Source organism: Pseudomonas sp. PS01301, assembly GCF_029960215.1.
In the GTDB taxonomy this organism is placed as follows: domain Bacteria; phylum Pseudomonadota; class Gammaproteobacteria; order Pseudomonadales; family Pseudomonadaceae; genus Aquipseudomonas; species Aquipseudomonas coleopterorum.
The window spans coordinates 57,672-112,802 of the sequence record NZ_JASCPM010000001.1; the positions used below are offsets into that span (position 1 = coordinate 57,672).

Sequence of the window (55,131 nt, forward strand, 5' to 3'; positions counted from 1 at the left end):
GGGCGGTACCGTGGTGGCGGCGACGTCAGAACCGGGTCGCGTGGTCACCAACGGCATGAGCCAGTACTCGCGCAACGAGCGTAATGCCAACTCCGGCATCGTCGTCGGCATCACACCCGAGCAGGATTATCCAGGTGGCCCGCTGGCCGGGATCGAGCTGCAGGAGCAGCTCGAGTCCACTGCGTATCTGCTGGGCGGCAGCAACTACCAGGCGCCCGCGCAACTGCTGGGCGACTTCGTGGCCGGCAAGCCGTCCACCGCACTGGGCAGCGTCGAGCCTTCCTACAAGCCCGGCGTCACCTTGGGCGACCTGGCGCTGTCGTTGCCGGAATTCGCCATCGAGGCGATCCGCGAAGCGCTGCCGGCCTTCGAGCGCCAGATCAGAGGCTTCTCGATGCACGACGCCGTACTGACCGGTATCGAGACCCGTACGTCCTCGCCGCTGCGCATCACCCGCGGCGTCGACTACCAGAGCCTCAACCTCAAAGGCCTGTTCCCAGCCGGTGAAGGCGCAGGCTATGCCGGCGGGATTCTCTCCGCCGGTGTCGACGGCGTACGCATCGCCGAAGCCGTGGCCCGCGACATCCTTGGCCTGCAGCCGGCCTAGAAGGCCGATTCGCAAGCATGAAAAAACCGGCCGAGGCCGGTTTTTTCATGACAGGGTTCGCTTAGTGAGCGACGCGGCTGGTGCCGTCTACCGTCATGATGCGGACACGTTCGCCAACGCGGAAAATCTCGTTCTCCTGCACGGCCTGAACGTAGGCACGCATGCTGCCGTCATCCTCGCGCACGGTGATTTCCACGCCTTGGGTGCGGGTGAAACCTTCCTCGGTCGCCGAACCCAACAAGCCACCGGCCACGGCGCCGATCACGGCCGCGACGATGCTGCCACGGCCACCGCCTACCGCGCTGCCGGCAACACCACCGACCACCGCGCCAGCACCGCCACCGATTGGCGTCTTGGTGCCTTCGATCTTGACCGGACGCAGCGACTCGATGGTGCCCATGCGCACGGTTTGCACGCGGCGCGCTTCATCGCGCGAATAGGAGTCGCCCGACAGATTGGAGGCGCATCCGCCCAGCAACAGGGACATCGTGGTGAAGCAGGCAACTAACAGAACTGACTTGCGCATTTTGGCAGGACTCCATGGGACGTGTGTTCATTAGACGCCGCAGGGCAACGGCTGTCACGACACGGTCTATAAAAATTTAAGTCATGTTGGCGTCAGACGGGGCTGATGCAGGCCAGAAAGCTCGACCGGCCACTGAACGTCTGGACAACGTTCAGTGGCAAAAGGTCAGAGCAGGGTCAGGGCGCCAGGCGTTCGCGGATCCACGAACCGGCGTCGAGGCGGTAGTTCAGGCGGTCGTGCAGGCGACTGGGTCGCCCCTGCCAGAACTCGATGCGATCAGGAACCAGGCGGTAGCCGCCCCAGTGCGCCGGGCACTGCGGTTCGGTACCGCTGAAACGCTGCTCTGTCGCTTCAAGCAACGCTTCCAGTTCGCCACGATCGGCAATGACTTGGCTCTGCGGCGACGCCCAGGCACCGAGGCGACTGCCCAGTGGGCGGACCTGGTAATAGGCGTCGGACTCGGCCGCACTCACCTTGCTCACCCTCCCCTCGATACGGACCTGCCGCTCGAGGGTCGGCCAGAAAAAAGTCATGGCCGCAAACGGCCGTTCCGCAAGTTGCTGGCCCTTGGCGCTGTCGTAGTTGCTGAAGAAGGTAAAACCCTGTTCATCCAGGCCCTTGAGCAGCAACACGCGGCAGTGCGGACGACCGTCGGCATCGACGGTCGCTAGCGTCATCGCGTTGGCTTCCACCGGCGCCTGTTCGGTGTTGACCGCATCGCCGAACCACTGGCGAAACAGGCTGAACGGCTCGGACGGCGCCTGGGCCTCGTCCAGGCCATCGCGGGTGTAGCTACGGCGCATATCGGCCAGGGCTTGCGTCATGGCATCGATCCTTGCATCAGTGCGCCTTGGCCTGGTCGTTGTTCACGGCTTTCTTGGCGACAGCTTTCTTGGCCTCGGTTTTCTTGGCAGCCGGTGCAGCTTTCTTGGCCACGGCGGGCTTGGCTGCGGTCTTCTTGGCGGTTGCAGCCTTGGCTGGCGCCTTGGCGGCTGGCTTGGCAGCCGGCGGTGGCACAGCCTTGACGTCCTGGGTCGCCAGCATTTCAGCGGCGGTGAAGGTCGGCTGGTTGTACTTGGCCAGCAGCGCCAGCATGGTGTTCTGCGGGGTCAGGAGAATTTCCACCCGGCGGTTCAGCGACCGGCCTTCGACGCTGTCGTTGGCGGCGCGCGGCATGACCGAGCCCATGCCACGCAACGTCAGGCGGTCACGCTGCAGACCGCTGAGACGGAAGATCGAGGCGATCGACTGCGCGCGTTCCTGACTCAGTTTCTGGTTCAACGGCGCGGCACCACTGGTGTCGGCGTGGCCCAGAATCAGGACGGCGGTCTTGTGGTCGGCATCGATGGCCTTGGCCACACGGGTGATCGGGCCGAGGCTGATCGGCAGCAACATCGAAGGGCGGTCCGGGTTGAACGAAGAGTCGACCGGCGCGGTAATCACCAACAGGTCTTCGCGACGCTCGAGCTCGAACTTGCTGTCCTTGATGGCTTCGCGCAGCTTCGGCTCATAGGCGTCGAGCCAGGCCTGGGTAACCTTGGGATCAACCTTGGGCACTTCGGCGACCTTGGCCTGAGCAGGCGTGCTGCTGGCACCGAATGGCCACCACCAGCGGCTTTCGCTGTCGGACTTGGAGTCGGCCTTGGCCACCTTTTCGTTGATGGCCTGCTCGACGTCCTTGTCAGCCGTCTTGCTGGCGACTGCGTCACGGCCAAATGGCCACCAGCTATGCCCGCCCTGGGCCGAGGAATCCTGGGGAGTTTGAGCACAACCGGTAGCGGCCAGGCACAAGGCAAACGCGATGGATTTATTCGGTGACATGGTGGTTCCACAAGGTGTTGGTAAATACAAACCGGTTTAACAAACCGGCCTAAATTATTGATTGATAGAGTAGTGCAGGCATAGCCCAACGGACGACCGCTGGTCGATTTCTGATCAATTGCTTCAGAGGCAAGCGCGCAGAACGCGGACCAGTTGCTGCGCTCGCGGGTCCATCAGTACATAGGGGCCCAGTGTATTCACGGCAAAGCCCAGGGCAACATCGTGCTCCGGATCGGCGAAGCCGACCGACCCCCCTGCTCCGGGATGACCGAAGGCACCGGCGCCAAGGCCGAAGGTGGCGTTGGCCACTGTCGGCTGATCGAGCATGCAGCCCAGACCGAATCGCGTTGGCGTCATCAGGGTCTTGTCCATGCCCAGGCTGTGTTCACGGGTCAGCTCTGCCAGCAGCTCGGGCTCGAGCAGGCTGCCATCGAGCAGGCCGGCGTAGAAACCGGCCAGACTGCGGGCATTGCCATGACCGTTCGCCGCCGGCTGCTCCATGCGGCGCCATTCCGGCTTGTTGGTGCTGGTCAGCACCGATGGCGGATTGGTGAAGGCGCGGGTGGCCATGGCTTCAGGTTCGCGCATGGTGACCTGCAACAGACGCTGGGCCGCTTCGTCGCCGACATTGCCTTTGCCACGGGCAATGTGTGCAACGCGGTGAAACTCCTCGTCGGGCAGCCCGACATGGAAGTCCAGCCCGAGAGGCCGGGCTACCCGCGCCATGATCGATTCGCCGGGGCCGCGATGATCGGCCCGGCGCAGCAGCTCACCGACCAGCCAGCCGTAGGTGATGGCGGCATAGCCATGGCCCGTGCCCGGCGACCACCACGGCGTTTCTGCCGCCAGTGCGGCGGTCATGCGTGGCCAGTCGTAGAGCGCTTCGGGCGGCAACAGGTCACGCAGGGCCGGCAGACCGGCCTGATGGCTGAGCAGATGACGCAGGGTGATGGATTGTTTGCCGGCTGCGGCGAATTCCGGCCAGTACTGTGCTACCGGCACGTCCAGCGCCAGCTTGCCCTCGGCGACCAGCTGCAAGGCGGTCACGGCGGTGAAGGTCTTGGTGCAGGAGAACAGGTTGAGGATGGTATCGCTGTGCCAGGCCTGGGCACCGTCCTTGTCGGCGGTGCCCGCCCACAGGTCGACGACCGTTTCCCCACCGATCTGGATGCACAGTGCGGCACCGCGCTCCTGAGGGTTGTCGAACAATGCCGCGAACGCCTCGCGCACGGCTTCGAACTGCAGCTCGAAGTGACCTTGTATCTGCACCCTGACTCCCATCGACCGCGCGGCAAAAAATGAAGGGCATTGTTTCAGCGATTCAGCGCTTTGGGAACCGCCCTGCCAGGGAGAATTGTTTCATCTGGCCTGCACAGACCATCACGAAATTTCGCGGCGGAACGGTGGCAACGCATTGAGGATCGCCTTGCCGTAGCGCTGGGTCACCAGGCGCCGATCGAGCAGCGTGATGGTGCCGCGGTCCTGCTCGGTACGCAGCAGCCGCCCGCAAGCCTGGATCAGGCGCAGAGAGGCATCGGGCACGGCGATCTCCATGAACGGGTTGCCGCCACGCGCTTCGATCCATTCCGCCAGCGCCGCCTCGACCGGGTCATCGGGCACCGCGAAGGGGATCTTGGCGATGATCACGTGCTCGCAGTAGGCGCCTGGCAGGTCGACCCCTTCGGCAAAGCTGGCAAGGCCGAACAGTACGCTGGAGTCACCGCCATCGACCCGCGCCTTGTGCTTGTTCAGGGTTTCCTGCTTGGACAGGTTGCCCTGGATGAACACCTGCTTGCGCCAGTCGCGGTCCAGCCCGTCGAACACGTCCTGCATCTGCTTGCGCGAGGAAAACAGCACCAGCGAGCCGCGATAGCCTTCCACCAGGTCCGGCAGGTCACGGATGATGGCCGCCGTGTGCGCCGCCGCATCGCGGGGATCGGCACGCAAATCGGGAACCCGCAGCACGCCTGCCTGCTCATGGTGAAAGGGGCTGGGCACGATGGCAGTCACCGACGCTTTCGGTATACCGGCGCGCATGCGGAACCGATCGAACTTGCCCAGGGCAGTCAGGGTGGCCGACGTCACCAGGGCGCCGTAGGCAACGTTCCACAGGTTGCGACGCAGCATTTCCGCCGCCAGGATCGGGCTGGCATTGACCTCGATGTCATAGAGCGCACTGCTGTCGGCCAGGGTTAGCCAGCGGGCCATGGGCGGGCTGTCTTCGGGGTCTTCCGCGGTGAACGCGGTCCACAGCTCCCAGCTGCCTTGTGCGCGTGCCAGCAGGCTACCGAACAGGGGGTACCACTCTTCGGCCTGGTGACTGGCGATGCCGACGTTCTTCTCGCCGTCCATACCTTCCTTGAGCAGCTCGCTCAGGCGGGTGAACAGATCGGTCAGTTTGGAGAAGCCCTTCTTCAGCTCGATGCCCATTTCCCGCATGTGCTCGGGAATCACACCGCCGACGAAGCGATGGCGTGGCCGTTCGCGGCCTTCCATGTCTTCGCCCGGCTTGAAGTCCGCCAGTTGCTCGCAGGCGCTGAACATGAACTGCTGCTGGGTCTTGATCTCGCGGGCCAGTTCCGGAACCTGCTCGATCAGGCGCCCCAGGTCGCCGGGCAGCGGATGCTGAGCCAATAGCTTGGTCAGGTTCTTGGCCGTGGTTTCCAGCCAGTCGGCCGTGGAGCGCAGGCGGCTGTAGTGGGCGAAATGACCAATGGCCTTGTCGGGCAGATGATGGCCTTCGTCGAATACATACACGGTGTCACGCGGATCGGGCAGGACCGCGCCGCCGCCCAACGCCAGGTCGGCGAGCACCATGTCATGGTTGGTCACGATCACATCGACCTTGCCCATCCCTTCACGCGCCTTGTAGAAGGCGCATTGCTGGAAGTTCGGGCAATGGCGGCTGGTGCACTGGCTGTGATCGGTGGTCAGGCGTGACCATTGCTGGTCTTCCAGGGCCACCGGCCAACTGTCGCGATCGCCGTCCCATTTATTGCCGGCCAGTTTCTCGATCATGCTGGTGAATAGCTTCTGACTCGCCTCGTCGACCTCGATCTTGAAGCCTTCCTCTTCGAACAACTGTGCGGTCGCGCTCTGCGCATGACCTTCCTGCAGCAGCACGTCGAGCTTGGACAGGCACAGATAGCGCCCACGGCCCTTGGCCAGGGAAAAGGTGAAGTTCAGACCGCTGTTGCGCATCAGGTCGGGTAGGTCCTTGAAGACGATCTGCTCCTGCAGCGCCACCGTGGCCGTGGCGATCACCAGGCGCTTGCCGGCTGCCTTGGCGACCGGAATGGCGGCCAGGCTGTAGGCTACCGTCTTGCCCGTACCGGTACCCGCCTCGACCGCCACCACGGCCGGATCGCCGCTGCGACGACCTTCTTCATCGCAGGCGATGTCGCCCAATACCTTGGCGATTTCGGCAATCATCAGACGCTGGCCGTAGCGCGGCTTGAGGCTCTTGGCTTCGAGAAAACGCGTGTAGGCGCCCTGGATCGTGGTTTTGAGTTCGTTACTGATCATCGACTGGTCATGGCGAAAGGCTGGATATATTTTCAGTGTTTCTCATCGGGTCGCTATCATACCCTGCTCGACTTCGATGTGCTGGCTGGAGATAACCATGAGCGCCGACGGCGTCTTCCAAACCCTGCACGGGCTCGCTGCACTGATGTGGCTGGGCGGCATGCTCGCGACCTGGATGATCCTGCGCCCCGCCGGGCTTGCAGCGGCTTCGCGAGCTCGGCGCTTGACGCGCCTGGCGGATATTTTCCCACAGGTGTTCGGCTGGATCTGGGCAGCTGTGCTGATTCTTCCGATCAGCGGCGTCGCCCTGCTGCGCCTGCACTTCACCGGCTTCGAGACGGCGCCACGCGGTGTGCAGATCATGATGGGCCTGTACGTGATCATGGCGGCGCTGTTCCTGCGCATGCAGGGGCTGCAACTGCCCGCGCTGCGCAAAGCCGTCGCGGCCCAGGACTGGGCGGACGGCATGGCTGCCACGAAAAAACTGCGACGCCTGGCCATCGCTGGTCTGCTGCTGGGCCTGGCCGTCGTGGTGCTGGCCATGGCCAGACAGCTCAACGGCGTTTAAAAGCGCTGGACGCTCAATGTGCCCGCTGCGCCCGCCTCGCCGACACGTCCCGGCAAGCCCTCACGGCCCGACTTGCCGCCTTCGGCGCGGTACACCACGCAGCCCTTGGATTTGCCGCCGGCGCCTGCACGTCCCGGTACACCGGCTGCACCGCCCTGGCCGCCATCGGTGCGGACCTTGATCGATTCGCTGGCAAAGGTGGCCGGTACGCGCAGACGGACGTTGGCGCCAGACGCCCCCGGCAGGCCATCGCCACCATTGTCGCCATTGCCACCGCGTCCCGCCGCACCCCAGGTGCAGCCGGGCGCCTCGCCATTGCCGCCATCGAGACCGGCATAGCCATCGGCGCCCGCGCCACCGCGCGCATCGATGTTCAATTCCTGAGCGTTGAGCGATTGCAGCTGTACGTCGAGATTACGCCCCGCACGCGCCGCCTTCTGGTGAGTGCCCGGTGCCCCGCGGGCCAGGATCTGGCTGCCACTACCCAGTTCGGCGTGCTGCGCTCGCAGGCGCAGCTCCTGCTCGCCCGGCACCACGGCGATCCGTGCCTCATGCCCCAGGCGCAATTGCTCGACACTGAGGTCGGTCAGGTTGGCCGGAATCAACAGGGTGCCGTAATCCGCCACGTCCAGCCGTTGCAACTGGAGCACGCTGGAGCTGGCCGGCAGGCGCAGCAGGGAATGAGGTTCGACACTGACCGACTCGGCCAATGCCAGCGGCGCAAACAGTACTGCCAACAGACCCAGCTTACGCATGGCTAGCCTCGGTATCGAGCGGTGCAGGAATGGATTGGATATGAAAGATCCCGGCCAGCAGGATCTGCACGCGATCGAGCCAGGGATGGCTGCGCCCGCGCAAGCGCTTGTTGAAAGCGACGACTTCGATCACATGCAGCAGCAACAGCGTGCCGCCGGCCAGGTTGATCAATGCATGAAACGGTTTGACCATCGGCATGAACAGGTTGAGCAGCACCACCCACCAGAACAGCAGCGTCAGACATTTACCCAGAATCAGAAATCCTTTCATGTGCCCCCCACGGCATCGGCTAGGCGCACATTAACGGCTGGGGGGTGGCGGTGACCAGAGGCCGGCAGGAAAAAGCTCTGTCGGCCTCTATTCATCAATGCGTCAGATGGATTTCCACGCGACGGTTCTTGGCGCGTCCGGCGTCGGTGTCATTGCTGTCGACCGGCTCGCTTTCGCCGCGACCTTCGCTGCTCAGCTTGTCTGCCGCAACGCCTTGCGACAGCAGAAAGGAGACCACGCTGGCAGCACGCTGCTCTGACAGCTTCTGGTTGAAGGCATCGCTGCCGACGCTGTCGGTGTGGCCGATGATCCTGACCGTGGCCACCTGGGAGGCCTTGATGCGCGAGGCCAGGGAAGTCAGTTCGGTACGGGCGCTGCCGGTGAGTTCGGCGCTGCCGAATTCGAACGGCACATCGCCGGCATCGCTCAAGGTCACGACCTCGGGGATGTCCGCCACGGGTGGCTCAGGCGCCTTGGTGACCGCCGGATACACGGGCAACGGGCAGCCGTTGTGTTTGACCGGGGTGTTGGCAGGAGTGTCGGGGCAACGGTCGCGGCGGTCGAACACGCCGTCTTCGTCCTTGTCGCCATCCTGGGCGTAGCAGACCAGGCCAGCGGCTACGGCGCCCGCCAGACCGCCACCGGCAGCCCAGGCTCCGCTTTCGATGGCCCCCAGCCCACCACCGGCCAGGCCGCCCAGCACGCTGCAAACCGGCCAGGTACGCGAATTCAGTGGAGATGCGCCATCACGGGTGGTGCTACAACCGCCCAGCACACCAGCGACCAGCAGAGCGGGAAGTACGGCCCGCGATAGATCTTTCAGCATCATTCAAGGCTCCTGAGTCGCCGGCGGGTGCCGGCAACTGAGAAGTAAAGCGTGCCGCCGGTCGTTGTACAAGGCGACTGGCGGTCACTGATAAAGGTTCAACGCTGGATGAGAATCTCGGTACGGCGGTTCATGGCGCGACCGTCTGCGGTGTTGTTGTCGGCGACCGGTTGGGCTTCGCCCATGCCTTTGACCGATACCACGCTGGCACGCGGCACGCCGCTGCTCACCAGGTAGTCAGTCACCGCCTTGGCGCGCTGCTCGGACAAGCGTTGGTTGTAGGCGTCTCTGCCAACACTGTCGGTATGACCGCTGACGCTCAGGCGCGCCGTGGTGGCCTCGGTTTTCAAGCGGGTAGCGACGGTATCGAGTTGCGCCCGGTCGGCGGCGGTGAGGGCGGCCTTGTCGAATTCGAAATGCACGTTGCGGATGACGATCGTTTCCTCCTTGGGCAGCGGTGCCGGTTCGGCGGCCACGGGCATCGGCGCCGGAGCGGGCGGTGGGCAACCGTTGGCGTCGACCGGTGTGCCCTTGGGCGTGCCGGGACACTTGTCGCGACTGTCCGGTACGCCATCACCATCCTCGTCTCCATCGCCATGCACCCAGCAATAGGCCGCGCCGACACCGGCCGCCGCTGCGCCGACACCGGCGGCCAGCGATCCGCTTTCGATGGCACCCAGCGCCGCGCCGGTCACGCCGCCCACGGCTGCACACATCGGCCAGTCGGTTTTCTGCAAGCCTGCGCAACCGGTCAGCACGCTGCTGACCAGGATCAAGGGTAACGCCGTCCGAACTATGCTCATCTAGGTTTCTCCTCAGGGAAATCGGCGACAGGGGCCGATGTTCAGGGAGTAAAGACTGCCTAGGCCATATGCGCCAGCAATAAGCCATGTCGGGACGGCTCAATCAGTGCTGGGCCATCAGGCCGAGGCCCTATAATGTGACGGCCAAGACCGAGGAGTAGCAATGACCGACGCATTTTCTGCCCGCACCCCGCAACAGGCCCTGGCGGCCCTGCTCGAACGCCATGCGCCCCAGCGCCTGCTGCTGATCGGCGCCAGCGACTTCCCCGCCCTGGCGGCGTTCGAGGCGGCGCACCCCGAAACCCAGATCTCCAGAGCGGCACCCGGCCCCCTGCCCGCGCATCTGGCCGGACAGCGCTTCGACCTTGCGCTGGCGCTGGATTGCCTGGAACACCTGAGCAAGACCGAAGGGACGCGCCTGCTGGCCGGCATCCGCAACCTCAATGCGAGCTGCATTGCCGTACTGGCCGACCCGGTCGCCAGCGGGTGGAACGACACCGACTTCTACGCCCTGGCCCTGCAGGCCAGCGAGCGTTTTGCCCGTGACCAGCAGGTGCTCACGCTGTACACCTATGATGTGCGCGAATACAAACAAGTCCCGGATTGGCTCAACGCCAAGTTCTGGGCCAACCCGGAAAACTTCGGCAAGTATTGGTGGTGATATGAGCGTTTCGATCTGTCCGTGCGCAAGTGGCAATCTGCTGCCGGCCTGTTGCGGCCGCTATCACGAAGGCCAGCCGGCCCCCGATGCGCAGAGCCTGATGCGCTCGCGCTACAGCGCCTACGTGCTGGGCCTGGTCGATTATCTGGTGGCCACCACCCTGCACGCCCAGCAGGCCGGTCTCGACCGCCAGGCCATTGCCCAGTGGAGTTCGCAGAGTACTTGGCTAGGCCTGGAAGTCGTCGCGGCGGAAGTTTTCGGCGGCCAACCCGAACATGCCTTCGTGACCTTCAGCGCCCGCTGGCACGACAGCGCTGGCGAACACTGCCACCGCGAGCGCTCCGCCTTCGTGCAGCACGACGGCCGCTGGTACTTCATCGACCCGACCGTGCCGCTCAAGGCCAGCCGCAACGACAGCTGCCCCTGCGCGAGCGGGCAGAAGTTCAAGAAGTGCTGCGCCAGCTACATCAGCCAATGACCCTGAGATGGGAAATGTCCGGCACCTGAATGTTTTCCTCGTGCCGCAACTGCCCCATGTCGCTGCCTGCGGGCGCCAGGCTGAACTGCTGCAGGTTGAGGTTCGGCGCACGTACTGCGGGCTTTTCCTCCTGCAGATCGGCGCCCACCTCGGCGATGGCGAAATCGGGGGCGTCGACGGCCACGAACGCCGCCATGTAGGCATCGCGCGGCACGACCTCGGCGCGGCGTGCCACGGCCATGGGTTTCTGGCCGAAGTCACCTGCCGCGGCGGGCGCGGTCATGATGATTTCCTCGATCTCCTGAGCCATCTCGTCGATGCTCGCTACCGCGCCTGCGCGCGCCAGGGCTGCGCGGTACTTTTCCGCCGCCTGGGCATCGAGGTTGTTCTTGAGCACCAGTCGGCGCCCCGAAAACAGCAGCTCGATACGCTGGGCATCGGCCTTGAACAGGGTCGCCAGGTTGCTCTTGACCTGATCCAGCGACGCGCCAGGCACGCATTCACCGCTGAAAACGATCTCGTACAAGCTCATGGCAACTCTCCTGGCGTGACACCGTTGCCGGCAGTGGGGATGGGCAGCTAGATGCCGAAGGGCCTGCACCGTGACGGTGATTATGGACCACGATGTTTCGGCGCAACAAGCTCGCCCTTGTCATGCGCACGGGCCTTGTTAGACTCAGGGCAAATCCAGAGGTCCGCGCCATGTCCGCTTGCACTCTCGTTCTGCGCAGCATCGGCTTGCTCTCAGTGCTGGCGCTCACGGGATGCGCGACCTGGTTCACCGGCAACTACGAGGACCCCCAGGTGCACCTGGTCAAGGTCGAAGTGGTCAAGGCCAACCTGCTGCAGCAGCGCTTCATTCTCCGGTTTCGCATCGACAATCCGAACCGCCGTAGCCTGCCCGTACGTGGCATGAGCTACAGCGTGCGCCTGGAAGACATGCTGCTCAGCGAGGGCGAGACCAGCGACTGGTTCAGCGTGGCCGGCAGAAGCGGCGAATACTATGAAGTGCCGGTACGTACCAACCTCTGGCAACACGTGCGCGAGTTGTCGAAGCTGCTCAAGCATCCGGATCGACCGATCCGCTACGAGCTTCGCGGTGAACTGCGTACCGGGGTGCTGTTCGGTCACGATGTGGTGTTGAATCACACCGGTGAAATCAACGCCCGCGGCCTGCCCGGCCACTGACCATCGCAAAGATTATTGGCGCAGCCCTTCTATTCCAGACCCAGGGTGAGATAATTCCGGCCAATTTCAATCACGGAGCTCCCCCGATGTCCCAGCAACCTCACGTGCACGGTCCTGACTGCAACCACGATCACGACCATCACCATGAGCACGACCACGGTCACGTGCATGGCCCGCACTGCAATCATGCCCCACAGGAACCGGTGCGCAATGCCCTCAAGGACGTCGGCCGCAACGATCCATGCCCGTGCGGCAGCGACAAGAAATTCAAGAAGTGCCACGGCGCCTAAGCCGAGCCTCTGCGTGAAGGGGCTGCGCTCTGGCAGTCCCCTCTGTAACTCGAAGCCTAGCCCGAGGCTGACCGCGGCGCATACTGTCCGCAAGCGGCTCGACCCAGGCAAAAATAACCCCCGCCAGACGCTTGCGCGCTTCCTTCTCCCTCTCTAACGTAGCGCCTTTTACGCCAGCCCCCGCAGGAGCTTCGCCATGGCCTCGCCCGCCCGTTCTTTCTTCATGCCCAAGTTCGGCTGCGCCGCCGTGGTGACAGGCATGCTCAGCCTGACTGGCTGTCAACAATGGCTGGGCGGCTCTGCCGAACAAAGCCTGCCGCCCAGCGTGGGCGTACAGCCGCTCAAGGGTCTGGCGCAGAACGTCTCGGTGCGGCGCAACGGCCTGGGGATGCCGCTGATCGAGAGCAACACCTTCCACGATGCCCTGTTTGCTCAGGGGTATGTCGCCGCCAGCGACCGTATCACCCAGATGGTACGCATGCGGCTGCTGGCTCAAGGGCGCCTGGCCGAGCTGGACGGTGCCGATGCGCTGGACACTGACCGCCTGCTGCGCAGGATCAATCTGAAGAAGAACGCCGACCAGCTGTACGCCGCTGCATCACCGCGGCTCAAGCGCTTCTTCGATGTGTACGCGCGGGGCGTGAACGCCTACCTGTTCCGCTATCGCGGCAAGCTGCCGGCGCAGCTCAGTGGCTACACCCCCGAATACTGGAAGGCCGAAGACTCGGCGCTGATGTTCGCCCTGTGGTCGTTCAGCCAGTCGCTCAACCTGCAGGAAGAGCTGGGCTCGCTGGCACTGGCGCAGAAAGTGGGCACCGACAAACTGGCCTGGCTGCTGCCGGTCTATCCGGACGAGAGCCTGCCGTTCACCGAGGCCGAGAAACTCAAGGGTGTGTCTCTGGGCAACTCGCTGACCCATGTGGCGGGGCTCGGCACTTTGAACCATGAACTCGAGCGGCTCGGCACGGCCAGCTCCAGCAACTGGGCCATCGCCCCGCAACGCGCGCGGTCCGGAAAAAGCCTGTTCGCCAACGATCTACATGCCGCCACTACGGTACCCTCCGCCTGGAGCTTCGTCCAGCTGCGGGCACCGCGTTATCAGGCCGCGGGCGTCGCCCTGGCCGGTCTGCCGGGCGTGCTCGCCGGCTTCAATGGTCAAGTGGCCTGGGGCATGTCGGCCGTGATGGGCGACAACCAGGATCTATTTGTTGAAAAGGTCAAAAGCGAAGGCGGCCGCGTGCTGTATCAGTCCAACGGCAAATGGCAACCGGCGCGGGTACGTCAGGAAACCTTCCTGGCCAAGGGGCAGCGGCCACTGCGCGAAGCCGTGTACGAAACCGGACATGGTGCCCTGCTCAACGACCTCGCCGGCCTATCGGCCAGCGGTGGCTATGGCTTGGCCTTGCAGCTGCCGGACCTGACCGAAGACAAGAGCCTGGACGCCCTGTTCGATCTGTCGCGCGCCAGCAATGTCGAGAAGGCCTCGGATGCCAGCCGGCAGATCCGCGCGGTGGCTACCAACCTGCTGTTCGCCGACGCCAACAGCATCGGCTGGCAAGTCACCGGCCGTTTCCCCAATCGCCTCGAGGGCAAGGGCATGCTGCCCTCCCCTGGCTGGGATGGCCGGTATGACTGGGACGGCCTGGCCGACCCGATGCTGCATCCCTACGACCAAGACCCGCCGCAGGGCTGGCTGGGGACCGCCAACCAGCGCATCGTCCCGCCGGGTTACGGTATTCAGCTGTCCAACGGCTGGTACTACCCTGAGCGCAGCGAACGCCTGGCCGAACTGGCCGGCGCCGGCAAGCACGACACCCGCAGCATGATCGCCATGCAGTCCGACCAGACCACCCCGTTCGCCGCCAAACTGAAGAAGATGTTTCTCGCACCTGGCATGGCACAACCGCTTAAGAGCGCCGTCGACGCCCTGCCCGACGTCGATCGCACCAAGGCCCGGGAGGCCTACACCCGGCTGATGGCCTTCGATGGCCGGCTGAGCGCGCAATCCGCCGACGCCGCGTTGTACGAGCTGTTTCTGCAACAAAGCATGCAGCGCACCTTCCTCGACGAACTGGGGCCGATCGACAGTGCCGCCTGGAAGGCCTTCGTCGCTCAGGGCATGGCTTCCTACTCGGCCCAGGCCGATCATCTGCTGGGGCGCGACGACAGCCCGTTCTGGGACGACGTGACCACGCCTCAGAAGGAAGACAAGCCTGCCATCCTGGCTCGCAGCCTGGCTGCGGCGGTCACGGCTGGCGAGACACAACTGGGCGCCGACCGCAGCAAATGGCAGTGGGGCCGCCTGCACCGCACCAGCTGGACGGACGTCGCTGGCCAGACGGTACGCGGCCCGGTGGCCACTGGCGGGGATCACACCACGCTCAATGCCGCGGCCTACCGGTGGGGCGACAGCTTCGACACCGCGTCGATACCGGCCCTGCGCATCGTCGTCGACTTCGCCCAGACCGAACCCATGATCGGCCTCAACAGCAGCGGGCAATCCGGCAATCCGGCCAGTGCCAACTACGCCGATGGCATCGATGCCTGGCTCAAGAATCAGTACGTCAGCTTTCCGATGCAGCCGCAGAACTTCGAGAAGGCCTATGGCATCAAGCGACTGACGCTGACGCCGCAGAAGTAACCGCCTCAACGGCCATGACGGTCCCCCGCCACTCGGGCGGGGGGCTGATCATTGCCCTGGATCCTGGGCTATGGGGAAGAACACCCCACCGCTCCACACCCCCAGCCAACCATCACGCACCACCGCCAACTCGACGAGACGATAGAACACGTTGCGGTGAATGCGCGCTTCCAGGTTGGTACGCACCCGTACGTAGGGCGAAGGCTCCTGGCTGCAGGGGTCGATGTCCACCCGCAGCGGATGCTCCTCACCCGCATCGAAACTGTCTTCGACATTGCTGGTGAAGCGCAGCGTCTGCTGCTCGCCTTCACCCGATACCTGCATGTCGACGGCCACGAACGGCGCGTCATCGACGACGATGCCCACCTTCTCCACCGGGGTGACCAGGACGTACTCGTCGCCATCGCGGCGCAGGATGCCCGCGAACAACTTGACCATCGCCGGCCGACCGATCGGCGTGCCCTGGTAGAACCAGGTGCCGTCGCGGGCAATGCGCATGTCGATGTGCCCGCAGAAAACGGGATTCCACAGGTGCACGGGCGGCAAACCCTTTTCGCGAGTGGGAATGTGCGCCAGCAAATCGTCGGCCTTGCCCGTCATGCCTGTCTCCTCAGCGGCTTACGCCCAACAGGCTACGAGCGTAGTCCTCCAGGGGCGGGCCAAGCAAATCTTCCGGTTTGTTGTCATGCATCGTCAGCAGTCCGCCACGGCTGCGGATGGTGGCGGTATCGATGAGGTAGTGAGTGCTGGTTTCGATGAGCATGATCTGGATCACGCTGCTGTCGACGCCGAGTCGATCCAGGGCTTCCTGGTCGGCCCACTCGTCCGTGTTGCCGATGCGATCGTCGGCACGGGCAAAACGGGCATAGAGCAGGTAATGCGCACCGGCATTGCGTGCTTCGCCCATGGCCTGCTCCAGGCCCAGCGGTGCCGGGGCACGGCGTACCAGGGGAAAATACTCGACGAAGGCTTCGAACGCTTCTTCGGCGACCACGTTGGGCCTGGGGTAGGCGCCGCCGGGAGGCACGAACGAGCCTTGGGCAATGTAGATGAACGAGTCGGGCTGCACGCGCAGGTTATTGAAGCGGCGGGTTTCGCTGTGGTTCAGCACGCCTGCATCGCTCAAGTGGTAGCGAGCGCCCTCGCCCAGATCACTGACCTTCATGCAACCGCTCAACGCCAAAAGCGCCAGCAGCACGACCAGGTTACGCATGCATCCTCCAGAGCCGGCGACAAGATCCCGGCGATTGGCTGGCTGATGCAGCTTCTGCGCCAGTTCGCGAAGCTGGGGAGTGCCCAGGCTCAGGATTCCTTGGGACCCGGCAGTTCCGGATCTCGCTTGCGCTTGTTGCCCATGCGCACGCCGATGTCCATCAGGAACTGGAAAAAGCCTTCCTGATCTTCCAGCACATTGCTCCAGAACGGCGAGTGATACAGCGCCACGGCGCCGTGCACCAGTGCCCAGGCTGCGCAGTAGTGGAAGTACGGCGGCACATCCTCCAGCTTGCCTTCGCTGATCCGTCCCTCGATGAGGAAGGTCAGTCGCTCGAAATTGGACGCGCGAATCGTGTGCAACTGCTCGACAAGCTCGGGCACCTGATTGCCTTTGACGACCTTCTCTTCGAGCCTGTCGAACAGTCGGTAGCGCTGCGGATCGCGCATGCGGAATTCGAAATAGGCGCGCGACAAGGCTTCCCTGTCGCGATCGATGTCGGCCGAATGCAACAGTGCGTTCAAATCGCGCTCGTAGTCGAGCATCAGGCGCAGGTAGATCTCGGCCTTGGATTTGAAGTGCTTGTAGATGGTGCCTTTGCCGATACCGACGGTGTCGGCGATCAACTCGACCGTGACGCTGTCTTCGCCCTGCTCGAGAAAGAGCGCAAGCGCGGTGTCGAGGATTTCCTGCTCGCGGCGGCGAAACTCACGGACCTTACGAGGTTCTTTTTGCATAGGAAGGACTGGATCGAAAGCGAAGGCCGTCATTATGCCTGTATGAGGTCAAAATGCACGGATCATCCGAAATCTCTGGCTTTATGGCGGATATGCCACACAACCCCGAAATCGGTGCTGAGCAACCTTGCACGTATTCCAAATACGTTTAAGAAAACCCGCATGGGCACTGGCGCCCGACCGGCGCTCGACGATACTCAAGGAGTCGTCGCGTCATCTCCCCCAATGACGCGTCGGCAAGGCGTCGATGGACCACGCGCCTGTAGTGACTCCTAATGGTCTTAACCCGGGATTCTCCCCCCAGAGCCCGGGTTTTTTTTGCCTGCGCAACGTTCAGGCCTGACGACGAACCCGTGCCAGTGGGAACAGCCGGCAAAAGTTGTCGGTGGTGCGCTCGGCCAGGCTTTCGAACGTCTCGCCCCGGACCGTGGCGATGCACTGCGCCACTTCACGAACGTACTGCGGCAGGTTGGACTTGCCACGGTAGGGGATGGGCGCCAGGTAAGGCGAATCGGTCTCGACCAGCAGGCGATCGGCAGGCACCTGGCGGGCGACTTCGCGCAGGGCATCGGCATTGCGGAACGTCACGATACCGGACAGCGAAATGTAGAAGCCCAGGTCGAGGGCAGCCTTGGCCATGTCCCAATCTTCTGTGAAGCAGTGCAGTACGCCGGCCTGGGGCAACTGCGCCTCGCGCAACAGGGCCAGGGTGTCGGCACGCGCGCCGCGGGTATGCACGATGACCGGTTTGCCGGTCAGGTTGGCCGCCTGCAGGTGCAGGCGGAACGATGCCTGCTGCAACTCTGCGGCCTCGGGTTCGTAGTGGTAATCCAGGCCGGTTTCGCCGATCGCCACGACGCGGGGATCATCGAGCTCGCCCAGCAGCCAGTCCAGGGCCGGTGGCTGCCCGGGTGCCAGGTCGAGGGGGTGAATGCCGACCGAGCAATCGACATCGTCGTAGCGGCCGGCCAGGGCCTTGACCGCTGCAGCATTGTCGGCGCTCACGCCGATACACAGGAAGTGGCCGACACCGCAGGCACGCGCGGCATCGAGCGCGGTGTCCAGGCAGCCGTTGTGTTCGGCGAGGTCGAGGCGATCCAGGTGACAGTGGGAATCTACAAGCATGAGGATAGGACAACTACATCGTGTGAGTGGGACGGTCGGACTTCAAGGCACCGGCCAGGTAGGTTTCGATCTTGTTGCGCGCCGTGTTGTCGCCATCGTTGAACTGCACGCCGACTCCGGCAGCGCGGTTGCCCTGGGCGCCCTTGGGGGTGATCCAGGCCACGCGGCCAGCGACCGGAATCTTTTCCGGCTCGTCCATCAGATTGAGCAGCATGAACAACTCATCGCCCAGCTTGTAGCTCTTGCTGGTGGGGATGAACAGGCCACCGTTCTTGATGAACGGCATGTAGGCGGCATACAGAACGGCCTTGTCCTTGATGGTCAGGGACAGAATGCCGTTGCGCGGTCCGGGACTGACGGGTTGATTCATTCGTGCTCCCTTACTGGTGGTCGATTTTTGCGGCCACGGTTGGCAGTGCCGCGTTGTATCGGAAAAATCCCGTGCGCCCTGACGCGGCTTGCGCCGCTGCTACACATTCACATGCAGGCTCCATTTGGCCGCCCCTGTAGCAGTGGTGCAAGCCGCGTCCGGTATCGCTGCGGTCTTTCAGACAAACTACCGCCAGCGGCAGCAGCGTGCGATCACAATGCACCCATCACCGCTGCCCCGGCAAGGCCATCCAGGACACCAGCAGGGCTTCGATCAGCAATACCCGATTCAGGTTGGCCTTGGCCAGAACCTTCTGGCGCTGCATCAGCACCCAGTCCTGAATGGCCAGCACCTTGTCCTGAGTGCTCTTGTCGGCCAGATATTGCAGTACCTTGCGCATGTCGCTCAAGCCCAGGCCCTGCTCGTCTGCCGTCAGGCGATAGCGCAGCAGCAGGTTCGACCACTCGCAGAACCAGTCGAACAGCAGCAGCAACGGTACACCGCTCCAGGCGTCGGCCAACTGGCTGGGCGTCTGCTGCCCTTTCAACAGCTTCTTCACCCCATCGACGACCAGAGCCCGCTGCTCGACGATCCCGGCAGCCTGCAACCTGACGGCGGCCAGAGGCGAGTCGGCAGCCAGGGCCAGCAGATCGGCGCGCGCGCCTTCGTCCACGTCCGGCAGCGCCGTGGCCAGCCATTGCAGGCTGACTGCCTGGCTCGGCAGCGGGCAGGCCTGCTGCACGCACCGGCTCTTGACCGTGGGCAGCAGGCGGCTGGGCTGATGGCTGACCAACAGCAACACGGTATTGCCCGAAGGCTCTTCGAGACTCTTCAGCAAGGCATTGGCGGCGTTGATGTTCATGGCCTCGGTGGGCTCGATTAGCACCACCTTGCGCCCACCCATCTGCGCCGTCTGCACCACGAACGCCACCAGTTCGCGGACTTGGTCGACCTTGATCGCCTTGTCCGCTTCCTCGGGTTCGAGGATGAAGTTGTCCGGATGGCTGCCGGCGTGCAGCAGCAGACAGGACTTGCAGGCGCCACAGGCCTGCTGCGCGGCGGGACGCTGGCACAACAGCAACGCCATCAGCCGCTCGGCCAGGGCACGCTTGCCGATACCCTGCGGCCCGTGCAGCAGATAGGCATGGGCATGCTGGGTGCGTCCGGCGAGCTTGTGCCACAGGTCGTCTTGCCAGGGGTAGGCTTCAGCCACGCAAGTGCCCTCGCAGTTCGGTCGACAATCCTTTGCCCGAAAGCAATGCAAACCAGACGTCAACGCCGGGCAAAATCACTGGAAACGTCATCGAGCCTACAATTTTCAATGAGGAGAATAATCCCATCGCTGGCGAAATGGGCATTTTCAAAGCGGGAACGGGCAGACCCGCCAGCCTGAAGCCTGGTGATTGTATAGGGTCTTGTGGGCCATGTCTGGACAGGGTGAATGGCGCGCGCAGGCCAGGCATGTCCCCAATGGTGACGCCAGAACAGGCAGATAGGTAACGCCGCTCGCCTTACTGTCGTTTGAGTAACGTACTGGGCGAAACCCCGAACGCTTTCTTGAAGGCATGGCTGAAATGCGAGAAATCGGAAAAGCCATAGTCCAGTGCCACCTGCGACACGGAACGGGCCTGGCCGCATTCGATCGCTTCGCGGCTGCGTTGCAGCCTCACCTGCCAGAGCGCCGCCATGGGGGTTTTCTGGTGGCGGGCAAAAGCACGGGTGACCGTTCGTGGTGACACATGGTGGGCTTGTGCGATGCGCTCCACGCTCAATTCTGTCTCGGCCAAATGACGCAACATGTAGTTCATGGCACGGGCATACAAGTCGCGCTCAATACTGGCGGTGTTGCTGTCCTGCAACTCCAGACTCAGCACCAGCAGATCCAGCAGCGTTTGCGAGAACCGTCCGGCCACCTCCGGCGGCTCCAGGGCCGCAGGCTGGGTAGCGGCCTGGCGCAGCATTTCGCGCAGCGGCACTACGCCAGGACGCCCTTCGTCGAGGACGGTAGAGGTCAAACGCTCTACCTGCGGTAAGCGGCTGCTGAGCAGGTGCCGGGGAATGCGCATGAGATGGTTGTCGCGACCTCCCAGGCTGAAACGAAAAGTCTGCGCGGCGTCGTAAAGCACCAGGCTGCCGGGCTGCAACAACGCGTTACGCCCGCCTTGCTCCAACTTGCCATGGCCATGCTCGATAAAACCCAGCCACAGGTCGTCATCCGGACCGGTTCGCAGGTCGCCGGGCTTGCGCTCCCACTCATGCAGTGCGGCGCTCAGCGAGCAGATATCCAGCGGGCCGAGGCCTTGCACGCGTAATTGGCCCTCGAACGGCGTGTCCTCCAGAGCTTTACTGGAAGCCGGAATGCAGTGTCGGCAGATCACTTCCTTCCAGTAATCGAAACGCTGCGGGGCGGCGACGGCCAGGGTGGTGTAAGCGGCTTGGCTCATGACATCGATCTCGCGGTAACGGGCTCACGCCCCCTTCACGAAGCCCCGGAGGGCCTGTTCGGCAGTTCGCCCAGCAACTATCGGGCCAGTGCCTGTGATGCCGCATGATACGTACCGCTGGCCGAAAGTACGGGTATGGACGTGCGCTGAAATGGCGCCAGCGACCACGACCCTGCCAATCGATGAGGCACATCGGACCCTCGATCGCGCACTGTCCTTTTCAACCAAGCCGACGTCCGCCCGAATCAAGCGGCACTCGCGAAGCTTGCCTTAACGTGAGCCCCATCGAGGTCGCCACTCACGGTGACCGTTGGAGGCCCCATGCCCAGCCTGCGTCCGTCCCCCTTTGCCGAATGCCTGCTGGCCCTCAAGGGCCGTGATCTGGCGCCGGAAGAGTTCGTATCGGTGCTGATCGAACTGGGTTGCCTGGCCTACCAGCTTCGCCGACGTGGACGTGCCTCGTCCAACTGCCTCGATACCTCAGCCTGATCGTCTCAAGGAGTGCCCATGGAATCTGCAATCGACAAGCATCTGAAATGCCCACGCACGCTGTCCCGCCGTGTGGACGACGACTACCAGCCGCCGTTTCCCATGTTCGTCGGCCGTGCCGACCCCAAGCTCGAGCAGGTGGTCATGGCTTATCTGGGCGTGCAGTTCCTGCCCGTCCACCACGCCATCGCGGTCCAGGCCATGCAAAAGATCGTCGCGCAGTTCGCTGGCGATGATGCCCCGGGCAATCACGACATCACCTATCACGAGGACAACCAAGGCTATGGCAATTTCATCGTGGTCGGTTACTGGGCCGACCCTGCCGCCTACTGTCGCTGGCTGCGCAGCCCTGCGGTCGAGTCATGGTGGGCCAGCGACGAGCGCCTGAGCGAGCACCTGGGCTACTTCCGAGAAGTAGTGGCACCGCGCGCCGAGCAATTCGAAACCTTGTACGCCTTTACCGATGACTTGCCCGGCGTGGGCGCCGTCATGGACGGCATCAGCGGTGAAATTCAGGAGCATGGCTATTGGGGGTCTGCGCGAGACCGATTTCCTGTGTCGCAAACCGACCGGATGCGACCCGACGCGTCCCTGCAGGTCATCTCGGGCGATCCGGCAAAAGGCGGACGAGTACTGGTCCGCGGCCACGACAACCTGACCCTGATCCGCTCCGGGCAAGACTGGGTCGAGGCCGGTGAGGAAGAGCGCGCGCTGTACTTTCAGGAAATGCTCCCACCGCTCCAGGACGGCATGGATTTTCTGCGCGACCAAGGCCAGGCCCTTGGCTGCTACAGCAACCGTTTCGTGCGCAACGTCGACCTTGACGGCAATCTGCTGGACATCGCCTACGACATTGGCCATTGGCGTTCGCTCGACCGCCTGGAGCGGTGGGCCGAATCGCACCCGACCCATCTGCGCATCTTCACCACGTTCTTCAGGGTGATTGGCGGGCTCTCGAAACTGCGCCTGTACCACGAAGTATCGGTCAGCGACGGTCGCAACCAGTTGTTCGAGTACATCAACTGCCATGCCCAGACCGGCATGCTGCGCGACGCCCAACCCCTGCCCGCCTGACCGGCGGCAACCCTCTGCGCTCAAGCCCACATCCCGCCTGGCGGGGTGCTGGCCCCCGTTTGTCCATGAAAAGGTGCTCGGCCATGGCCACGATTCGTTACCCCATCACGCTCGCCTCACTGTGCTGCTCGCTTACCGCTCAGGCCGCCGAAGTGGCTCCAGGCGATTACGACCAGTTCCCCACCAACGCCACCATTGGCTTGCTCTATTACCAACACGCCCGCACCGACAATCTGTATGCCAATGGCCACAAAGCCAGCTCGGATTTCGATGTCCGTTCGGACATCGGCATCCTGCGACTGCTGCATGTGTATGCGCTGACCGACCGACTCACGGTCGACCCGCAGTTCCTCTTGCCTTTCGGTCGCGTCGCCGGCCATGGCGATGCTTCGCCCCTCGGGGACAGCAGTGGCATCGGCGACCTGATCCTGGCCCCCGCTTTCAAGTACCGGCTCAACGACGCCGGCGACGTCCTCGCCTTCACGCCCTACCTGTACGTACCCACTGGCGAATACGACAACGAAGAAGGCCTTAATCTGGGCGAGCATCGCTGGAAACTCGATCTGCAATCAGCCTATGTCAAACGGTTCGGAGAGAAATGGGCCGTCGACATGGTGGGCGACGTCATCTGGTACGGCGACAACGATGACTACGGCGCCGACTCGGTCCGACGCGAGCAGCAGGTGTCCTACAGCGCCCAGCTCATGGGTCGCTACATGCCCACACCACAGACCGCCTTCGCCGTAGGCGTCGGCCATAACTGGGGCGGTGAAAACAGCGTCGACGGCGTGCATCAGGACGATGAAACCCGCACCACGTATTTGCGCCTCAGCGCCACCACCTTCGTCAGCCCCCGCGATCAACTGCAGCTGCAACTGGGCAGGGACCTGTCCGTGGAAAACGGCCCGCGCGAAGACATGCGGGTGAACCTGCGCTACGCCCATGTGTTTTGACGGCCTGACCGTCTCAGCCAAGCCGCTGTCCGCCACAGCCAAGCCATCGACCGGCGGACGCGCCACTCTTGACTCCACCCGACCGTGACCCAGCGCACCCCGTGCGCCGTACCGAAACAGGACACTCCATGGCCATCGAACGCCCCACTCCCGAACAACTCGACGCGCTCGCGCAGCGCCTGCACATGCATCTGACGACAGAGCAGGCGAGCGAGTATCTGGCCCTGATGCAACCGAGCTTCGACGCTTACGACCTGATCGATGCCCAGCCCGACGAAATCCCGCCGGTGCGCTACCCGCGTGACGCAGGCCTGCGCCCCAGCAAGGCCGACAACCCGCTCAACGCCTGGTACTACCGCACCGAGGTCTGCGGCGCCGCTCAAGGCAAACTGGCCGGGCGTACCGTTGCGCTGAAGGACAACATTGCCTTGGCCGGGGTACCGATGATGAACGGTGCCAGCACCCTGGAAGGCTTCGTGCCGTCCTTCGATGCCACCATTGTCAGCCGGCTGCTCGATGCAGGCGCGACCATTACCGGCAAAGCCACCTGCGAGCATTTCTGCCTGTCCGGCGGGAGTCACACCTCCGACCCGGGGCCGGTGCACAACCCGCGCCGACACGACTACATCGCCGGAGGATCCTCCTCGGGCAGCGCCGCGCTGGTAGCGTCAGGGGCGGTGGATATGGCCATCGGTGGCGATCAGGGCGGCTCGATCCGAATCCCGTCAGCGTTTTGCGGCACCTACGGCATGAAGCCCACCCATGGCCTGGTGCCGTACTCCGGGATCATGCCCATCGAGGCGACAGTCGACCACGCAGGGCCCATCACCGCCAACGTGTACGACAACGCGCTGATGCTCGAAGTGATCGCCGGTGCCGACGGTCTCGATCCGCGTCAGTATGCCCCGGTGGTCGAACCCTACACCCAGGTGCTGGATCGCGGCGTGCGCGGGCTCAGGATCGGCGTCCTGCTGGAGGGTTTCCAACTGCCGAACCTCGATCCGCGGGTGGCCGACAAGGTCCGCTTCGCGATCGATCATCTGCAGCAACTCGGCGCTCAGGTCAGCGAAGTGTCGATAGCCGAACATGGCCTGGCCGGCGCGCTCTGGCAACCGATCGGCTGCGAAGGGCTGACGGCGCAGATGATGCACGGCAATGGCATGGGCTTTAACTGGAAAGGTCTGTACGACGTCGCACTGCTGGACAAGCACGCCCAGTGGCGTGAAAACGCCGACGCGCTGTCGGCGACCCTCAAGCTGTGCATGTTCGTCGGCCAGTACGGCCTGGAGCGCTACCACGGTCGCTACTACGCCAAGGCACAGAACCTGGCCCGCCGCGTCCGCGCGGCCTATGACCAGGCGCTGAGTGACTACGACGTCCTGCTCATGCCCACCGTGCCGATTCTGGCCCAACCACTGCCCTCGGCGACCGCCTCGTTGACCGACTACGTGGCGCGCGCGTTCGAGATGATCGGCAACACTGCGGCATTCGATGTCACCGGCCATCCGGCGATGTCGATCCCCTGTGGCCAGGTCGAGGGGCTGCCAGTCGGCATGATGCTGGTGGCTCGCCATTACGGCGAAAGCACGCTGTATCAAGCCGCCGCCGCCTTCGAGGCCAGTATCGACTGGCAACATCTGTGAGGATCCAGCAATGAGCCACGACCACGATCATCATCACGACCATACCGAACCGCCCGCCACCGCGGAGCTGCGCATCAAGGCCCTGGAGTCGCTGCTGCTGGACAAAGGACTGGTCGACCCTGCCGCCCTGGAGGCGCTGATCGACACCTACGAGCATCAGATCGGTCCGCGCAACGGCGCGCGCGTGGTGGCAAAGGCCTGGATCGACCCGCAATACAAACGTCGCCTGCTGGAAAACGCGACCGCTGCCATCGCCGAGCTGGGCTTTTCCGGCGTTCAGGGCGAGGAGATGGTGGTAGTGGAAAATACCCCTCAAGTGCACAACGTCACCGTGTGCACGCTCTGTTCGTGCTACCCCTGGCCCACGCTCGGCCTGCCGCCTGCCTGGTACAAATCCGCCCCTTACCGCTCGCGCGTGGTGATCGACCCGCGTGGCGTGTTGGCTGAATTTGGACTACAGATCCCTGCCCATCAGGAGGTGCGCGTCTGGGACAGCAGCGCCGACCTGCGCTACCTGGTACTGCCCGAACAGCCCGCAGGCACACAGGGGTGGAGCGAAGAGCGCCTGAGCGAGCTGGTCACCCGCGACGCCATGATCGGCACCGGCCTGCCTATTGCACCAGTCGCTTCAGAGGAGGTCGTCGAATGAACGGAATACATGATCTGGGTGGTTTGCATGGCTTCGGCCCGGTACTGGCTGAAGAAGATGAACCGGTCTTTCACCATGACTGGGAGCGCCGGATCTTTCCGCTGTTTGCCGCGCTGTTTGCCGGGGGGCATTTCAATGTCGACGAGTTCCGCCATTCCATCGAGCGCATGGACCCGATCCACTACCTGGAAAGCAGCTACTACGAACACTGGCTACACGCCTTCGAGACACTGCTGGTGGAAAAGGGTGTGATCAGCGCAGCCGAATTGCACGGTCGGGCTGCACCGACTCCAGCGCCACAACCGGTTCAGGTGCTCACTGCAGATCTGGTGGAGACAGTGATTCTCGGCGGCGCCTCGGCACGTGCCAAGCACGAGGTGTCCGGCCGCTTCAAGGTCGGCGACAGGGTGCGGGCGAAGAACCTCAACCCCACCACTCATATCCGGTTGCCCCGCTATGCGCGGGGCAAGGTCGGCGTCATCGAACTAGCCCATGGTGCGTTCGCAACGCCCGACAGCATGGCCCACGGCCTGGGTGAGCAACCGCAACAGGTCTACACCGTACGGTTCAGCGCCGAAGAACTGTGGGGCACAGCCACCCCGGACTCGGTGTGCATCGACCTGTGGGACAACTATCTGGAGGCGGCATGAACACGACCCCACACAGTGATTACGCAACCCTCGGCCTCCCGTTGGACACCGAAGGACCGGTTTTCGAGCATCCCTGGCAGGCTCAGGCCTTTTCCCTGGTAGTGCACCTGCACCAGGCAGGCCATTTCAGCTGGGCCCAATGGGTGCAAGTCTTCAGCGATCAGATCAAGGCGACCCCTGCTCAGCCGGGCGAAAGCGTCAACGATGCCTACTTTCGACAGTGGTCCGATGCCATGGAAACACTGGTGGAGACGCTTGGCCTGTGCGGGCGGGACACCATTTCCCAGCGTGCCGACGAGTGGTGTCGAGCCTACCTCAATACGCCCCATGGAGAACCCGTGAACCTGCTGAACGCGAGTTGTCCGCCAGCCCATGCCCACCCTCATTCACGGCGCACCGGGCCGGTCACGGTCAGCCCGGCGGGCTGAGATGAAATGAGCGGTGCAGAAACGTCTGCATCAGCCGATTGGATCGCTTTGCTGTCGAGAGCTGTCGCGTGTCGTTTCTCTTTGGTTCTATTCGTAGTGCGCTGACGGCCTTGGCGAACCGCTTGGAAGGCAGTGACGCGCCCCTGCCAACGGCACCCACCCCCTGTTACAGCGACTATTCAGGGCCAGCGAGCAACTGCTTGCCGAGCAAACCCACGCCAGGGAGCGGATCGCCGAGTGCGGCACCACGGTGCACCAGCAATCTGCCGGCATTGAACGCGGCGATCGAAGCGGCTCGTGCCGGGGAGGCCGGCGTGGATTCGCCGTGGTCGCCAACGAGGTGCGGAAACTGGCCATGCGGACCAGCAAAGCGACCCGGGAGGCAGCCGGAATGATCGCCAGCTAACGTCTGGGGCGTGCCTTGCCGAGGCAATAGGCGGGAGGCGATACACTTTTTTGGGGAGGTATCGCCTAACCGATCCCTTTTTCAGTCAGCAGATTTGCAACGACGGCCAGAACGTTACCGCTCACCACGTCGAACGGCTCTGACGCATCGATGACCACGAACGTGTCCGGCGCCTCCTCTGCCTGCCGCAGGAATCCGTCACGGGCCCTGGAAAGAAACTCGAGCTTCTGCCTCTCCATCCGGTCCAGCCCCTGGCCGCGGGAAGCGACGCGCTTCATGCCGATCTCGGGATCCACATCCAGGATGATGTTGAGGTCCGGTGCAAAGCCCTCCAGCGCAAAGCCGTTGATGCTTCGCACCAGGTCCAACGCAATGCCCCGTCCGTAGTGCTGGAAAGCCACGGTCGCAGGGGTGAAGCGATCGCACACCACGACCTTGCCTGCCGCTATCGCAGGAATGATCTTTTCCTTCAGATGCTGTGCTCTGGCGGCGGCGAACAGCAAAAGCTCAGTGGTATCGCAGAGTTCTGGCGTCTCCGGATCAAGGACCACCTCGCGAATCTTCTCGCCGATCCGTGTACCGCCAGGCTCGCGGGTAATGACCACCGGGTGGTTCCTGGCGGTCAGGAATTCTTCGATGGCGCGAATAACAGAAGACTTGCCCGCCCCGTTATTTCCGTCGCATACGATTAGGCAACCTTTTGCCATGTGCTTGTCCTGGTACCTGAAAGTGTTGTTTGGTAGGTGGCGGTTGGTTTTGCAGGAGGGTGGAAGAATGCGTTCCGCGAACGGCCTACCTCTGCACCGTCATTGAGCGGGCGCCTCGGCGGCGTCCGGCTTCTCTTGTGGCTCGCGCGTGCCGGTCTCGCTCGGCACCGCCGCGGGCGCGGGGCTTGAGCGATAGTCGGCGCGGCGTTTGAGTTGGTACTCACGCACGGCAGCGTTGTGGGCATCCAGATCGTCGGAGAAGACATGGCTGCCGTCGCCGCGCGCAACGAAATACAGGCTGCTGCCAGAAACTGGGTTGAGCGCGGCATGAATCGCCTCGCGGCCCACCATGGCGATGGGTGTGGGCGGCATTCCGGCGATCACGTAAGTGTTGTAGGCCGTCGGCTCGCGCAGGTCGGCGCGGGTCAGCTTGCCGTTGTAGCGTTCGCCCATGCCGTAGATCACGGTCGGGTCGGTCTGCAGCAACATGCCTGCCTTGAGACGACGCACGAAGACGCCGGCGATCTCGCCGCGCTCCTGAGGCACACCTGTTTCCTTCTCCACCAGAGAAGCCATGATCAGCGCCTGATAGGGTTCGCTGTACGGTGCGCTGGCGGCGCGCTCGGCCCATTCGCTGGCCAGCACCTCTTCCAGTCGCCCGTAGGCCTGCTGCAGCAGCTCGACATCGCTCATGCCACGCACGTACTTGTAGGTGTCGGGGAAAAACCGGCCTTCGGGAAACACCTTGGGGTGGCCGATGCGCGCCATGACTTCACTGTCACTGAGGCCTCCCAAGGTCTGCTCGAGCTTTTCCTGGCGCGCCAACGCGGCGCGCACCTGACGGAAATTCCAGCCCTCGACCAGGGTCAGGCTGTACTGCACCACTTCGCCGCGCTGCCAGACATTGAACAGCTCGTTCACGGTCATGCCCGGGGTCAGGCGGTATTCGCCGGTGTGCAGCGGCTGCCCGGCGCGATTGAAGCGCCAGTAAAGACGCAGCCAGAAGGCATCCCGCAGGGTGCCCGCTGCCTCCATGCGCAGGATCGTGCCGCCGGGGGTCGCGCGGTTGGGTACATCGAGCAATTGTTCTTGAGTGACGGCCAGCGGCTGGTTCAGGGCGCTGTCGACTTTCCAGGCCGCCACGCCCGCTGCCAGTACGGCAACCACGATGAGCGTCTCCAGCAACAGCAGAAATTTACGCTTCACAAATCAGGCATCCAATAGCGCGTGGGCAATGCCTTGCAGTTTACGGGTGAGCGGACCCGCCGGCCACCTCAGTGACGTGAATGCGCGCACAGGCCACACGCCGTAGACGCTATTGCACACGAAGACTTCCTCGGCCCGTGCCAGGTCCGCTGGCCACAGGTCGTCCACGACAACCTCCAGACCCAGGCTTGCGGCCTGCTCCAGCAGTTCGGCACGCATCACCCCGGCCACGCCACAGCGCTGCAGGGAAGGCGTGTGCAGCACTCCGTCGATGACCAGAAACAGATTGCTGTAGACCCCTTCGACCAAGCGCCCGGACATGTCCAGCATCAAACCTTCGGCGAAGCTCGGGTCGCTCCATTCGGCGCGTGCCAGGACCTGTTCCAGGCGATTGAGGTGCTTGAGTCCGGCCAGCAACGGCTGCTCGGCCAGGCGCGTACTGCAGGGGTAGAGTTCCACGCCCTGCGCGCCGTTGGCCTGCGGATAGGCAGGGCTTGGACCGCCTTGCAGAATACGTCGCGCACCGGCCTGCGGATCGGGCGCGTAACCTCGGGCACTGTCGCCACGGGTGACGATCAGCTTGAGCACGCCCTTCTCCAGCGCTGCGGCATAGCGGACAATTTCGTCGCGCAGCACATCCGAGTCGATCAGGATGGCCAGACGCTGGCAGCCCAGCGCAACGCGCGTCAGATGACGCTCGAGAAGTACCGCCTGGCCACCGCGCACGGCGACGGTTTCGAAGACACCGTCACCGTAGGCCAGGCCCCGACTCTTCAGGCCCAGCGCATCGCATGGCTGCCCGTCGAGCCAGGCCTGCATCAACCGGCGAAGCGCCGGAAGACCAGCGAACCGTTGGTGCCACCGAACCCGAACGAGTTGCTCAGTACCACATCGATCGGCATGCTGCGTGCGGTATGGGGCACGAAGTCCAGATCGCAGCCTTCGTCAGGCTCGTCCAGGTTGATGGTGGGCGGCGCCATCTGGCTGTTGATCGCCAGCACACTGAAAATCGCCTCGACCGCACCTGCGGCGCCGAGCAGGTGCCCGGTCATCGACTTGGTGGAGCTGACTGCGAGCTTGTAGGCATGCTCACCGAACACGGTCTTGATGGCACTGACTTCGGCCAGGTCGCCCGCCGAGGTCGAGGTGCCATGGGCGTTGATGTACTGCACCTGGTCGGGCGTGATGCCGGCATCGCGCAGGGCGTTGGCCATGCAGCGCGCCGCGCCGGCGCCGTCTTCGGGCGGCGAGGTCATGTGGAAGGCATCGCCGCTGGTGCCGAAACCGATCAGTTCGGCATAGATGGTCGCGCCGCGCGCCTGCGCATGCTCGAGTTCTTCGAGTACCAGCGCGCCAGCACCGTCGGACAACACGAAACCGTCACGGCCCTTGTCCCACGGACGGCTGGCACGAGTGGGCTCGTCGTTACGCGTGGACAACGCACGGGCCGCGCCGAAGCCGCCCATGCCCAAGCCGCATGCAGCCATCTCCGCGCCACCGGCGATCATCACGTCAGCTTCGCCATACGCGATGTTGCGCGCGGCCATGCCGATGCAATGGGTGCCGGTGGTACAGGCCGTGGCGATCGCGTAGTTGGGCCCCTGAGCGCCGAGGTGGATCGACAGGAAACCGGAGATCATGTTGATGATCGAGCCAGGCACGAAGAAGGGCGATATCCGGCGTGGTCCGCTGTCATGCATGATGCGGCAGGTTTCTTCGATATTGGTCAGGCCACCAATGCCCGAACCCATGGCCACGCCGATACGCTCGCGATTGGCGTCGGTGACTTCGAGACCGGCGTTGCGTACCGCCTGGAAACCCGCCGCCAGGCCGTATTGAATGAACAAGTCGAGCTTGCGTGCCTCCTTGACCGAGAGGTATTGCTCGACCTCGAACCCCTTCACCGAGCCGCCGAAACGGGTCGAATAGGCCGATAGATCCGTATGCTCGATAGGACCTATGCCACTGCGGCCGGCCAGGATGCCCTGCCAACTGCTCGGCACGTCGGTGCCCAGCGGTGACAGCATGCCCATACCTGTGACCACGACGCGTCTACGCGACACAGCACTCTCCTTATTCTGGAAACATCAACGCGCGGCCGTCTAAAGAAAAAACCGCACGCCAACGAAGGCAGTGCGGTTTTTCCATGACAAGCAACGGCGATTACAAAACGTTACGCCTGGTGGGCAGTGACGTAATCGATGGCAGCTTGAACGGTGGTGATTTTCTCGGCTTCTTCGTCAGGAATCTCGGTTTCGAATTCCTCTTCCAGAGCCATCACCAGCTCAACGGTGTCCAGGGAATCGGCACCCAGATCTTCAACGAAGGAAGAAGAGTTGGTGACCTCCTCCGCTTTGACGCCCAGTTGCTCGGCGACGATCTTCTTGACGCGTTCTTCGATGGTGCTCATACCTTGTTTTCACTCCTAATGGACATATGTCAGGCGGCTGGCCGGTACGTAAGTTTATAGAAGAAGCTCGGCTTTTCAAACTGAAAGCGTCACTGCCACCCTACGCGAGCCCGCCACCTAGAATTCGGATGCAGCTTTATAACGGATTTTGGATGCCGGGTAAGACATTTTTTTGAAGCCATCCGTCACAATTTTCGTTACATGTACATGCCGCCGTTCACCGGAATTGTAGCGCCGGTCACGTAGGCTGCACCGTCGGAAGCCAGAAAACCGACCACTTTGGCGATTTCGTCGGCCTGCCCCAAACGACCCAGCGGAATCTGCACCTGCAGGGATTCACGCTGCGCTTCAGGCAGCTCGCGGGTCATGTCGGTGTCGATGAAGCCAGGCGCCACCGAGTTCACGGTGATCGCGCGCGAACCCACTTCACGGGCCAGGGCACGGCTGAAGCCTTCGAGACCGGCCTTGGCCGCGGCGTAGTTTACTTGGCCGACGTTGCCCATTGCACCCACAACCGAGCCGATGCTGATGATCCGGCCCCAACGTGCCTTGGTCATGCCACGCAGTACGGCCTTGGACAGGCGGAACAAGCTGTTGAGGTTGGTATCGACCACATCATGCCATTCGTCGTCTTTCATGCGCAGCATCAGGTTGTCGCGGGTGATACCGGCGTTGTTGACCAGAATCGCCGGCGCGCCGAACTGCTCCTGAATCTTGGCCAGGGTGGCGGCCACCGATTCGTCGCTGCACACGTTGAGTTCCAGGCCGGTACCTTCGATACCATGCTCCTTGAGCGTGGCGGCAATGCGCGCGGCGCCGCTCTCGGAGGTGGCGGTACCGATGACGGTGGCGCCCATGCGACCCAGTTCCAGGGCGATCGCCTGGCCAATGCCACGGCTTGCGCCAGTGACCAGTGCAACTTTACCTTGCAGGCTCATGCAAGTTCTCCTTGATCAGGCTTGCGCCGCGCGAGCGGCGGCGAAAGCTTCGGGGGTGTTCAGGTTTTCGGTGCTCACGCCATCGGCGCAGCGCTTGTTCAGGCCAGCCAGGACCTTGCCCGGACCGCACTCGACCAGACGTGGTGCGCCCTGGGCTGCCAGGTACTGCACGGTTTCGACCCAGCGCACCGGTTTGTACAGCTGCTCGAGCAGGTCGCGCTTGAGGGTTTCGAGATCGGCCGGTACGCCGGCACTGACGTTCTGTACGACCGGGATCTGCGGCGCCTGCCAGTCGATGGCGTTGACCGATTCAGCGAAGCGTTCGGCAGCCGGCTTCATCAACGCACAGTGCGACGGCACGCTGACTGGCAATGGCATGGCGCGCTTGGCGCCCTTGGCCTTGCACAGTTCGATGGCACGGGCAACGGCCTGTGCGGCACCGGCAATCACTACCTGGCCCGGGGAATTGAAGTTGACTGCACTGACGACTTCACCCTGCGCAGCTTCGGCGCAGGCAGCCAGCACATCGGCGTCTTCCAGGCCGAGAATGGCCGCCATGGCGCCCTGCCCGGCCGGCACGGCTTCCTGCATCAGTTGGCCACGACGCTCCACCAGCTTGACCGCATCGGCCAGCGACAGGCAGCCAGCGGCAACCAGCGCGCTGTATTCGCCCAGGCTGTGGCCGGCGACATAGGCCGGACGCTCGCCACCCTCGGCCAGCCACAGGCGCCACAGCGCGATGGAGGCAGCGAGGATGGCAGGTTGCGTCTTGTCGGTCTGGTTGAGGCTTTCGACCGGGCCTTGCTGGACCAGCGCCCAGAGGTCATAACCCAGGGCGTCGGACGCCTCCTTGAAGGTGTCCATGACCAGAGGGTACTGTGCGCCCAGTTCGGCCAGCATGCCGAGCGACTGGGAACCTTGCCCCGGGAAAACGAATGCGAGGGATGCAGACATTGAACAAGCCCTTGTGTGATCTTGTTGCCGAAAATTTCGACGCCGGAAGCGTACCCGGCGCGCTGAACTCAGAGTTGGATAACCTATGCCCGCCCGTGGTCACATTCAAGCACTGGGGCCAGGCATGCCTAAAGCAGCATCTGCGCCAACCGCCCGTGCAGGCGCTGGGGCAGGTTTTCACGAATCTCGTCGCGTGCACGGTCTATCGCGCACTGCAAGCCTTCCACGCCTGCGGCGCCGTGGCTCTTCACCACGATCCCCTGCAGGCCGAGGAAACTGGCACCGTTGTAGCGCGCCGGCGCCAGATCGGCCTGCAAGCGCTTGAGCAGCGGCATGGCCAGGGCGCCCACGGCCCGCGCCATCAGGCTGCTTTGAAACAATGCCTGAACGCGTTCGGCGAACATGCCGGCCAGACCCTCGTTGGACTTGAGCAGGATGTTGCCAACGAAACCGTCGCACACCACCACATCGGCCTCTCCTCGGAACACACCGTCGCCTTCGATGAAGCCGGTGTAGTTCAAGCCCTGCGCCTTGCGCAGCAGACTTGCCGCCAGCTTGACCTGCTGGTTGCCCTTGATGTCCTCGGTACCGACGTTGAGCAGCGCCACCCGTGGCCGTTCGACACCCAGCGCTTGAGCGGCCACCGACCCCATCACGGCGAACTGATACAGATGCTCGGCGCTGCAATCGACATTTGCGCCCAGATCGAGCAACTGGCAGTAGCCTCCTCGCGTGGGGATGGCGGCCATCATCGCGGGGCGGTCGATACCGGGCAAGGTCTTGAGCAGGTGCCTGGACAGCGCCATCAAGGCCCCGGTGTTGCCCGCGCTGACCACGGCCTGGACCTGCTCGTCGCGCAGCAATTGGAGCGCCACACGCATCGAGGAATCGGGCTTGCCGCGCAACGCCTGTGACGGACGCTCGTCCATGCCGACCACTTCGCTGGCGGCAGCGACGTGCAGGCGTGAGCGATCCACCGCCGGCTGGCTGGCAATCAGTTCTTCAAGGAGTTGAGGGTGACCGACGAGGGTCAGGTGCAGCGAGGGCGTAGCGGACAGGCAGGCAAGGCTGGCCTGAACAATGCTGCGGGGACCGAAGTCCCCGCCCATTGCATCAATCGCGACGGACTGAGCGGACAAGATTTACTCGTCGGCGCCCTTGTCGATCACTTTACGGCCACGGTATACGCCTTCTGGCGATACGTGGTGACGCAGGTGCACTTCACCGGTGGTCTTTTCGACCGACAGGGTGCTTGCCTCGAGTGCGTCGTGCGAACGGCGCATGTCACGGGCAGAGCGGGATTTTTTGTTCTGCTGAACAGCCATAATTGATTAACTCCTAAACGTTTGGGTCACGCTTTAACTGCGCCAATACACTGAACGGGTTGGACCGCGTTACCTCGTCCTCGCTCGGATCGGGATCATCTGCTCCCGCCGGCTGCTGGCATTCTTCCGGATGATGAGCAGGCACGATGGGCAAGGCGAGCAACAGCTCCTCCTCGACCAGCGCCTGCAGATCCAATGGATCTTCGCCCAGTTCCAGCACGTCATAACCTTTCGGTAACGACTGGGTGTTCGCACCCTCCTTCACCACGGCGTAACTGCATTCGCTGTGGATCGGCAGGGTTACCAGCTCAAGACAACGCTGGCAAACCATCTTGACTTCGACGTCCAGGCAGCTGTGGATGACCACGGCCTTGCGTTCGTCTCGTTCGAAGATGAATTTGGCCTGCACCGTACCGACGTTGTCGGAAAGCGGGTCGCAGAGTCTCTCCAAATCGGCCAACTGCAGCGAACCTTCAAGGGTTACGCCACGATCTGCCAATTTGCGCGGGTCAACGTGAGGTGGAATCGGGTCATTCAACATAGGCGCAGCATTCTAGGGACGCCCCCCTCGCCTGTCAAAGGAAATTCGGGCCTGGGTGCGTGATAGAGTGGCCGTTCATCCACAGGAGCCTGCCATGCCCGCCCTGCTACTTGCTTCCAGCTCGCCCTACCGCCGCGAACTGCTGTCGCGGCTGTGTCTGCCGTTCACCTGCGCCTCGCCCGATATCGATGAAAGCCACCTGCCAGACGAGCCGGCGTGCGTCCTGGTCAAACGCCTGGCCGAACAGAAGGCCAGGGCACTGTCGGCCGCCCACCCCGGGCATCTGATCATTGGTTCGGATCAGGTCGCGGTGCTGGGCGAGAGGATTCTAGGCAAGCCGCTGGATTTCGAACGTGCGCGCGAACAGCTGGTCGCGGCGAGCGGTGCATCCGTCACGTTTCTGACCGGTCTTGCGCTATTGAATGTGGACAGCGGCGAGTGCCAGGTCGATGTGGTGCCGTTCACGGTGAACATGCGCCGGCTCTCGACCGTAGCCATCGAGCGCTACCTGCTGGCGGAAAAGCCCTATGACTGCGCCGGCAGCTTCAAGGCCGAAGGGCTGGGCGTGAGCCTGTTCCAGAGCACCGAAGGCTCGGACGCCACCAGCCTGGTCGGCCTGCCGCTGATCCGCCTGGTGGACATGCTGCTCAAAGAAGGTGTGCAAATCACTTGAGTCCTGCAGGGCGATCACGATCGCCTTAGCGGGCAGAGGGCCCGCGAAAGGGCCCTTGACCGCACCGCACAACCTCAGCGCAGACTCGGCCCCTGGAACCCCATCCACATGGCGATCTGATCGGCAACGCTGGCACCCAGCTTTTTCGAGAAACGGTCCAGTGGCGACTCCTTCACGGTGAAGTCGACCATATCCTTGGCGCCGATCACGTCACGGGCAACCATACTGCTACTGCCCAAGGCATCGACCAGGCCCAGTTGCAGCGCCTGCTCGCCCGACCAGATCAGCCCGGAAAACAGCTCCGGATGTTCCTTGTCCTTGAGCCGATCGCCGCGCCCGGCCTTCACGCTGTCGATGAACTGTCGATGGGTCGTGGCCAGAACGCCCTTCCAGAACTCGGTCTCATCGGCGCGCTGCGGCTGGAACGGATCCAGGAAGGCTTTGTGCTCACCCGAGGTATAGGCACGTCGCTCCACGCCCAGCTTTTCCATGGTGCCGACGAAGCCGTAGCCGGCCGCGGTCACACCGATGGAGCCGACCAGGCTGGATTTGTCCGCATAGATCTGATCAGCCGCGCTGGCAATGTAATAGGCCCCGGAGGCGCCCAGGTCGGCGATCACTGCATAGACCTTGATGTCCGGGTGCTCACCGCGCAGGCGACGGATCTCGTCATATACGTAGCCGGATTGCACCGGGCTGCCGCCAGGGCTGTTGATGCGCAGGATCACGCCTTTCACCTTGGTGTCTTCGAAGGCGCTGCGCAGGCTGCCGACGATGTTGTCCGCGCTCGCCGCTTCCTTGTCGGCAATCACGCCGCGTACGTCGATCACGGCGGTGTACCCGGACGCACCACTGGTGGCGGCCTTTTCCATGTCCAGCAACGGCGAAAACAGCAAGATCGCGCCGAACAGGTAAATAAAGGTCAAGAACTTGAAGAATATGCCCCATCGACGTGCGCGGCGCTGCTCCTGAACACTGGCCAGCAGAGTCTTTTCCAGCAATCGCCAGCTTTTCTCGTCGCCGATCGGGGCGCTGTCTTCTTCGCTGCGCGGCGCTTTCCATTGGTCAGACATTTTCTACTCCTTATGCAAGGCCACGCGCACCGGCGCGGCGACTGTCCAGCCACTGCGGCAGTTGATCGAACGACTCGATACACAGCTGCGGTTCGTATTGCCGCAGCACGTCCAGCGGCAAGGCGCCATAACCCACTGCGACGCTGTGCATGCCGGCATTGCGGGCCATCAATAGATCGAACGAGGCATCGCCGACCATTAGCGAACGCTCAGGCCCCACCTCACAATGGCTCATGATCTGCTCAAGCATCAGAGGATGGGGTTTGCCGCGGGTTTCATCGGCCGCCCGGGTGATGTCGAAAAAGTCCTCCCAGCCGTGGGCCTTGAGCACACGGTCCAGCCCTCGGCGCGCCTTGCCGGTGGCCACCGCAAGGCGGTAACCCTGCTCGCGAAACCCGAGCAAGGCCTCGCGGACCCCGGGATACAACAAGGAAGGGCTAGCGTCCAGGGCCATGTAGGCGTCGGCATAGTGATCGCGCATAGCCATCACCTGTACGTCGTCGAGCTGGGGATACAACATGCTGATGGCTTCCGGCAAGGCCAGGCCGATGATGCCCTTGACCGCCTCGTCACTGCAGGGCGGATACCCCGATGCCGCCGCTGCGGCGTGCATGGCCTCGACGATCCGGCCGATGGAGTCGCACAGGGTGCCATCCCAGTCGAAAATCAGCAGTTTGTAATCAGCTTGCACTCAGTCGCTCCACGGTCTTGGCCCAGACCTCGTCGACCGGTGCCTCGACCTTCAGCTCGCCGCCATCGGGCAGCGGCACGGTCAGCGCGTAGGCATGCAGGAACAGCCGCTTGCCGCCCAGGTCGCGAATCTCCTTGGAAAAGTTCTCGTCGCCATACTTGGTATCGCCCGCGATCTCGTGACCGGCGTGCAGGGCATGCACACGGATCTGATGGGTGCGCCCGGTGATGGGGCGTGCTTCGACGATGGTCGCGAAGTCGCCGAAGCGACGCAGCACCTTGAACAGGGTCAGCGCTTCCTTGCCTTCTTCGTTGATCTCGACCATGCGCTCGCCGGAGCGCAGGTTACTCTTGAGCAAAGGCGCATTGACCTGTTTCTTGGCAGTCGCCCAATGCCCTCGAACCAGGGCCATGTAGCGTTTGTCGACACCGTCGCCACGCAGCGCCGCGTGCAGGTGGCGCAGCATGCTGCGCTTCTTGGCGATCATCAACAGGCCGGAGGTGTCCCGGTCCAGGCGATGCACCAACTCGAGCTCCTTGGCATCGGGACGCAACTGGCGAAAGGCTTCGATCACACCGAAGCTCAGGCCACTGCCGCCGTGCACGGCAATGCCTGCCGGCTTGTTCAGCACGATCAGCGCCTTGTCTTCGTAGACGATGGCGTCCTCGAGGCGCTGCAGCAGCCCTTGCGCCACCGGCACCGGCGCGTCGCGCTCGGGCAGGCGCACCGGCGGCACGCGCACGATGTCGCCAGCCTGCAGCTTGTATTCCGGCTTGATGCGCCCTTTGTTCACTCGCACTTCGCCCTTGCGCAGGATGCGATAGATCAAGGTTTTGGGCACGCCCTTGAGCGCCGTGATGAGGAAGTTGTCTATGCGTTGGCCGGCAAGTTCCGGCGCAACCTCGATCAGCTGAACGCCGGAGGTTGGGGGAGTAGTAGTCGTCATGGCCGCGATCATAACAATTTTTTATGGATTTGAAGCACTTAATGATTGCTGCTATAGTCGCGAACGCCGCCATAAGCGGCTGGGCAGCGGACAAGCGGTTATGAACCAGCCCTGACCAACGCAATTCTCGAGGACGCGAGGCCGTCCTACGGGGCTTTTGCCAGTTACGGAGTATTTGAGGGCAACGCCCGCGCAGGTGCGAGAAGGCCGATGAAAGCCCAGGAACCCCGGCATACCGGACACCTTCCTGCCTTTGTTCGACGCCACTCCCGCTTCGCAGTCGCCCTCACCCAGTTCAGGCACAAGCTTCGGAAACCCAACGCCTTAGTCATACAGGGCGAACTTTACGAATTGAAGTTCGCGATATTGCCAACCCGTTGCGGATTCAGCGCACGGCAGCACCCGAATTATCAGGGATACGTGTAGGGTGGAGATGCACAACCGTCGGACCGTGTAGTACCGCGTCACGGCAGGAAGCAGCCTCAGGCACTTCTGCCATGCCGGTCTTGAACAAGACGCTCAAGGGCGTCCACGCCAGACGATTGATTCCTCCTCCTGACTGAGTGCTTTTGACACCACAGCAAGCAGGACGCGTCGTCGCGGTTCCGCCCCTGTTGGGCAGATATCGCTGGACACTGCAGTGGCCTAGGCCCTGTTGACGCACCTGACACCGACCGTGAGAAGTCGTGTGTGCCGAACGCCGTTTCCGGCAGCCCGGAAACCGACGGTACTACATGAAAAGAATGCTGATTAACGCAACTCAACCCGAAGAGTTGCGTGTTGCCCTGGTAGACGGCCAGCGCCTCTACGACCTGGACATCGAGTCCGGCGCCCGCGAGCAGAAGAAGGCCAACATCTATAAAGGCCGCATCACTCGCATCGAACCCAGCCTTGAGGCCGCCTTCGTCGACTTCGGCTCGGAACGCCACGGCTTCCTGCCCCTCAAGGAAATCTCCCGCGAATACTTCAAGAAAAACCCTGAAGGCCGCGTCAACATCAAGGAAGTCCTGAGCGAAGGCCAGGAAGTCATCGTCCAGGTCGAGAAGGAAGAGCGCGGCAACAAGGGCGCAGCCCTGACCACGTTCATCAGCCTGGCCGGTCGTTATCTGGTGCTGATGCCCAACAACCCACGGGCCGGCGGCATCTCCCGTCGCATCGAAGGCGAAGAGCGCAACGAGCTGCGCGAAGCACTCAATGGCCTGGTGGCTCCTGCCGACATGGGCCTGATCGTCCGCACTGCCGGCCTGGGCCGCAGCAGCGAAGAGATGCAATGGGACCTGGACTACCTGCTGCAACTGTGGACCGCGATCAAGGAAGCCTCCCTGGACCGCTCCGCGCCATTCCTGATCTATCAGGAAAGCAACGTCATCATCCGCGCCATCCGCGACTACCTGCGCCAGGACATCGGCGAAGTGCTGATCGATAGCGTCGAAGCCCAGGACGAAGCCCTGACCTTCATCCGCCAGGTGATGCCGCAGTACGCCAGCAAGATCAAGCTGTACGAAGACAGCGTCCCCCTGTTCAACCGCTTCCAGATCGAAAGCCAGATCGAAACCGCTTTCCAGCGTGTGGTCGAACTGCCTTCCGGTGGCTCGATCGTCATCGACCCGACCGAAGCACTGGTGTCCATCGACATCAACTCGGCGCGCGCCACCAAGGGCAGCGACATCGAAGAAACCGCCCTGCAGACCAACCTCGAAGCCGCCGAAGAGATCGCTCGTCAGCTGCGCTTGCGCGACATCGGCGGCCTGATCGTCATCGACTTCATCGACATGACTCCGGCCAAGAACCAGCGCGCCGTGGAAGACAAGGTCCGTGAATCGCTGGAAGCCGACCGCGCTCGTGTCCAGGTGGGTCGTATCTCCCGTTTCGGCCTGCTGGAAATGTCCCGTCAGCGCCTGCGCCCTTCGCTGGGCGAAAGCAGCGGCATCGTCTGCCCTCGTTGCAGCGGCACCGGGATCATCCGTGACGTCGAATCGCTGTCGCTGGCCATCCTGCGCCTGATCGAAGAAGAAGCCCTGAAGGACCGCACTGCCGAAGTCCGCGCCCAGGTGCCGATTCCAGTCGCTGCCTTCCTGCTCAACGAAAAACGCAATTCGATCACCAAGATCGAACTGCGCACCCGCGCCCGCATCGTGATCCTTCCGAACGATCACCTGGAAACGCCGCACTTCGAAGTGCAGCGCCTGCGTGATGACAGTCCGGAAGCCCACAGCGGCCAGTCCAGCTACGAAATCGCCGCTGCTGCCGCTGAAGTCGAAGAGGTCCAGCCAGCCGCTGCCACTCGCACCCTGGTTCGTCAGGAAGCGGCGGTGAAAACCGCGCCGACCCGCACCGCTGCCCCAGTTTCCGCGGAAGAAGCTGCCCCGGTGGCTGCTGCAGCACCGACGCCGGCGCCTGCTCCCCAGATCGCCGAACCAAGCCTGTTCAAGGGTCTGGTCAAGTCCCTGGTCAGCCTGTTCGCCACCAAGGAAACGCCTGCCGCTCCGGTGGTCGTCGAGAAGCCTGCCGCCACCGCCCCCGAGCGCCCGGCGCGCGAAGAGCGTCGCAACGGTCGTCAGCAGAGCCGCAACCGCAGCAGCAATCGCCGCGACGAAGAACGCAAGCCGCGTGAAGATCGCGCACCGCGTGAAGACCGCGCCGCCCGCGAAGACGCACCCGCCGCACGTGAAGAACGCCCTGCCCGCGCGCCTCGCGAGGAACGCCAGCCGCACGCTCCGCGTGAAGACCGCCGCCCACGCAACGGTGGCGACGACGCACCACGGGTACGTGAACTGCGCGAGCCTCTGGACGCACCGACCGCTCGCGAAGAACGCCCAGCCCGCGAAGAGCGTGCTCCACGTGAAGAGCGCGTGACCCGCGAAGAGCGCGCTCCTCGTGAGGAACGTGCACCACGTGAAGAGCGCCCGGCCCGTGAAGAACGCGCACCACGCGAGGAACGTCCGGCCCGTGAAGAACGCCAGCCTCGCGTCGCCCGCGAAGAACGCGCAGCGCATCCGGAACAGGCATCCGAAACCGACGCCGACACTGCCGAAGACGTGCTGAACAACGAAGAGCTGCTGCAGGACGACAACCAGGAAGGCAACGACGGCGATCGTCCGCGTCGCCGCTCCCGTGGTCAGCGTCGCCGCAGCAACCGTCGCGAACGTCAACGCGATGCCAACGGTGACGTGATCGAAGGCTCGGAAGAGTCCAACGAGTCGACGACCGAAGGCGAGTCCAACGGTGCAGCCCTGGCCGCCAGCGTTGCCGTCACAGCCGCAGTCGCGGAAAACGCCATCAGCGCTTCTGCCGAAGCCCAGGCCCACGAACAGGCCGAACAGGCCAATCGCAGCGTGCAACCTGCCGCTGCCCAGGAAGCCGACGCTGAAGGCGAAAGCCTGGCTGCGCCGGAAATCGTCGCCACCGCGCCGACTGCCGAAGCCGCCGTCGAGACGCCGGTTGCTATCCCCGTCCAGGCGGACAGCCCTGCCGAAGTCGAACGCCCTGCAACGGTCTCGGCACCTGACACCTGCGCGGCGCCTGCCAACGAAAGCGCTGCACCTGTGGTCGAGCAACAGCCCGTCGTCGAAGCAGCCCATCCTGCCGAGACCCACGAGCCAGTGCAGCAGGACGTCGCCGAACCGGTGGAAGTAACGCCTCCGTTCGACACCACCCCTGCGCCGATCAGCCAGCCCGGCGCCGACGTCGAAGTTGACGCACCGGTAGTCGTCGATCCTGCACAGGTCAACGAGCCTGCGCTCCAGCCGCGCGCCGTGCCAGCCGCCGAAGAAGTGCCTTCGTTGCCTGCCGAGCCTGCCCTGCACCAGATCAGCGAACCTGCTGCTGTGGAGCCGTCGACTGTCGAACCAGTCGCGGCCGAACCTGCCGCCGTCGAGCCTGTGACGGTAGAACCGGTCATCGCGCCGGTTGCCGAACCTGCTCCTGCGAGCGAGCCTGTGGTGGTTGCACAACCCGAGCCGCTCAAGGAAGCCGAACCGGCACCGGTGCTGCCGAGCAACGGCCGTGCGCCCAACGATCCTCGCGAAGTGCGTCGTCGCAAGCGCGAAGCCGAGGAAGCAGCGAAGCTCGCCGCGCTCAAGCCTGAAACTGAAGTATCGAGCGCTGCTGACAGCGCGCAAGGTACTCAGGACGAGCCCAAGCCACTGGTGTAATCACTGCGTGTGAATCAGCCCCCGCCGCCCACGCGCCGGGGGCTTTTTCTTGCCTGCCGCTCAGATATCCGGGCTGATTTGAAGCTTAATGCATCTAATGCGTTGACAGCCTGCCAGGTATCTGTAGAATGCGCCTCCACAGACGCGGGATGGAGCAGTCTGGTAGCTCGTCGGGCTCATAACCCGAAGGTCGTCGGTTCAAATCCGGCTCCCGCAACCAAACATCGGAAGGGCCACTCTATAAACGGGTGGCCTTTTTCGTATGCGCTCGAAAAAGCCAATAGCCACCTAACGAAGGCTGCGCGCGAGCAATGTGAAAATTGCTTTACAGTTGGCCAGGCGCCGGTCACCCACGGCGCACAGGCGTTAGAATGGCGCGAATTATTTTTTCCACAGGGATTGGTACTTTGACGGGATCCCGGCATCCTGTTGCGCACAATCCAAGAGGTGATTGATGCGCTCTGACTTGCCCGACTCAACCGCTATGGAACTCCCACCTGCCGCTGCCGCCGGCCCGATAAAGCCCGAGCGCGCTCGCTGGCTGGATCTGCTGAGCCGCTACCGGCAGCCGGTGGGGCTGGCCGTTACCCTGTTGCTGTTTGCCATCGCCCTGCTCGCCTGTCGGCATCTGCTCAGCGAACTGGACATCTACGCGCTGCACGACTCGGTACTGGCCACGCCGCCTGCTGCACTGGGCGGAGCCTTGCTGGCCATGGTCTGCGGCTTCATCATTCTGCTGGGCTATGAATGGTCCGCCAGCCGCTATGCCAATGTGGCTCTCCCGGCACGCACCTTGGCCCTGGGCGGCTTTACCTCATTCGCCATCGGCAACGCCATCGGCTTGTCGATGCTGTCCGGCGGTTCGGTTCGTTACCGGCTGTACTCGCGATTGGGCGTAGGTGCAGGCGAAGTCGCGCGCATGACCTTGTTCGCCAGCCTTTCGCTGGGCTGTGCATTGCCGCCGCTTGCCGCCGTGGCCACCCTGAGCAGCCTGCCCGCCGCTTCGCTGGCCCTGGGGCTTTCGCAAGGGCTGCTGGGAACCATCGCCGCGATCGTGCTGCTACTGACTGCCCTGCTGGTGCTGGGCGTCTATCGACGTCGTCTTGCCGAGCAGCCGCTGGCCGATAACCTGCTGGTCCGTGCCGGACGTCGCACCCTGCGCTTGCCGAGTGCGCGCCTGACCCTGCTGCAACTGGTCATCACCGCACTGGACGTGGTGGCAGCCGCCACCGTGCTCTATCTGTTGCTGCCCGAGGCTCCGCCGTTCGGTGCCTTCGTACTGATCTACCTGCTGGCCCTCGCCGCCGGGGTGCTCAGCCACGTACCTGGGGGTGTCGGGGTCTTCGAGGCGATTCTGCTCGCAGCGTTCGCCGACACCCTGGGCGCCGCGCCCCTGGCTGCGGCGCTGCTGCTGTATCGCCTGATCTATGTCGTGCTGCCGATGCTGGTGGCGTGCGTGCTGCTGCTGGCCAACGAAGCGCGCCGTTTGTTCTTCGCCCAGCAGGCCATTCGCGTGGCCTCCGGGCTCGCCGCCCCGATCCTGGCGGTGCTGGTGTTCCTGTCCGGCGTCGTGCTGCTGTTCTCCGGTGCGACCCCAGAGATCGATACGCGCCTGCAGGACCTGGGCTTTCTGATCCCCCACCGCCTGATCGATGCTTCGCACCTGGGTGCCAGTCTGGTGGGCGTGCTGTGCCTGCTGCTGGCACAGGGGTTGCGCCGTCGCCTGTCGGCCGCATGGGTATTGACCATGGTGCTGCTGCTGGTGGGTGCCGTGCTGTCGCTGCTCAAGGGCTTCGACTGGGAAGAGGCCTCGCTGCTGTGTATGACCGCACTGCTGCTCGCCGTCTTCAAGCGCTCCTTCTACCGGCCCAGCCGACTGCTGGAGTTGCCGTTCTCCCCGCTGTACCTGATCGCCAGCGTGTGCGTGGTGGGTGCGTCGATCTGGTTGCTGTTCTTCGCCTACCAGGACGTGCCCTACAGCACCAAGCTGTGGTGGCAGTTTGCGTTGGATGCCGATGCACCTCGCGGCCTGCGTTCGGCCCTGGGCAGCGCAGTGTTGTTGATCGTGGTTGCGCTGACCTGGCTGCTGCGCACCGCGCGCCCGGTGATCCATCTGCCCACACCCGAGGAACTGCAGCGCGCCGCGACCATTCTCAAGGCGTCGCACCAGCCCGATGGTGGCCTGGCCCTGACCGGCGACAAGGCACTGCTGTTCCACCCCAAGGATGAAGCCTTTCTGATGTATGCCCGCCGCGGGCGCAGCCTGGTGGCGCTGTACGACCCCATCGGCCCGACCCAGCCGCGCGCCGAAATGATCTGGCAGTTCCGCGACCTCTGCGACTTTCACCACGCGCGCCCGGTGTTCTATCAGGTCCGGGCCGAGAACCTGCCGTTCTACATGGACATCGGCCTGACCGCGATCAAGCTGGGCGAAGAGGCCCGGGTCGACTTGTACGCTTTCGATCTGGAAGCCAAGGGCAAGGAGATGAAGGACCTGCGCTACACCTGGAACCGCGGCACCCGCGACGGTCTGTCACTGGAGATCTACGAGCCCGGACAGGCGCCACTGGAAGAGCTCAAGGTCATTTCCGATGCGTGGCTCACGGGCAAGAACGTACGCGAGAAGGGGTTTTCCCTGGGCCGCTTCAGTCCTGAATACCTGAACCATTTCCGCATCGCGATCGTCCATTTCGAAGGCAAGCCCGTGGCGTTCGCCAACCTGCTGGAAACCGACAGCAAGGAGCTGGCCAGCCTGGACCTGATGCGTGCGCATCCCCAGGCGCCCAAGCTGACCATGGAGTTCATGATGGTAGGCTTGATCCAGCACTACAAGAAACACGGCTACGGGCGCTTCAGTCTGGGCATGGTGCCGCTGTCCGGTCTGCAACCGCGACGCGGTGCTCCCCTGACCCAGCGCCTTGGCTCGATGGTGTTCAATCGTGGCGAGCAGTTGTACAACTTCCAAGGCCTGCGCCGGTTCAAGGACAAGTTCCAGCCTACCTGGGAGCCTCGCTACATGGCCGTGCCGGCCGGCCTTGATCCGCTGGTGGCACTGGCCGATACCGCCGCCCTCATTGCAGGTGGCCTGACAGGATTGGTGAAACGCTGATGATTCGACGTTACTGGCGCAAGTTGTTCGCCTTGATCGTGGTACTGCTGCTGGCAGCTGCCGGCTACTACTGGTGGGCCACCCGCCCTGTCCCGGCTGCACAGCTCAGCGCACAACGCCTGAGCAACGGCAGCGACGCTCGCGATGTCGTCCCCGGCACGCGGACCAAGTCCCGGGTGGCGATCGCACTGCCCGCCGCCGAAGCCCTGACCGACAAGCAGTTGCTGGACTTGAGCCGGGACGCCTCCGCGCACATCGTCCAGGTGATCCTGCCGGAAACCGACTGCAGCGCGCAGCAAGCCGCGTTGAATGCCGCCATCGAGCGACTCGACGCCAAACCGGATCTGGTGGCGGGGATCGGTCCGGGCGCCTCGCTGGCCTGGCGCTGGCTGGCCACGCAGGACAACGACAAGGCCCAGGCCGTGTCGGTGGATCTGAGCGTGGAGAAACCCGACGGCTGTCTGCCGGAGTTGCCGAAGAAGGCCGAGCATGGTCAATGGATGGTGGCCTGGAACGACAACCCCGACGACGCCAGCGCCGCGTTCGTGCGCGACCAACCCAATGCGCAGACCGTCATCAGCGATTACGACGTGAAGCTGCCGCAAGTGCTGAAGAATCAGGTCACCGATATTCTGGTCGGCGATGAAGGCACCCACCTGGCCATTCCGGTGGTCGAGGTGCCCGCAACGCAGAGCAACGACACCGTCAGCCTGTTCCTTTCTGGCGACGGCGGCTGGCGCGACCTCGACAAGGCGGTGGCCGGGGACATGGCGACCATGGGTTACCCAACAGTAGGGATCGACACCCTGCGCTATTACTGGGAGCACAAGACACCCGAGCAAAGCGCCGACGACCTGGTCGAGTTGATGCACTACTACCGACAGAAATGGGGCGCGAAGCGCTTCGTGCTGACCGGCTATTCGTTTGGTGCCGACGTGCTGCCAGCCATTTACAACCGCCTGCCCGCCGAGGAGCAGAACAGCGTCAGCGCGATCATCCTGCTGGCCTTCGCGCGCAGTGGCAGCTTCGAGATCGAAGTCGAGGGATGGCTGGGCAATGCGGGCAAGGAGGCACCTACCGGCCCGGAAATGGCCAAGCTGCCGGCCGCCAAGGTGGTCTGCGTTTACGGCGAGGAAGAGGCCGATGAAAGCGGCTGTACCGAAGCCACCGCAGTGGGTGAGAAAATGAAGCTGCCAGGCGGGCATCACTTCGACGAGAACTACCCGGCGCTGGCCAAGCGCTTGGTGCAGCAGATCGACAAGCGTACCGGCTCGAACTGATCCTGCTCTAAAAACAAAGCCCCGGACCTGAACAGGTGCCGGGGCTTTTTTGTGGGGGTCAGCTAGGGCCTCTTCGCGAGCACTGCCGGCTCCTGCAGGGGAGTCGAGTCAGCAATGAGCATGCCCTGCCGCTGCCTCTCCCTACATTTCCACCTGCGTACCCAGCTCGATCACCCGATTCACTGGCAGCTTGAAGAAGCGCAGGTTGCCGTTGGCATTCTTCAGCATGAAGGCGAACAACTGCTCGCGCCAACGCGCCATGCCGGCCAGCTTGGAGGGGATCACCGTTTCGCGACTGAGGAAATAGGTGGTACGCATCGGGCTGAAGTCCAGGTCCGGCAGATCACACAGGGCCAGGGCACCCGGTACGTCCGGTTCATCCATGAAGCCGTAGTGCAGAATCACCCTGAAGAACCCCTCACCATAGCTTTGCACTTCGAATCGACGGCCCACTGGCACCCGCGGCGTGTCCTCGTTGACCACCGTCAACAGCACCACTTGCTCATGCAGCACCTGGTTGTGCAGCAGGTTATGCAACAGCGCATGGGGTACGGCATCGGAGCGCGCGGTCAGGAACACCGCCGTGCCTTGGACGCGATGCGGTGGCTGCACGCTGATGCTGCCGATGAAGATAGGCAGCGGCAGTCCGCCCTCGTCGATCCGCTCGACCAGCAGTTGCTTGCCGCGCTTCCAGGTGGTCATGAGGATGAACAGCACGGTCCCCGCCAGCACCGGAAAGGCACCGCCCTGGATGATCTTCGGCACGTTGGCGGCGAAGAACAGGCCATCCACCAGCAGGCAGCCGATCAGCACCGGCACCGCCAGCACCGGCGGCCATTTCCACAACAGCAGCATCACCGCCGAGACCAGAATGGTCGTCATCAGCATGGTGCCCGTGACCGCCACACCGTAGGCCGAAGCCAGGGCGCCGGAGGATTCGAAGCCGATCACCAACAGCACCACGCCGACCATTAGTGCCCAGTTCACGGCGCCGATGTAGATCTGCCCCTGCTCGCTGCTCGACGTGTGCTGAATGTGCATGCGCGGAATATAGCCCAGCTGAATAGCCTGCTGGGTCAGGGAAAAGGCACCGGAAATCACCGCCTGCGAAGCGATCACAGTGGCCAGGGTGGACAATGCCACCAAGGGCACCAGGGCCCAGCCCGGCGCCAGCAGGAAGAACGGGTTGCGCGCCGCTTCGGGGTTCTCCAGCAGCAGGCCACCCTGACCGAAGTAGTTCAGCACCAGAGCGGGCAATACCAGGATGAACCAGGCGCGGGCGATGGGCTTGCGGCCGAAATGGCCCATGTCGGCGTACAGCGCTTCGGCACCGGTCAATGCCAGCACCACGGCACCAAGGATCGCCACGCCCATGCCGGGATGAACGATGAAGAAGCGCACTGCCCACGCCGGATTCAATGCCTTGAGCACTTCGGGGTGCTGATACACGCCATAGGCGCCGAGCAGCCCCAGCACCAGAAACCACATCACCATCACCGGCCCGAACAGCTTGCCGATGCGCTGGGTGCCGTGTTTCTGGATCAGGAACAAGGCCACCAGCACCACCAGGGCCATCGGCACTACCCAGCGCTCCAGGCCATCGAAGGCCAGCTCCATGCCCTCGATCGCCGAAAGTACCGAGACGGCCGGAGTGATCATGCTGTCGCCGTAGAACAGCGCCGCACCGGCCAATCCGCACACCACCATCAACGCGCGCAGCCTGGGCAGTGCTGAAGTGGCACGGGTCGCCAGTGCTGTCAGGGCCATGATGCCGCCCTCGCCCTGGTTGTCGGCGCGCAGCACGAACAGCATGTATTTGATCGAGACCACCCAGATCAGCGACCAGAAGATCAACGAGAGGATGCCCAGCACGCCATCGTGGGAAATGGGTACGCCGTAGCCCCCGGAAAAGACCTCCTTGAGGGTGTACAGCGGACTGGTGCCGATGTCGCCATATACGACGCCGACCGCTGCCACCAGCATGCCGATCGGGCGGGCTGTCGAATGCCCACCATTGCCGTCACTACTTGCCTGAACCATCGACTACTCCTGCGACCTTGATTTGTAACGCCATGTGGCGCGACGCGGCGAAGCATAGCGCAGCACTCGTCGTAATTCCTCGCATAATGCTGGTCAAGAGACCTCGCCATCGCTAGAATTGCGCACTTTTTGATCAGAGGCGTACCCAGCGCCCGCCTGTGCGGCCCACGAGGCCCTATCGATACCGAGGTTAGCCATGTCCACCACTCCTTCGTCGGCCGCTCCAAAGGTCGGCTTCGTCTCGCTGGGTTGCCCCAAGGCCCTGGTCGATTCCGAGCGCATCCTGACTCAGTTGCGCATGGAAGGTTACCAAGTGGTACCGACCTATGAAGACGCCGACGTCGTGGTGGTCAACACCTGTGGCTTCATCGACACCGCCAAGGCCGAGTCGCTGGAAGTGATTGGCGAGGCGCTCAAGGAAAACGGCAAGGTCATCGTCACCGGCTGCATGGGCGTCGAAGAGAATGCCATTCGCAAGGTGCATCCCAGCGTGCTGTCGGTCACCGGCCCTCAGCAATACGAGCAGGTGGTCAACGCCGTGCACGAAGTGGTGCCACCGCGTCAGGACCACAACCCGCTGATCGACCTGGTACCGCCGCAGGGCATCAAGCTCACGCCGCGTCACTATGCCTACCTGAAGATTTCCGAAGGCTGCAACCACAGCTGTAGCTTCTGCATCATTCCCTCGATGCGCGGCAAGCTGGTCAGCCGCCCGGTGGGCGATGTCCTGAGCGAGGCCGAGCGCCTGGTCAAGGCCGGGGTCAAGGAAGTGCTGGTCATCTCCCAGGACACCAGCGCCTACGGCGTGGACGTCAAGTACAAGACCGATTTCTGGAACGGTCGCCCGGTCAAGACGCGCATGCTCGAACTGTGCGAAGCCCTGAGCAGCCTGGGCGTCTGGGTCCGCCTGCACTACGTGTACCCCTACCCCAACGTCGACGACATCATTCCGCTGATGGCTGCCGGCAAGATCCTGCCGTACCTGGACATCCCGTTCCAGCATGCCAGCCCGAAAGTGCTCAAGGCGATGAAGCGCCCGGCCTTCGAAGACAAGACCCTGGCGCGCATCAAGAAGTGGCGCGAACAGTGCCCGGATCTGATCATCCGTTCGACCTTCATCGTCGGCTTCCCAGGCGAGACCGAAGAAGACTTCCAGTACCTGCTGGACTGGCTGAGCGAGGCCCAGCTGGACCGTGTCGGCTGCTTCCAGTACTCGCCGGTCGAAGGCGCGCCGGCCAACCTGCTGGACGCCGACATCGTTGCGGACGACGTGAAGCAGGATCGCTGGGACCGTTTCATGGCGCACCAGCAGGCGATCAGTGCGGCACGCCTGCAGATGCGCATCGGCAAGCGCGTGGAAGTGCTGATCGATGAGGTCGAGGAACAGGGCGCTGTCGGCCGCTGCTTCTTCGATGCGCCGGAAATCGACGGTAACGTGTTCATCGACGATGCCACTCACCTCAAGCCGGGCGACAAGGTCTGGTGCACCATCGTCGACGCCGACGAATACGATTTGTGGGCCGAACTGGCCTGATTCCAGGCGCTCTGACCCACCGTGCAAGCAGGCGGCGACCGACCCGGTTCGCCGTCGCGCCCACTGCCGTTGCCGTTCGCTGGGTAATCTGCGCGGGCTTAACCGCCGCCAGACAGTTACACTAGCGCCCTTTCCCAGCTACGGCCGCAGTCATGTCTGAACCCATTCGTCTCTCCAAACGCCTCATCGAACTGGTCGGGTGTTCCCGCCGCGAGGCTGAACTCTTCATCGAAGGCGGCTGGGTGTCCGTTGACGGCGTGGTGGTCGACGAACCGCAGTTCAAGGTGGACACGCAGAAGGTCGAGCTCGACCCGCAGGCCAAGGCCGAAGCGCCGGAACCGGTCACCCTGTTGCTGCACCAGGCGCCGGGACAGAGCGCCGAAGAGGCGCTGGCCACCCTTGACGCCCAGACCTTGTCCAGCGAACACGCCTTCGGCAAACGCCCGCTCAAGGGCCACTTCCTGCGCCTGAGCTGCGCGGCCGAGCTGCCGGCCAACGCCAGTGGCCTGCAGATTTTCACCCAGGACTGGAAGACCCTGCGTAAGCTGACCGCCGACGCGGCCAAGATCGAACAGGAATACGTCGTGGAAGTGACGGGCGAAATGAGCCCCCACGGGCTCAATCGCCTCAATCACGGCGCGCTGTACAAAGGCAAGGCACTGCCGGCGGTCAAGGCCAGCTGGCAGAACGAGACACGCCTGCGCTTCGCCATGAAGAACCCTGCACCGGGCGTACTGCAGCAACTGTGCGCCAGTGTCGGCCTGACGATCGTCTCGATCCGCCGCATCCGTGTCGGTGGGGTGTCGATGGGCAAGCTGCCGCTGGGCCAGTGGCGCTACCTGACGAGCAAGGAAAAATTCTGAACCCTCTCTTTTTCCGGCGCTGCCTGGGCAGTGTCGTTCAACCAGGACCTACACCATGATTCACAACGATGTACTGCGCAGCGTGCGCTACATGCTCGACATCAGCGATGGCAAGGTGGCTGACATCACTGCCCTGGGCGGACTGGAGATCAGCAAGGCCGACGTCATCGCCTACACCAAAAAGGACGAGGAAGAAGGCTTCGTGCATTGCCCGGACGCGGTCCTGGCGCACTTTCTCGATGGCCTGGTGATCTATCGCCGTGGTCGTGACGAGAACCGCCCGGCCCAGCCGGTCGAGCTGCCAGTGACCAACAACATCGTGTTGAAGAAACTGCGCGTGGCCTTCGAACTCAAGGAAGACGACATGCACGCCGTGCTCAAGTCGGTAGACTTTCCGGTGTCCAAGCCCGAGCTGAGCGCCCTGTTTCGCAAGTTCGGCCATAACAACTACCGTCCCTGTGGCGACCAGCTGCTGCGCAACTTCCTCAAGGGCCTGACCCTGCGAGTCCGTGGTTAAGCCCTATGGCCTATAGCGTCGAACCCATCGGTTTTGTCCGCTCCTGCTTCAAGGAAAAATTCGCCATCCCGCGCCAGCCCCAACTGGCGCCGGCCGCGTGCGGTGTGCTTGAGCTGCTGCCACCGTTCGATCAGGGCGAGGCTGTGCAGGGCCTGGAACAGGTCAGCCATGTGTGGCTACTGTTCATGTTCCATGAGGCCCTGGAAGACAAGCCACGCTTGAAGGTTCGCCCACCACGGCTGGGGGGCAACCAGTCGATCGGCGTCTTCGCCACCCGAGCTACCCATCGACCCAATGGCATCGGCCAGTCAGTGGTGCGCCTGGACAAGGTCGAGGGTGCGCGTCTGCACCTCTCCGGCATCGATCTGCTGGACGGCACGCCCGTGCTGGACATCAAGCCCTACGTGCCCTATGCCGATAACGTGCCTGGCGCCGTCAATGCGATCGCCAGCGCCGCGCCAGCGCTCATTGCCGTGCAGTGGCAGGAGGCCGGTCTGGCGCAGGCCCGAACGCACGCCGCTCGCCTGGGACAGCCCTTGGTCGAACTGATCGAACAGTGCCTGGCCCAGGACCCGCGTCCGGCTTACCAGAAACCCGCGCCGGAGCGCGAGTACGGTGCGCGGTTCTGGGATGTGGACGTGCGTTGGCATTATCCGCAACCCGACCTGATTCGCGTGCTGGAAGTGGTGTTGCCCTAGACTTTTTCACAGGCCACAAAAAAACCGCCCGAGGGCGGTTTTTTCAGGATGCTGCTCAGCCGCTTACTTCTCGACGAAGGCGCGCTCGATCAGGTAGTCACCCGGCTCACGCATGCGCGGCGAAACGGTCAGGCCGAAGCTGTTGAGCACTTCGCTGGTCTCGTCGAGCATGCTCGGGCTGCCGCACAGCATGGCACGGTCGTCCTGCGGGTTGATCGGCGGCAGGCCGATGTCGCTGAACAGCTTGCCGCTGCGCATCAGGTCGGTCAGGCGGCCTTCGTTCTCGAACGGCTCACGCGTCACGGTGGGGTAGTAGATCAGCTTGTCGCGCAGGGCTTCACCGAAGAACTCGTTCTGCGGCAGGTGCTCGGTAATGAACTCGCGGTAGGCGACCTCGTTCACGTAACGCACGCCGTGGCAGAGAATGACTTTCTCGAAGCGCTCGTAGGTTTCCGGGTCCTGGATGACGCTCATGAATGGCGCCAGGCCAGTGCCGGTGCTCAGCAGGTAGAGGTGCTTGCCCGGCTTCAGGTCGTCGAGGACCAGGGTGCCGGTGGGCTTCTTGCTGATGATGATCTCGTCGCCTTCCTTGAGGTGCTGCAGCTGCGAGGTCAGCGGGCCGTCAGGCACCTTGATGCTGAAGAACTCCAGATGCTCTTCCCAGTTCGGGCTGGCGATCGAGTAGGCGCGCATAAGCGGGCGGCCGTTGGGCTGCTGCAGGCCGATCATCACGAACTGCCCGTTCTCGAAGCGCAGGCCCGGATCGCGGGTGCACTTGAAGCTAAACAGGGTGTCATTCCAGTGATGAACACTGAGTACACGTTCGTGGTTCATGTTGCTCATGTACGGGGCTCCTAGAAAAAGCGTACGCCTGACAGGGGCGCGAGTGCGCAGTAGTTTACGGGGATCGACAATATCTGTTAAATGGATTATTGAGATATGGGTAATCGGTTATATAGATATGCGATTCACACTCCGCCAATTGCAAGTCTTCGTCACCGTGGCCCAGCAGGAAAGCGTGTCGCGCGCTGCCAACCTGCTGTCGCTGTCGCAATCGGCGACCAGCACCTCCATCACCGAGCTTGAGCGGCAATCGAGCTGTCAGCTGTTCGACCGCGCCGGCAAGCGCCTGAGTCTCAACGCCCTGGGCCATCAATTGCTGCCCCAGGCCGTGGCCCTGCTCGACCAGGCCAAGGAAATCGAAGACCTGCTCAACGGCAAGTCCGGATTCGGCTCGCTGGCAGTGGGCGCGACCTTGACCATCGGCAACTACCTGGCCACTTTGCTGATCGGCCGCTTCATGCAGGTGCACCCGGAAAGTCAGGTGAAGCTGCACGTACAGAACACCGCCAACATCGTCCAGCAAGTCGCCCATTACGAAATCGATCTGGGCTTGATCGAAGGCGACTGCAGTCATCCCGACATCGAGGTGCAGCCCTGGGTCGAAGACGAACTGGTGGTGTTCTGCGCACCGCGTCACCCATTGGCTCGCGTATCCAGCGCCAGCCTAGCGCTGCTGACCCAGGAGGCGTGGATTCTGCGCGAACAAGGCTCGGGCACGCGCCTGACCTTCGACCAAGCCATGCGCCACCATCGCCTGGCACTCAACATCCGCCTCGAACTGGAACACACCGAAGCGATCAAGCGCGCCGTGGAGTCCGGGCTGGGCATCGGCTGCATCTCGCGGCTGGCCTTGCGCGACGCCTTTCGGCGCGGCAGCCTGGTGCCGGTGCACACGCCCGAACTGGATCTGGCGCGACAGTTCTACTTCATCTGGCACAAACGCAAATACCAGACGTCGGCGATGCGCGAGTTTCTCGAACTGTGCCGCGCCTTCACCGCCGGCGCCCAGCGCAGCGACGAAATCGTGCTGCCCGACATCGCCTGACCTCAGCCGCCGGTCACAGCAGAATCACCGCCCACACCAGCACGATCATGGTCAGCGCGACGAACTGGGCGGCGCTGCCCATGTCCTTGGCATTCTTCGACAACGGGTGACGCTCCAGCGAGATGCGGTCAATGGCCGCCTCGATCGCCGAATTGAGCAGCTCCACGATCAACGCCAGCAAGCACACGGTAATGAGCACCGCCCGCTCCACACGGCTGACCTGCAGCAAAAAGCTTACGGGCACCAGCACGACGTTGAGCAGCACCAGTTGGCGGAACGCGGCTTCGCCGGTGAACGCGGCGCGCAGGCCGTCAAAGGAGTAGCCGGTGGCGTTGAGAATACGTTTGAGGCCGGTCTGGCCCTTGAAAGGTGACATGCGCGACGATCCGGAAAGGGAAAACGGCCGACACTGAAACGTTCGGCATTGAAAGAGGTGACGGTAC

At 63.4% G+C, this 55,131-nt stretch carries 56 protein-coding genes and 1 tRNA gene (1 of these 57 cut by a window edge); 24 read left to right on the forward strand and 33 right to left on the reverse strand.

Annotation, left to right across the window (positions count from 1 at the left end; all coding sequences use genetic code 11):
• Positions 1–607: the 3' portion of an NAD(P)/FAD-dependent oxidoreductase gene (locus QMX89_RS00240; protein WP_192068894.1), read on the forward strand. The gene continues 1,010 nt to the left of window position 1, outside the view; 607 of the gene's 1,617 nt are visible here — the last part of the coding sequence; the start codon falls outside the window, past its left edge; its stop codon occupies positions 605–607.
• Positions 608–668: 61 nt separating this feature from the next.
• Here QMX89_RS00240 and QMX89_RS00245 read toward each other — a convergent pair whose 3' ends face one another.
• The 5 genes from QMX89_RS00245 to dinG all read right to left on the reverse strand — a co-directional run bounded on the left by QMX89_RS00245 (position 669) and on the right by dinG (position 6,479).
• Positions 669–1,133, reverse strand: a complete 465-nt coding sequence (locus QMX89_RS00245) for a glycine zipper 2TM domain-containing protein (RefSeq protein ID WP_049862202.1) — start codon at positions 1,131–1,133, stop codon at positions 669–671.
• 176 nt (positions 1,134–1,309) lie between these two features.
• Entirely contained in the window at positions 1,310–1,957 is a 648-nt protein-coding gene (gene pdxH, locus QMX89_RS00250; protein ID WP_056843808.1) for a pyridoxamine 5'-phosphate oxidase, read from the reverse strand.
• 16 nt (positions 1,958–1,973) lie between these two features.
• Complete coding sequence (locus tag QMX89_RS00255; RefSeq protein ID WP_282345702.1) at positions 1,974–2,954, reverse strand: OmpA family protein; 981 nt, start codon at positions 2,952–2,954, stop codon at positions 1,974–1,976.
• A 123-nt stretch (positions 2,955–3,077) separates the two neighbouring features.
• Positions 3,078–4,223, reverse strand: a complete 1,146-nt coding sequence (locus QMX89_RS00260) for a serine hydrolase domain-containing protein (protein WP_282345704.1) — start codon at positions 4,221–4,223, stop codon at positions 3,078–3,080.
• A 111-nt stretch (positions 4,224–4,334) separates the two neighbouring features.
• The gene (gene dinG, locus QMX89_RS00265) at positions 4,335–6,479 is read right to left on the reverse strand and encodes an ATP-dependent DNA helicase DinG (RefSeq protein WP_090359652.1); all 2,145 of its coding nucleotides are present in this window, start codon (positions 6,477–6,479) and stop codon (positions 4,335–4,337) included.
• 97 nt (positions 6,480–6,576) lie between these two features.
• Here dinG and QMX89_RS00270 point away from each other — a divergent pair, with 97 nt between their 5' ends.
• Positions 6,577–7,047, forward strand: coding sequence for a DUF2269 family protein (locus tag QMX89_RS00270; RefSeq protein ID WP_122743702.1), 471 nt, complete (start codon positions 6,577–6,579; stop codon positions 7,045–7,047).
• On the opposite strand, the gene QMX89_RS00275 is transcribed toward QMX89_RS00270, so the two are convergent.
• From QMX89_RS00275 to QMX89_RS00290, 4 genes are all read right to left on the reverse strand, one after another.
• Positions 7,044–7,802, reverse strand: coding sequence for a collagen-like protein (locus QMX89_RS00275; RefSeq protein ID WP_282345711.1), 759 nt, complete (start codon positions 7,800–7,802; stop codon positions 7,044–7,046). The two genes, QMX89_RS00270 and QMX89_RS00275, sit on opposite strands and share 4 nt — an antisense overlap.
• Entirely contained in the window at positions 7,795–8,073 is a 279-nt protein-coding gene (locus QMX89_RS00280; protein ID WP_049862209.1) for a DUF1145 domain-containing protein, read from the reverse strand. Before QMX89_RS00280 ends, QMX89_RS00275 begins: the two co-directional genes overlap by 8 nt.
• A gap of 94 nt (positions 8,074–8,167) precedes the next feature.
• A complete protein-coding gene (locus QMX89_RS00285; protein ID WP_244636460.1) occupies positions 8,168–8,896 on the reverse strand; it encodes an OmpA family protein in 729 nt (242 codons plus the stop codon).
• Between the two features lie 101 nt (positions 8,897–8,997).
• Entirely contained in the window at positions 8,998–9,702 is a 705-nt protein-coding gene (locus tag QMX89_RS00290) for an OmpA family protein (protein ID WP_282345714.1), read from the reverse strand.
• Positions 9,703–9,865: 163 nt separating this feature from the next.
• Here QMX89_RS00290 and QMX89_RS00295 point away from each other — a divergent pair, with 163 nt between their 5' ends.
• Together QMX89_RS00295 and QMX89_RS00300 are read left to right on the forward strand one after the other, a co-directional pair.
• Positions 9,866–10,363, forward strand: coding sequence for a DUF6231 family protein (locus QMX89_RS00295; RefSeq protein WP_282345716.1), 498 nt, complete (start codon positions 9,866–9,868; stop codon positions 10,361–10,363).
• Position 10,364: 1 nt separating this feature from the next.
• Positions 10,365–10,841: a YchJ family protein gene (locus QMX89_RS00300; protein ID WP_056843816.1), complete on the forward strand. Its 477-nt coding sequence runs from the start codon at positions 10,365–10,367 to the stop codon at positions 10,839–10,841.
• On the opposite strand, the gene QMX89_RS00305 is transcribed toward QMX89_RS00300, so the two are convergent.
• Positions 10,831–11,373, reverse strand: a complete 543-nt coding sequence (locus tag QMX89_RS00305; protein WP_282345718.1) for a hypothetical protein — start codon at positions 11,371–11,373, stop codon at positions 10,831–10,833. The two genes, QMX89_RS00300 and QMX89_RS00305, sit on opposite strands and share 11 nt — an antisense overlap.
• A 170-nt stretch (positions 11,374–11,543) precedes the next feature.
• On the opposite strand from QMX89_RS00305, the gene QMX89_RS00310 reads away from it, so the two are divergent.
• The 3 genes from QMX89_RS00310 (at position 11,544) to QMX89_RS00320 (ending at position 14,960) form a co-directional block, all read left to right on the forward strand.
• Positions 11,544–12,029: an LEA type 2 family protein gene (locus QMX89_RS00310; protein ID WP_056843818.1), complete on the forward strand. Its 486-nt coding sequence runs from the start codon at positions 11,544–11,546 to the stop codon at positions 12,027–12,029.
• A gap of 86 nt (positions 12,030–12,115) precedes the next feature.
• On the forward strand, positions 12,116–12,319 hold the full coding sequence (locus QMX89_RS00315; protein ID WP_082223728.1) for an SEC-C metal-binding domain-containing protein: 204 nt from the start codon (positions 12,116–12,118) through the stop codon (positions 12,317–12,319).
• A gap of 196 nt (positions 12,320–12,515) precedes the next feature.
• On the forward strand, positions 12,516–14,960 hold the full coding sequence (locus QMX89_RS00320) for a penicillin acylase family protein (RefSeq protein ID WP_282345728.1): 2,445 nt from the start codon (positions 12,516–12,518) through the stop codon (positions 14,958–14,960).
• A 48-nt stretch (positions 14,961–15,008) separates the two neighbouring features.
• Here QMX89_RS00320 and QMX89_RS00325 read toward each other — a convergent pair whose 3' ends face one another.
• From QMX89_RS00325 to QMX89_RS00355, 7 genes are all read right to left on the reverse strand, one after another.
• Positions 15,009–15,560 carry a DUF1285 domain-containing protein gene (locus QMX89_RS00325; protein ID WP_282345730.1) on the reverse strand — a complete coding sequence of 184 codons (552 nt, stop codon included), beginning with the start codon at positions 15,558–15,560 and terminating at the stop codon, positions 15,009–15,011.
• A gap of 10 nt (positions 15,561–15,570) precedes the next feature.
• Positions 15,571–16,173 (reverse strand): DUF4823 domain-containing protein, encoded by a 603-nt coding sequence (locus tag QMX89_RS00330; RefSeq protein ID WP_049862224.1) that lies wholly within the window; start codon positions 16,171–16,173, stop codon positions 15,571–15,573.
• A gap of 89 nt (positions 16,174–16,262) precedes the next feature.
• A complete protein-coding gene (locus tag QMX89_RS00335) occupies positions 16,263–16,910 on the reverse strand; it encodes a TetR/AcrR family transcriptional regulator (RefSeq protein WP_282345733.1) in 648 nt (215 codons plus the stop codon).
• 333 nt (positions 16,911–17,243) lie between these two features.
• Positions 17,244–18,035 (reverse strand): TatD family hydrolase, encoded by a 792-nt coding sequence (locus tag QMX89_RS00340; protein ID WP_282345734.1) that lies wholly within the window; start codon positions 18,033–18,035, stop codon positions 17,244–17,246.
• Positions 18,036–18,048: 13 nt separating this feature from the next.
• Positions 18,049–18,405, reverse strand: coding sequence for a PilZ domain-containing protein (locus QMX89_RS00345; RefSeq protein ID WP_043185228.1), 357 nt, complete (start codon positions 18,403–18,405; stop codon positions 18,049–18,051).
• Between the two features lie 226 nt (positions 18,406–18,631).
• A complete protein-coding gene (locus QMX89_RS00350) occupies positions 18,632–19,618 on the reverse strand; it encodes a DNA polymerase III subunit delta' (protein WP_282345739.1) in 987 nt (328 codons plus the stop codon).
• A gap of 298 nt (positions 19,619–19,916) precedes the next feature.
• Positions 19,917–20,849 carry an AraC family transcriptional regulator gene (locus QMX89_RS00355; RefSeq protein ID WP_282345741.1) on the reverse strand — a complete coding sequence of 311 codons (933 nt, stop codon included), beginning with the start codon at positions 20,847–20,849 and terminating at the stop codon, positions 19,917–19,919.
• A 321-nt stretch (positions 20,850–21,170) separates the two neighbouring features.
• Here QMX89_RS00355 and QMX89_RS00360 point away from each other — a divergent pair, with 321 nt between their 5' ends.
• From QMX89_RS00360 to QMX89_RS00390, 7 genes are all read left to right on the forward strand, one after another.
• The gene (locus QMX89_RS00360; RefSeq protein ID WP_167375950.1) at positions 21,171–21,338 is read left to right on the forward strand and encodes a hypothetical protein; all 168 of its coding nucleotides are present in this window, start codon (positions 21,171–21,173) and stop codon (positions 21,336–21,338) included.
• An 18-nt stretch (positions 21,339–21,356) separates the two neighbouring features.
• Positions 21,357–22,412, forward strand: coding sequence for a phenylacetaldoxime dehydratase family protein (locus tag QMX89_RS00365; protein ID WP_049862229.1), 1,056 nt, complete (start codon positions 21,357–21,359; stop codon positions 22,410–22,412).
• 83 nt (positions 22,413–22,495) lie between these two features.
• Complete coding sequence (locus tag QMX89_RS00370; RefSeq protein ID WP_282345747.1) at positions 22,496–23,365, forward strand: transporter; 870 nt, start codon at positions 22,496–22,498, stop codon at positions 23,363–23,365.
• 128 nt (positions 23,366–23,493) lie between these two features.
• Entirely contained in the window at positions 23,494–25,008 is a 1,515-nt protein-coding gene (locus QMX89_RS00375; RefSeq protein WP_282345749.1) for an amidase, read from the forward strand.
• Between the two features lie 10 nt (positions 25,009–25,018).
• Positions 25,019–25,657: a nitrile hydratase subunit alpha gene (nthA, locus tag QMX89_RS00380; RefSeq protein ID WP_282345751.1), complete on the forward strand. Its 639-nt coding sequence runs from the start codon at positions 25,019–25,021 to the stop codon at positions 25,655–25,657.
• Complete coding sequence (gene nthB / locus QMX89_RS00385) at positions 25,654–26,307, forward strand: nitrile hydratase subunit beta (RefSeq protein ID WP_282345753.1); 654 nt, start codon at positions 25,654–25,656, stop codon at positions 26,305–26,307. Before nthA ends, nthB begins: the two co-directional genes overlap by 4 nt.
• On the forward strand, positions 26,304–26,735 hold the full coding sequence (locus tag QMX89_RS00390; protein WP_282345754.1) for a nitrile hydratase accessory protein: 432 nt from the start codon (positions 26,304–26,306) through the stop codon (positions 26,733–26,735). The genes nthB and QMX89_RS00390 overlap by 4 nt, the downstream gene beginning before the upstream one ends.
• A 471-nt stretch (positions 26,736–27,206) precedes the next feature.
• On the opposite strand, the gene tmk is transcribed toward QMX89_RS00390, so the two are convergent.
• From tmk to QMX89_RS00440, 10 genes are all read right to left on the reverse strand, one after another.
• On the reverse strand, positions 27,207–27,848 hold the full coding sequence (gene tmk, locus QMX89_RS00395; RefSeq protein WP_192068914.1) for a dTMP kinase: 642 nt from the start codon (positions 27,846–27,848) through the stop codon (positions 27,207–27,209).
• Positions 27,849–27,947: 99 nt separating this feature from the next.
• Positions 27,948–29,054, reverse strand: coding sequence for an endolytic transglycosylase MltG (gene mltG, locus QMX89_RS00400; RefSeq protein ID WP_349011722.1), 1,107 nt, complete (start codon positions 29,052–29,054; stop codon positions 27,948–27,950).
• Positions 29,055–29,057: 3 nt separating this feature from the next.
• On the reverse strand, positions 29,058–29,873 hold the full coding sequence (gene pabC, locus QMX89_RS00405) for an aminodeoxychorismate lyase (protein WP_282345761.1): 816 nt from the start codon (positions 29,871–29,873) through the stop codon (positions 29,058–29,060).
• Complete coding sequence (gene fabF / locus QMX89_RS00410; RefSeq protein ID WP_056843824.1) at positions 29,873–31,117, reverse strand: beta-ketoacyl-ACP synthase II; 1,245 nt, start codon at positions 31,115–31,117, stop codon at positions 29,873–29,875. The genes pabC and fabF overlap by 1 nt, the downstream gene beginning before the upstream one ends.
• 110 nt (positions 31,118–31,227) lie before the next feature.
• Positions 31,228–31,464 carry an acyl carrier protein gene (gene acpP, locus QMX89_RS00415; protein WP_049862239.1) on the reverse strand — a complete coding sequence of 79 codons (237 nt, stop codon included), beginning with the start codon at positions 31,462–31,464 and terminating at the stop codon, positions 31,228–31,230.
• 197 nt (positions 31,465–31,661) lie between these two features.
• Positions 31,662–32,402, reverse strand: a complete 741-nt coding sequence (fabG, locus tag QMX89_RS00420; RefSeq protein ID WP_049862240.1) for a 3-oxoacyl-ACP reductase FabG — start codon at positions 32,400–32,402, stop codon at positions 31,662–31,664.
• Between the two features lie 15 nt (positions 32,403–32,417).
• Positions 32,418–33,356, reverse strand: coding sequence for an ACP S-malonyltransferase (gene fabD / locus QMX89_RS00425; RefSeq protein WP_090359703.1), 939 nt, complete (start codon positions 33,354–33,356; stop codon positions 32,418–32,420).
• Positions 33,357–33,484: 128 nt separating this feature from the next.
• On the reverse strand, positions 33,485–34,495 hold the full coding sequence (gene plsX, locus QMX89_RS00430) for a phosphate acyltransferase PlsX (protein ID WP_082223729.1): 1,011 nt from the start codon (positions 34,493–34,495) through the stop codon (positions 33,485–33,487).
• A 3-nt stretch (positions 34,496–34,498) separates the two neighbouring features.
• A complete protein-coding gene (rpmF, locus tag QMX89_RS00435) occupies positions 34,499–34,681 on the reverse strand; it encodes a 50S ribosomal protein L32 (RefSeq protein WP_003179396.1) in 183 nt (60 codons plus the stop codon).
• Positions 34,682–34,694: 13 nt separating this feature from the next.
• Entirely contained in the window at positions 34,695–35,222 is a 528-nt protein-coding gene (locus QMX89_RS00440) for a YceD family protein (protein ID WP_043185209.1), read from the reverse strand.
• A gap of 94 nt (positions 35,223–35,316) precedes the next feature.
• Between QMX89_RS00440 and QMX89_RS00445 the strand changes: the two genes are divergently transcribed.
• Positions 35,317–35,895, forward strand: coding sequence for a nucleoside triphosphate pyrophosphatase (locus QMX89_RS00445; RefSeq protein WP_282345772.1), 579 nt, complete (start codon positions 35,317–35,319; stop codon positions 35,893–35,895).
• Between the two features lie 74 nt (positions 35,896–35,969).
• Here the strand turns inward: QMX89_RS00445 and QMX89_RS00450 are convergent, their stop codons facing one another.
• From QMX89_RS00450 to rluC, 3 genes are read right to left on the reverse strand one after another with little or no spacing between them, the layout of a single operon-like run.
• Entirely contained in the window at positions 35,970–36,968 is a 999-nt protein-coding gene (locus QMX89_RS00450; RefSeq protein ID WP_049862245.1) for a S49 family peptidase, read from the reverse strand.
• Between the two features lie 10 nt (positions 36,969–36,978).
• Positions 36,979–37,659 (reverse strand): HAD-IIIA family hydrolase, encoded by a 681-nt coding sequence (locus QMX89_RS00455; protein WP_282345777.1) that lies wholly within the window; start codon positions 37,657–37,659, stop codon positions 36,979–36,981.
• Positions 37,649–38,605: a 23S rRNA pseudouridine(955/2504/2580) synthase RluC gene (gene rluC / locus QMX89_RS00460; protein ID WP_049862372.1), complete on the reverse strand. Its 957-nt coding sequence runs from the start codon at positions 38,603–38,605 to the stop codon at positions 37,649–37,651. Before rluC ends, QMX89_RS00455 begins: the two co-directional genes overlap by 11 nt.
• 743 nt (positions 38,606–39,348) lie before the next feature.
• On the opposite strand from rluC, the gene rne reads away from it, so the two are divergent.
• The 4 genes from rne (at position 39,349) to QMX89_RS00480 (ending at position 47,148) form a co-directional block, all read left to right on the forward strand.
• On the forward strand, positions 39,349–42,759 hold the full coding sequence (gene rne, locus QMX89_RS00465) for a ribonuclease E (RefSeq protein WP_282345779.1): 3,411 nt from the start codon (positions 39,349–39,351) through the stop codon (positions 42,757–42,759).
• Between the two features lie 143 nt (positions 42,760–42,902).
• Positions 42,903–42,979, forward strand: a tRNA-Met gene (locus QMX89_RS00470).
• 234 nt (positions 42,980–43,213) lie between these two features.
• Complete coding sequence (mprF, locus tag QMX89_RS00475) at positions 43,214–45,868, forward strand: bifunctional lysylphosphatidylglycerol flippase/synthetase MprF (protein ID WP_192000918.1); 2,655 nt, start codon at positions 43,214–43,216, stop codon at positions 45,866–45,868.
• Complete coding sequence (locus QMX89_RS00480) at positions 45,868–47,148, forward strand: AcvB/VirJ family lysyl-phosphatidylglycerol hydrolase (protein WP_282345784.1); 1,281 nt, start codon at positions 45,868–45,870, stop codon at positions 47,146–47,148. Before mprF ends, QMX89_RS00480 begins: the two co-directional genes overlap by 1 nt.
• A gap of 141 nt (positions 47,149–47,289) precedes the next feature.
• Here the strand turns inward: QMX89_RS00480 and QMX89_RS00485 are convergent, their stop codons facing one another.
• Complete coding sequence (locus tag QMX89_RS00485) at positions 47,290–49,188, reverse strand: potassium transporter Kup (RefSeq protein WP_049862250.1); 1,899 nt, start codon at positions 49,186–49,188, stop codon at positions 47,290–47,292.
• A gap of 196 nt (positions 49,189–49,384) precedes the next feature.
• Between QMX89_RS00485 and rimO the strand changes: the two genes are divergently transcribed.
• The 4 genes from rimO (at position 49,385) to tsaA (ending at position 52,800) form a co-directional block, all read left to right on the forward strand.
• On the forward strand, positions 49,385–50,722 hold the full coding sequence (gene rimO, locus QMX89_RS00490) for a 30S ribosomal protein S12 methylthiotransferase RimO (protein WP_049862251.1): 1,338 nt from the start codon (positions 49,385–49,387) through the stop codon (positions 50,720–50,722).
• Positions 50,723–50,874: 152 nt separating this feature from the next.
• On the forward strand, positions 50,875–51,585 hold the full coding sequence (locus tag QMX89_RS00495; protein WP_282345789.1) for an rRNA pseudouridine synthase: 711 nt from the start codon (positions 50,875–50,877) through the stop codon (positions 51,583–51,585).
• A gap of 55 nt (positions 51,586–51,640) precedes the next feature.
• Entirely contained in the window at positions 51,641–52,102 is a 462-nt protein-coding gene (locus QMX89_RS00500) for a DUF1456 family protein (protein ID WP_049862253.1), read from the forward strand.
• 5 nt (positions 52,103–52,107) lie between these two features.
• Entirely contained in the window at positions 52,108–52,800 is a 693-nt protein-coding gene (gene tsaA, locus QMX89_RS00505) for a tRNA (N6-threonylcarbamoyladenosine(37)-N6)-methyltransferase TrmO (RefSeq protein ID WP_282345792.1), read from the forward strand.
• Between the two features lie 63 nt (positions 52,801–52,863).
• Here the strand turns inward: tsaA and fpr are convergent, their stop codons facing one another.
• Positions 52,864–53,643, reverse strand: coding sequence for a ferredoxin-NADP reductase (fpr, locus tag QMX89_RS00510; RefSeq protein WP_002554680.1), 780 nt, complete (start codon positions 53,641–53,643; stop codon positions 52,864–52,866).
• A 118-nt stretch (positions 53,644–53,761) separates the two neighbouring features.
• On the opposite strand from fpr, the gene QMX89_RS00515 reads away from it, so the two are divergent.
• Positions 53,762–54,688, forward strand: coding sequence for a LysR family transcriptional regulator (locus QMX89_RS00515; RefSeq protein ID WP_056843835.1), 927 nt, complete (start codon positions 53,762–53,764; stop codon positions 54,686–54,688).
• Positions 54,689–54,701: 13 nt separating this feature from the next.
• On the opposite strand, the gene QMX89_RS00520 is transcribed toward QMX89_RS00515, so the two are convergent.
• Positions 54,702–55,064 carry a diacylglycerol kinase gene (locus QMX89_RS00520; RefSeq protein WP_122743725.1) on the reverse strand — a complete coding sequence of 121 codons (363 nt, stop codon included), beginning with the start codon at positions 55,062–55,064 and terminating at the stop codon, positions 54,702–54,704.
• Positions 55,065–55,131: the final 67 nt, after the last annotated feature.

What these genes read in the sequence shown, in the direction of transcription:
- QMX89_RS00245 (WP_049862202.1), bottom strand. Translation starts at nt 1,133, where the DNA reads ATGCGCAAGTCAGTTCTGTTAGTTGCCTGCTTCACCACGATGTCCCTG.
- pdxH (WP_056843808.1), bottom strand. Translation starts at nt 1,957, where the DNA reads ATGACGCAAGCCCTGGCCGATATGCGCCGTAGCTACACCCGCGATGGC.
- QMX89_RS00255 (WP_282345702.1), bottom strand. Translation starts at nt 2,954, where the DNA reads ATGTCACCGAATAAATCCATCGCGTTTGCCTTGTGCCTGGCCGCTACC.
- dinG (WP_090359652.1), bottom strand. Translation starts at nt 6,479, where the DNA reads ATGATCAGTAACGAACTCAAAACCACGATCCAGGGCGCCTACACGCGT.
- QMX89_RS00270 (WP_122743702.1), top strand. Translation starts at nt 6,577, where the DNA reads ATGAGCGCCGACGGCGTCTTCCAAACCCTGCACGGGCTCGCTGCACTG.
- QMX89_RS00275 (WP_282345711.1), bottom strand. Translation starts at nt 7,802, where the DNA reads ATGCGTAAGCTGGGTCTGTTGGCAGTACTGTTTGCGCCGCTGGCATTG.
- QMX89_RS00280 (WP_049862209.1), bottom strand. Translation starts at nt 8,073, where the DNA reads ATGAAAGGATTTCTGATTCTGGGTAAATGTCTGACGCTGCTGTTCTGG.
- QMX89_RS00290 (WP_282345714.1), bottom strand. Translation starts at nt 9,702, where the DNA reads ATGAGCATAGTTCGGACGGCGTTACCCTTGATCCTGGTCAGCAGCGTG.
- QMX89_RS00295 (WP_282345716.1), top strand. Translation starts at nt 9,866, where the DNA reads ATGACCGACGCATTTTCTGCCCGCACCCCGCAACAGGCCCTGGCGGCC.
- QMX89_RS00300 (WP_056843816.1), top strand. Translation starts at nt 10,365, where the DNA reads ATGAGCGTTTCGATCTGTCCGTGCGCAAGTGGCAATCTGCTGCCGGCC.
- QMX89_RS00305 (WP_282345718.1), bottom strand. Translation starts at nt 11,373, where the DNA reads ATGAGCTTGTACGAGATCGTTTTCAGCGGTGAATGCGTGCCTGGCGCG.
- QMX89_RS00310 (WP_056843818.1), top strand. Translation starts at nt 11,544, where the DNA reads ATGTCCGCTTGCACTCTCGTTCTGCGCAGCATCGGCTTGCTCTCAGTG.
- QMX89_RS00315 (WP_082223728.1), top strand. Translation starts at nt 12,116, where the DNA reads ATGTCCCAGCAACCTCACGTGCACGGTCCTGACTGCAACCACGATCAC.
- QMX89_RS00320 (WP_282345728.1), top strand. Translation starts at nt 12,516, where the DNA reads ATGGCCTCGCCCGCCCGTTCTTTCTTCATGCCCAAGTTCGGCTGCGCC.
- QMX89_RS00325 (WP_282345730.1), bottom strand. Translation starts at nt 15,560, where the DNA reads ATGACGGGCAAGGCCGACGATTTGCTGGCGCACATTCCCACTCGCGAA.
- QMX89_RS00330 (WP_049862224.1), bottom strand. Translation starts at nt 16,173, where the DNA reads ATGCGTAACCTGGTCGTGCTGCTGGCGCTTTTGGCGTTGAGCGGTTGC.
- QMX89_RS00335 (WP_282345733.1), bottom strand. Translation starts at nt 16,910, where the DNA reads ATGCAAAAAGAACCTCGTAAGGTCCGTGAGTTTCGCCGCCGCGAGCAG.
- QMX89_RS00340 (WP_282345734.1), bottom strand. Translation starts at nt 18,035, where the DNA reads ATGCTTGTAGATTCCCACTGTCACCTGGATCGCCTCGACCTCGCCGAA.
- QMX89_RS00345 (WP_043185228.1), bottom strand. Translation starts at nt 18,405, where the DNA reads ATGAATCAACCCGTCAGTCCCGGACCGCGCAACGGCATTCTGTCCCTG.
- QMX89_RS00355 (WP_282345741.1), bottom strand. Translation starts at nt 20,849, where the DNA reads ATGAGCCAAGCCGCTTACACCACCCTGGCCGTCGCCGCCCCGCAGCGT.
- QMX89_RS00360 (WP_167375950.1), top strand. Translation starts at nt 21,171, where the DNA reads ATGCCCAGCCTGCGTCCGTCCCCCTTTGCCGAATGCCTGCTGGCCCTC.
- QMX89_RS00365 (WP_049862229.1), top strand. Translation starts at nt 21,357, where the DNA reads ATGGAATCTGCAATCGACAAGCATCTGAAATGCCCACGCACGCTGTCC.
- QMX89_RS00370 (WP_282345747.1), top strand. Translation starts at nt 22,496, where the DNA reads ATGGCCACGATTCGTTACCCCATCACGCTCGCCTCACTGTGCTGCTCG.
- QMX89_RS00375 (WP_282345749.1), top strand. Translation starts at nt 23,494, where the DNA reads ATGGCCATCGAACGCCCCACTCCCGAACAACTCGACGCGCTCGCGCAG.
- nthA (WP_282345751.1), top strand. Translation starts at nt 25,019, where the DNA reads ATGAGCCACGACCACGATCATCATCACGACCATACCGAACCGCCCGCC.
- nthB (WP_282345753.1), top strand. Translation starts at nt 25,654, where the DNA reads ATGAACGGAATACATGATCTGGGTGGTTTGCATGGCTTCGGCCCGGTA.
- QMX89_RS00390 (WP_282345754.1), top strand. Translation starts at nt 26,304, where the DNA reads ATGAACACGACCCCACACAGTGATTACGCAACCCTCGGCCTCCCGTTG.
- tmk (WP_192068914.1), bottom strand. Translation starts at nt 27,848, where the DNA reads ATGGCAAAAGGTTGCCTAATCGTATGCGACGGAAATAACGGGGCGGGC.
- pabC (WP_282345761.1), bottom strand. Translation starts at nt 29,873, where the DNA reads ATGCAGGCCTGGCTCGACGGGCAGCCATGCGATGCGCTGGGCCTGAAG.
- acpP (WP_049862239.1), bottom strand. Translation starts at nt 31,464, where the DNA reads ATGAGCACCATCGAAGAACGCGTCAAGAAGATCGTCGCCGAGCAACTG.
- fabG (WP_049862240.1), bottom strand. Translation starts at nt 32,402, where the DNA reads ATGAGCCTGCAAGGTAAAGTTGCACTGGTCACTGGCGCAAGCCGTGGC.
- fabD (WP_090359703.1), bottom strand. Translation starts at nt 33,356, where the DNA reads ATGTCTGCATCCCTCGCATTCGTTTTCCCGGGGCAAGGTTCCCAGTCG.
- rpmF (WP_003179396.1), bottom strand. Translation starts at nt 34,681, where the DNA reads ATGGCTGTTCAGCAGAACAAAAAATCCCGCTCTGCCCGTGACATGCGC.
- QMX89_RS00440 (WP_043185209.1), bottom strand. Translation starts at nt 35,222, where the DNA reads ATGTTGAATGACCCGATTCCACCTCACGTTGACCCGCGCAAATTGGCA.
- QMX89_RS00445 (WP_282345772.1), top strand. Translation starts at nt 35,317, where the DNA reads ATGCCCGCCCTGCTACTTGCTTCCAGCTCGCCCTACCGCCGCGAACTG.
- QMX89_RS00450 (WP_049862245.1), bottom strand. Translation starts at nt 36,968, where the DNA reads ATGTCTGACCAATGGAAAGCGCCGCGCAGCGAAGAAGACAGCGCCCCG.
- rluC (WP_049862372.1), bottom strand. Translation starts at nt 38,605, where the DNA reads ATGACGACTACTACTCCCCCAACCTCCGGCGTTCAGCTGATCGAGGTT.
- rne (WP_282345779.1), top strand. Translation starts at nt 39,349, where the DNA reads ATGCTGATTAACGCAACTCAACCCGAAGAGTTGCGTGTTGCCCTGGTA.
- mprF (WP_192000918.1), top strand. Translation starts at nt 43,214, where the DNA reads ATGCGCTCTGACTTGCCCGACTCAACCGCTATGGAACTCCCACCTGCC.
- QMX89_RS00480 (WP_282345784.1), top strand. Translation starts at nt 45,868, where the DNA reads ATGATTCGACGTTACTGGCGCAAGTTGTTCGCCTTGATCGTGGTACTG.
- QMX89_RS00485 (WP_049862250.1), bottom strand. Translation starts at nt 49,188, where the DNA reads ATGGTTCAGGCAAGTAGTGACGGCAATGGTGGGCATTCGACAGCCCGC.
- rimO (WP_049862251.1), top strand. Translation starts at nt 49,385, where the DNA reads ATGTCCACCACTCCTTCGTCGGCCGCTCCAAAGGTCGGCTTCGTCTCG.
- QMX89_RS00495 (WP_282345789.1), top strand. Translation starts at nt 50,875, where the DNA reads ATGTCTGAACCCATTCGTCTCTCCAAACGCCTCATCGAACTGGTCGGG.
- QMX89_RS00500 (WP_049862253.1), top strand. Translation starts at nt 51,641, where the DNA reads ATGATTCACAACGATGTACTGCGCAGCGTGCGCTACATGCTCGACATC.
- tsaA (WP_282345792.1), top strand. Translation starts at nt 52,108, where the DNA reads ATGGCCTATAGCGTCGAACCCATCGGTTTTGTCCGCTCCTGCTTCAAG.
- fpr (WP_002554680.1), bottom strand. Translation starts at nt 53,643, where the DNA reads ATGAGCAACATGAACCACGAACGTGTACTCAGTGTTCATCACTGGAAT.
- QMX89_RS00515 (WP_056843835.1), top strand. Translation starts at nt 53,762, where the DNA reads ATGCGATTCACACTCCGCCAATTGCAAGTCTTCGTCACCGTGGCCCAG.
- QMX89_RS00520 (WP_122743725.1), bottom strand. Translation starts at nt 55,064, where the DNA reads ATGTCACCTTTCAAGGGCCAGACCGGCCTCAAACGTATTCTCAACGCC.